Genomic DNA, 57,671 nt, shown 5'->3' with positions numbered 1-57,671 from the left:
GTCATCTCTCCCTCTCTGTAAGAGTAAGCAAGTTTTTCTTACCGCCAATTGCTGCACTTTATGCTTTTGGAGCAATGTTCTTGATGTACCATTTCCCAGTAGTTTTAACGACTCTCTCTCAAAATTCGTTTGTCCATAATGGGTACCTATTTGTGCTGTTTGTCCTATCCTTTAGGATGTGGGGGCCAATAGCATCTCCTGACTCGAAGAAGGATGGTTCAAAAGGGCAGAATAAACGTTATCTATTTTTGAGCGGGCTTGTATTAATGCCTGCCTGTTTGCTTTTCATATTAACTGCCTTTATTGGCGGAATGAATAATCCTCTTCTTACACAACTAACCGCAAACCTTTGTATCTCACCTTCCCAATTAAGTTCTCTCAATATATTGTCATCACCATTTAATACAAGACTTGATCAATTGTTTGCGGGAATCCTAATGTTGGGAATGCATAAATTTGGATTAACCTTGACCGTTCGTCTTGGTAAAAAAATGAATAGTGGGAATGTGGTGGGGATTGTTGACTGACCACCACTTCTCACTATTTTTTCTGTGTGCGGATACTTTCCAGTGCCGTTAAATATATTCCGCCATAATTTTGGGAATGGTATGTAAGAAGTGTGCTTAATTAATTAAATTAGCCAAAAGTTAGGTGGGATTTTTATTTACAAAAAACAAGAGCGAAAGCTCATTTGGCTGGCTTTTATTGTTGCATCCATAATGGGACTGTCAATCATTGGACGGCTTTTTTCAGGATAAGAAAGGGGGGAGTTAAATGGGTAATGAGGAAGCAGTATTTTTTAGTCGTGTCCTAACAGAATTGACCTTGTCTTTTCACATCATTTACGCAACCATTGGTGTTGGGATTCCACTAATGATTATGATTGCTCAATGGGTTGGGATAAAGAAACAGGATGAACACTATATTTTATTAGCTCGAAGGTGGACAAGGGGATTTGTGATTACCGTGGCAGTTGGAGTTGTGACCGGGACCGCGATAGGGTTACAACTCTCACTCCTATGGCCCAATTTTATGCAGTTAGCGGGAAATGTGATTGCCCTGCCGTTATTTATGGAGACATTTGCGTTTTTCTTTGAAGCGATTTTTTTAGGTATTTACATATATACTTGGGATCGGTTTAAGGACCAGAAAAAACATCTGCTCCTGCTGATTCCAGTTGCGTTGGGAGCCTCTTTTTCAGCCGTTTTTATTACCATTGTCAATGCATTTATGAATGCACCCCAGGGCTTTGATGTCGTTAATGGCCAATTAGTGAATGTCAGTCCAATTGTAGCCATGTTTAATCCGGCGATGCCGACAAAAGTAGCCCATGTGGTTGTCACCGCCTATATGACGTCAGCGTTTGTCCTGGCTGCGATTGGTGCCTTTCGTTTACTTAAGGGGTCAAACCATGCGTATCATAAAAAAGCTTTGTTTTTAACAATGAAACTTGGATTCGTCTTTTCCGTAGCAACCGCTCTTTTAGGAGATTTCTCCGGAAAGTATTTGGCCGAATATCAGCCAGAAAAATTAGCTGCTGCTGAGTGGCACTTTGAAACAGGGAAAGGTGTACCGCTTGTCTTATACGGTGTCCTTGATAATGGCGAAGTAAAATATGCACTGAAAATTCCCTTTGCACTCAGCATTCTGGCTCATGAAGTTCCTAATGCAGAAGTGATTGGACTTGATCAGTTTCCGAAGGATGAAGTGCCGCCCCTGTATATCCACTATTTATTCGATACGATGGTGACGATTGGGATGTGGATGACCGTTTTGTCCTTGGTATTTGTAATAGGTACCTGGCGCCACTGGCGTTTCGTTTTATCCAAATGGTTTCGTTGGCTGCTTGTGCTCGGCGGCCCTCTCTCCATTCTTGCGATTGAGGCGGGGTGGTGGTTGGACGAGGTCGGCCGTCAGCCATGGGTTCTGCGTGGAATTTTACGAACTAAAGATGCAGCGACGACAAGCGGTCAAGTGGATATCATGTTGGTTTTATTTGCGGGGCTTTATCTTGTCCTCGGGGTTGGCAGTGCAGTTGTACTCTGGCGAATGTTCCGGAAGAACACAGTGGAACAGGAATTGGCCGATAGAGCTTCCGAGAAAGCGGGTGATGTGCTATGACACTGGAAATCGTCGGAATAAGCGCATTGGGGGTGTTTCTCTTTGGATATATTATCATTGCGTCCATTGATTTTGGGGCAGGATTTTTTAACGCGTTTAGTACATTAACCGGGAAACAGCATATTTTGACGAAGATTATTCAACGCTATTTATCGCCAGTTTGGGAAGTCACCAATGTCTTTTTAGTATTTTTCTTCGTCGGGATGGTTGGTTTTTTTCCAAAAACGGCTTATTACTTCGGCACAACTTTACTTGTGCCGGCAAGCATTGCGATTATTTTGCTAGCGATTCGGGGAGCTTATTATGCCTTTACAACCTACGGGGGACTCAAGCATAAACGCTATACTATCTTGTATGGGTTGACGGGATTATTTATTCCAGCGTCGCTGTCGAGTGTCTTGACGATTTCAGAAGGCGGCTTTGTGTCAATGGAAAGTTCTGCGCCTGTGCTTGATTATTGGGCTTTGTTTACCAGTCCTTTATCGTGGAGTATTGTGGTCCTTAGTCTGACAGCAGTATTATATATCTCCGCTGTTTTCTTGACATGGTATGCCCATCATGCAAAGGATGAAGCGGCAACGAACCTTCTACGTAAATATGCGCTTAGTTGGGCAGGACCTGCCATTATCACGGCTGCGGGTATTATCATAGAAATGAGGACGCACAATCCGGAACATTATCAACGCTTACTCGACCTTTGGTGGTTGTTCGGATTGTCCGTCGTTTTCTTTGTTGGAACCGTTTATTTGATCTGGAAGCGGCGTTCTTACGGTCTTGCATTCTGGTTATTAGTCGGGCAATTTGCGCTTGCCTTTTTGGCCTATGGTGCTTCCCATTATCCCTATTTGTTGTATCCTTATCTCACCTTATATGATAGTTTTACGAATCAATCGATGGCGATTGCCCTGATTGTTGCCTTCATTGCAGGGTTGGGATTACTCCTGCCATCGCTGTATCTACTGCTAAAATTGTTTCTGTTTAACAAGGAATATGTCCAAGGGAATCGAAATGATGAACATGCTTAGGGGGAATGAACGTGGATGATTTCTTACTTTTTTATGCCCCGTTTCTTGTGATGATTGTGACGATTGTAGTAGCGTTCTGGATAGCTCCGAAAGATGATTCTGTGGATAAATAACAACTGACTGCAAAATCGGTATGGAGTGTTCATGAGGACAATACTAAGGATGAAAAAGTAAAAACTGTCCTCATGGAGTGTTCATGAGGACAAAACTCAGCATGGAAAAGTGAAGATTGGCTTCATGAAGCTTCGATGAACTCCGAAACCTGCATTTATTATCCAATCATACGCTTATAAGCTACGCTTCAAGAAAGCCTTCGTTCGTTCATTCTTAGGGTTTGTAAACAACTCGGCGGGCGAACCAGATTCCACAATCTCCCCATTGTCCATAAAAATAACCCGGTTTGCTACTTCCTTGGCGAAGCCCATCTCATGTGTCACAACAATCATCGTCATGTGTTCTTCGGCCAGATCCTTCATCACTTGTAATACCTCACCAGTTAATTCGGGGTCCAATGCAGAAGTAGGCTCATCAAAAAGCAGAATTTCTGGGTTTAACATGAGCGCTCTGGCAATGGCGACTCGTTGTTTTTGCCCGCCTGAGAGATTGGCTGGATAGGCTGATGCCCGGTCAGTAAGCCCGATTTTCTCGAGTAGTTCACTACTTCGTTGCTGAATTTTAGCGGGCGCTTCCTTCTTCAGCATTTTTGGAGCAAGTTCCAAATTTTCTTTCACCGTAAGATGCGGAAAGAGGTTAAAATGCTGAAAGACCATCCCCATTTTTGCATTGATCTCTTTAATCTCCAGGGGTTTTGCATAGACGCCGTCCTTTACTAAATGCTTACCGGAGACACAAATCGTGCCACCGTCTATTTTTTCAAGATGGACCAAACTGCGGAGCATCGTACTTTTCCCGGAACCGGAGGGACCAATGACGGCTACCACATCATTTTTATTTACATCAAAGCTAATCTGTTTTAGGACATCCAAATTCCCATACGATTTTTTGAGGTTAGCTATTTCCATGATAGGCATAGTTACCACTCCTTCTTATTCAAATTTGAACCGTTTTTCGAGCCATTTAAACACCATCGTTAAGAGGAGCGTCATGATCAAGTAAATAATACCGGCGACGAAGAAAGGAACGATGGTAAAGTCGCGATTTACAGCTGTCTGCGCAAAATGTAACAATTCCGGTACGGCAACCGCATAGAGCAGTGCGGTATCTTTGACCAATGTCACGGATTCGTTCGCGACAGCGGGAAGGGCGATCCGGAACATCTGCGGAAGGATGACCTTTGTTAACGTCTGCCATTTATTCAGGCCGAGCACTTGTGATGCCTCATATTGACCTTTATCAATCGCAAGAAGCCCGCCGCGAAAGATTTCGGCGAAATAGGCAGCATAGTTCAAGATAAAACCTAAACAGGCAGCGACAAAGCGGTCCAAAACTAAGTATTCTCCAACTACTGGTATCATCGGCAGCCCGAAACAGATAAATAACAGCTGAAGCAAGAGCGGTGTACCGCGCATCACGTAAATATATCCTTGTGCAAGCAGGGACACAGGCTTAAAACGGCTGCCGACAGCCAGCGTTAATATAAACCCAAGTGGAATCGAAACCACAATCGCAATGACAAACAAGAGGACTGTCATCTGGGCGCCTTCGAGCATTGGTTTAAGTATGGAAATCAGATAATCAAAAGACATATAAGTTCCTCCAAAAGCAAAACAGGGTTCCCAATGGAAATCCTGTTCGCCTTATATTCGGTATTAGTTTAATACTTTATTTTCGCCAAACCACTTTTCAGAGATACCTGCTGCTGTGCCATCCTCATTCATCTCATCGAGTGCTTTTTGCAGCTTTTCAAGTAATGCTTCATTCCCTTTTTTAACACCAATTCCGTATTCTTCGGGAGCAAGTGATTCTTGAAGTACTTTAAAAGACTCTTTTTCCTTTTTCATATAATAATCGATAACAACTTCATCAATTACTACTGCATCCAAACGACCGCTCTTTAAGTCAGTTAAGGCCTGGACATTATCTGCAAATTCGGTAACCGTCTTAATTTTAGTTTTAATAGGTGCGGCATCCAAAGCATCAGCTGCAGAAGATAGTGTTTGCACTCCAACAACCTTCCCGTTTAAATCATCTAATTTAGTAAGCTTTGAATCAGCCAATGTAACAACCACTTGTGCATTTTTTAAATATGGCTTCGTGAAAAGAACTTTCTTTTTACGTTCATCCGTAATAGTGTATCCGTTCCAAATAAGGTCAATCCGTCCACTGCTAAGTTCCGCTTCTTTTGTGCTCCAATCAATTGGTTGAAACTTGACCTTTTTCCCCATCTTTTTAGCAGCTGCGTTCGCGTAGTCAATGTCAAAACCAACAATTTTATTGTTCTCATCGCGAAAACCCATCGGGGCAAATTTATCATCAATTCCAATCACGAGCGTGTTGTCCTTTGCTCCTGATGATTTAGACGAACATCCTGTAAGGATCGAGAATAGTGCTGCTATTACTAGAATCATAGGTATTAACCGTTTCATAATAGAACTACCACCTTAGCTATTTATTTTAATTTCCTTTAGTACGTTAACGAATTATCACACTACCATATTATAACGCTATAATATTATTTAATACAATAGCATTATAAATAATATGAAAATTGAAATTCCTTTTAATTGAGGAAATACCTTGAATAGACTAAAAAACATTCAAATAATCATTTGACCATTTTTTTGAACCAACATATACTAATAATCAAATAGACATTTGAATAATGGGCGGTGAAAAAATGAAGCACGATGATGTATGTGAAGTAACCTGCGTGGATGAAGACAAAGTAAAACGTTTAAAAGGTTCTATTTCACAGCAAGATACTCTGTCTGTAGCACAAATATTCAAAGCCTTATCTGATGATACTAGAATTAAAATTGCCTTTGCCTTAAGTGAAGAAGATGAATTATGTGTATGTGACGTGGCAAACATTGTAGGAAGTTCAACGGCTACTGCTTCCCACCATTTACGACTTCTTCGAAATTTAGGATTAGCGAAATATCGAAAAGAGGGCAAATTAGTTTTCTATTCATTGGATGATGATCATGTAAAACAATTGATTAAGACTGCATTTGAACATCAACAGGAGGTGAAATCTCATGAGTAACGCTTTAGAACAAACCAATGAAAAAACCGTTTACCGTGTACAGGGATTCACCTGAGCGGGCTGTGCGACAAAGTTCGAAAAGAACGTACAACACCTGGATGGTGTTGCTAATGCAAGTGTAAATTTCGGTGCTTCTAAACTTACAGTTTATGGTGAAACAACTATAGAGGAAATAGAGAAAGCAGGGGCCTTTGAAAAGATAAAAGTCATACCTGAAAAACAAAAATTTGAAGAGAAAAAAGAGCCGTTTTTGAAAAAACATTCATCTGTTATCGCTTCATTTGTTTTCTTGATCATTGGCTGGATGTCAGGACAAATCTATGGTGAAGAGAGTACCTCATCGATTTTAGCGTTTGGGGCTTCTATTTTAGTAGGCGGTCATCGCCTGTTTACGACAGGATTGAAGAACTTATTCCAATTAGAGTTTGATATGAGAACCTTGATGACGATCGCCGTTATTGGAGCAGCAATTATCGGTGAGTGGGGAGAAGGAGCAACGGTTGTCATCCTGTTTGCCATTAGTGAGGTTCTAGAATCCTATTCAATGGATAAAGCAAGACAATCGATACGTTCCTTAATGGATATTGCTCCAAAAGAGGCCTTAATACGAAGAGGTAATCAAGAATTTACAGTAGAAGTGGACGATATTCGGATTGGGGATATCTTAATTGTAAAACCAGGACAGAAAATTGCCATGGATGGAAAAGTAGTTAAAGGATTATCCGCTGTGAATCAAGCTGCGATTACAGGTGAATCTGTTCCAGTTTCGAAAACCATAGATGATGAAGTGTTCGCAGGAACACTAAATGAAGAAGGACTACTTGAAGTAAAAGTTACTAAACATGTGGACGATACGACTATTGCAAAAATTATTCACCTTGTAGAGGAAGCTCAAGCAGAAAGGGCTCCATCTCAAGCATTCGTCGATCGCTTTGCTAAGTATTATACACCTGTAATCATGTTCATATCGCTGTTAGTGGCCGTACTTCCACCACTTTTATTTGATGGGGACTGGAGCAAATGGGTTTATCAGGGTCTTGCTGTATTAGTGGTTGGTTGTCCTTGTGCTCTTGTCATTTCCACTCCAGTGTCCATAGTTACTGCGATCGGTAATGCTGCACGAAACGGTGTTCTGATCAAAGGTGGGATTCATTTAGAAGAAATGGGAGCCATTAAAGCCATTGCCTTTGACAAAACGGGTACCTTAACAGAAGGAATACCTGTTGTAACGGATTATCTACCTCAACCAAATGCAAATTCAAATGAACTTCTTTCCATTATCGCAGCTTTAGAAAAGGGTTCTCAGCATCCTTTGGCTTCAGCAATCATGAAGAAAGCAGAGTCGGAAAACTTACCTTATCAAGATTTAGTGATTGAAGACTTTACTTCCATTACAGGTAAAGGCATCAAAGGTAGGGTCAGCGGTAAAATGTATTATGTGGGAAGCCCTAATTTATTCGATGAAATCCTATCAAATAGAATTCCATCGAATCTAAAAGCAACCATTTCTGACTTGCAAAATAAAGGTAAAACAGTGATGGTTGCAGGTACTTCAACTGAAATATTGGGACTACTCGCAGTTGCGGACGAAGTGAGAGGGAACAGTAAATCAGTGATACAGAAACTTCACTCATTAGGTATTCAAAAAACCATCATGTTAACGGGTGATAACAAAGGGACTGCCAATGCGATAGGAAAGCAGGTAGGGGTTTCTGATATACAAGCGGATCTTTTACCTCAAGATAAATTAACACTTATTAAAGAACTCAGAACCAAATTTGACCGTGTGGCAATGGTCGGAGACGGTGTAAATGATGCACCAGCTTTAGCTGCATCCACAGTCGGAATTGCGATGGGTGGGGCTGGAACGGATACAGCTATAGAAACAGCTGATATAGCTTTAATGGCAGATGATTTAGGGAAACTACCATTTACGTTAAAACTAAGCAGGAAAGCATTATTTATCATCAAGCAAAATATCACTTTCTCATTAGGAATTAAACTTTTAGCATTATTATTAGTGATTCCAGGTTGGTTAACCCTGTGGATTGCGATATTCGCAGACATGGGAGCAACTCTTATTGTGACTCTTAATGGTTTACGACTTCTCCGAGTAAAAGACAAATAAAAATGGGCTTCCTAAAGTGGGAAGCCTTTTAATGGAAGGGTACAACAAGCAATTGAGCATGCTTGTCATAATAAAATTTAAGTAGGAGAGATCGGAATGGGACATAATCATAGCCATGGTCATAACCATGGTCACAGTCACGGTCATGGACATAGCCATAGTCATGCACCAGCCAACTATGGCTTTGCATTTGGATTTGGGATTATTTTAAATACCATTTTTATTATTGTTGAAATTATATACGGTATCCTAGGGGATTCTTTAGCACTGCTTGCGGATGCAGGACATAACATAAGTGACGTTCTAGGTTTAATTATTGCTTGGATTGCCGTTTGGTTAGGAAAAAAAGCACCTACTAAAAAGCGGACTTATGGATATAAAAGAAGTTCCATCTTAGCTGCGCTATTTAATGCTGTTTTTTTATTAGTAGCAATTGGTGCTATTGCCTGGGAGGCTATCCAACGATTTTCTTCTCCAGAACCAGTTGCAGGAAAAACAGTTATCATCGTAGCAATCATTGGTATTGTGATTAACACTATTACAGCTTTACTTTTTATGTCAGGAAGAAAAAACGATTTAAATATCCGTGGGGCTTTCATGCACATGGCTGCGGATGCATTAGTTTCACTTGGTGTAGTGATCGCAGGGTTTATAATTCTTTGGTCAGGATGGCAATGGCTTGACCCTCTAGTAAGTCTTTTAATTTCCATTGTCATTCTATTTGGAACTTGGGGATTATTAAAAGAATCCATTAACTTATCACTTGATGCCGTACCAGAAGGCATTGATATTAGTAAAATTAAGGATTACTTAAGTGGTTTACCAACGATTTTGGAAATTCATGACCTGCATGTTTGGGGAATGAGTACGACAGAGGCTGCCCTAACCGTTCATATAATTCGATCTGAAATAGATGATAATGATGAGCTGCTTCAAAAATTAACAAAGGAATTGCATGACCAATTCGGCATTGAACATGCCACTATTCAAATTGAAAAAGGAACTTATAGTTGTTCCTTGCAACCTGAAGGTACAATATAACGACTAAGCCAAAACAGCTGTGAAAATCCATTCGGTTCTTTTATGTTAGGATTTAGTTTTTCACTAGCATTCTGTCCGACTATGTTTCTACTATTCTTTGTTACATTAACTTATTGGTCTTTATAACCCTGATACAAAACAAAAAAACAACGAATGAGAATCGTTGTTTTTTTGTTTTGTAAGTATTTTTAAATAAAGAAGTTTATTACTATTTAGGATTGTTGCATCATTCCCAAATTTACATATGGCATCCCTTATTTTCTAATAGGACGGAAACTTTACGCAAGGGGATAGATTATTATATGATATTTTGATTGTTTTCAATTGGATATTTTTTCATTATTGGTTAAAATAACTTGATGATGTTAGAGAGAATTTTCACCCTGGAGGAATCAAATGAAAAAAAGCAGCAATCCACTGGACAAGCGTTTCAAGATCGCTCACAGAGAAGCCCTAATTGGAATTATTCTTGTTTTGATTAATTTTATCTGGTGGTACGGTTTTGCCTATGGGCTTGGTTCGGCCAAAGTAGAACAATATTCGTACATATATGGTTTGCCAGCATGGTTTTTTTACAGCTGTATTCTTGGCTTTATTGTTATGGTTATACTCGTTATTTTTGCCGTAAGAGTTTTATTCAAGGATGTTCCCTTTGAAGTGGAAGAGGGGGAAAACAAGTGAACTGGGCCGTCATTACACCATTACTTATTTTCTTATTGATTATCTTCGCTGTTGGGATGTGGTCAAACAAATTTGTTATTAAATCCAATTCTTTCTTGGAGGAGTACTTTTTAGGGGAACGTCAAATGGGCGGATTCATCCTGGCAATGACGATGGTTGCGACGTATGGAAGTGCCAGCAGCTTTATCGGAGGACCCGGGGTTGCTTATACGCAAGGATTAGGCTGGGTCCTGCTTGCCATGGCCCAGTTAGCAACCGGTTATTTTACATTAATGGTATTGGGGAAGAAATTTGCGATTATATCCCGTCAGTACAAGGCAATCACCTTAATTGACTTTCTAAAAGAGCGCTATAAAAGTAAAGCGGTTGTGTTATTCTCAGCCGCAAGTATTATCATCTTTCTGTTTTCATCGATGACCGCCCAATGGATTGGCGGAGCACGTTTGGTAGAAAGTTTAACAGGTTTGCCATATACGACTGCTTTATTAATCTTTGCTTTTTCAGTCCTCGTCTTTGTTATTGTAGGAGGCTTTCGTGCGGTTGCGATCACAGACACCATCCAAGGTGTAGTCATGTTCGGGGGAACGTTAATCCTTCTCATTGCAACGATTAAAGCAGGCGGTGGAATCCCGAAGATCATATCCGATTTAGCAGCGGAAAATCCTAATTTAATCAGTCCCTATGGTGCAGAACGTAGTTTAACGCCATCCTTTGTCTCTTCCTTTTGGATTTTAGTAGGAATTGGCGTCGTCGGCTTGCCGCAAATTGCTGTCCGAGCGATGTCTTATAAAAATTCAAAGGCCATGCATAGTGCGATTATTATTGGAACTATTGTCGTCGGTTTTATCATGCTGGGTATGCATCTCATTGGCGTGTTCGCAAGACCGGTTCTGCCAGGTGTGAAAATCGGCGATACTGTTATGCCTTTGTTATCAATGAAAGTACTGCCGCCCTATGCTGCGGGCATCGTTCTCGCTGCACCGATGGCAGCCATCATGTCGACGGTGGACGCTTTATTAATTTTGGTTAGCTCTGCTATTGTAAAAGATGTCTATTTAAATTACATTAAGCCGGATGCAGGGAACGACCTTGTGAAAAAGGTTAGTTTCAGCGTGACGGCGATTATTGGAATTGTAGTCATTATGTTCTCGTTAAGTCCACCTGATTTAATCGTTTGGTTGAATCTGTTTTCTTTTGGGGGACTCGAGTCGGTCTTTATTTGGCCGGTTATTTTAGGATTATATTGGAGTAAGGGCAATAAATACGGAGCAATCACTTCGATGGTTTTAGGGATGGGTTCTTATATTTTATTAGATCAATTTTATCCGAATGCATTTGGGTTTCATACGGTGGTCCTCCCTATTCTGCTTTCTCTCCTGGGATTCGTGGTAACTAGTTTATTTACACAGCAAAACGAAGGTATGATCAATGTTAGAATGGAAAAATAAGCCAAGGTGCTTCGAAAGGCAGTTCATGTATCATTTTTGTTGCAATTATGTGCAATAATTTCTAGAATGAATTAACAGAGATTAATGTATGAATGAGGTGTACTCATTGGAAACCGTTATTCGATATTTTTCAGCACTTATTCTTCCAGGGCTGCTGGTTTTGCTTTTTACAAGGGTTACTTACAACCGGGTCATCGGGCTAATTTTAACCGTTGCCCTGATTGCTACTTCTGTATATAAAGGGTATACCAATACATTTATGCTCATCGTAGTGGATGCCTTTTCGTTAACAGCAGGGTTTTGGATGGCTGAAAAAATGAAGCAGAGGGTCATTAATAAGAGTTAATACATTCGAAGTTTTAGTGAGTCTGTCAGGAAAATGGCAGGCTTTTTGTGTTGGAATTTTAAAAAACGAATATTCGTTCGCATATTATTGGTTTGTTTTTAGGGGAATGTGGTAAAATGTTAATATGAATTTTAGTGGATACACTTGAAAGCAACCATCCCGGTCCATCAACAAGGTACATATGCTGAAAAGTGATTGATATTTCGGGAGGGGGAATATTTGTGAAAGACCAATTTGAATTAGTTTCAAAGTACTCGCCACAAGGGGATCAGCCCGAGGCAATCAGACAATTAGTCGAGGGTATTCGAAACAATAAACGCCAGCAGACGCTGCTTGGCGCTACAGGTACGGGTAAAACATTTACGATTTCCAACGTGATTAAAGAAGTAAATAAACCTACCCTTGTCATCGCCCACAACAAAACACTAGCTGGACAGCTCTACAGTGAGTTTAAAGAATTTTTCCCAAACAACGCAGTCGAGTATTTTGTCAGTTATTATGATTACTTTCAGCCAGAGGCTTACGTCCCACAGACCGATACCTTCATTGAAAAAGATGCTAGTATCAACGATGAAATTGATAAACTGCGGCACTCAGCGACATCTTCCCTATTCGAACGGAAAGATGTGATTGTGATTGCGTCTGTTTCCTGTATTTATGGATTAGGTTCTCCTGAAGAATATAGTGAAATGGTGTTATCGCTCAGAACGGGAATGGAAGTGGAACGCAATCAACTATTGCGCCGATTAGTCGATATCCAATACGATCGAAACGATATCGATTTCAAGCGCGGAACTTTCCGTGTCCGTGGCGATGTTGTTGAGATTTTCCCTGTTTCTCGTGATGAGCACTGCATGCGTGTCGAGTTTTTTGGTGATGAAATTGATCGGATTCGAGAGGTCGATGCATTAACCGGAGAAATCATTGGGGAACGAGAACATGTAGCGATTTTTCCAGCATCCCACTTCGTTACAAGGGAAGAAAAGCTGAAAATAGCGATTGAAAATATTGAAAAAGAACTGGAAGGTCGTCTGGAAGAACTGCGAGATGATAATAAATTGCTCGAAGCACAGCGACTTGAACAGCGGACCCGCTATGACCTGGAAATGATGCGTGAAATGGGTTTTTGCTCAGGGATTGAAAATTACTCGCGCCATTTAACCTTAAGGGATGCGGGCTCGACACCTTATACACTGCTTGATTATTTTCCAAAGGACTTTTTGATGGTGATTGATGAGTCGCATGTTACCTTACCGCAAGTGAGAGGGATGTTTAATGGGGATAAAGCGCGGAAACAAGTGCTTGTTGATCATGGCTTCCGTCTGCCATCGGCGCTTGATAACCGGCCGTTAATGTTTGATGAGTTCGAAAAGCATATCCAGAATATCATTTTTGTTTCGGCTACACCTGGACCATACGAGCTTGAGCATACGCCGGAAATGGTTTCGCAGATTATCCGCCCGACAGGACTTTTGGATCCAACACTTGAGGTCCGTCCAATTGAGGGGCAAATCGATGACTTGATTGGTGAAATTCACGAACGGGTTAGGAAAAATGAACGTGTCCTGGTTACCACTTTAACGAAAAAAATGTCCGAGGACCTAACCGATTATCTAAAGGAAATCGGTATCAAAGTTCAATATTTACATTCGGAGGTTAAGACACTCGAACGGATTGAAATTATCCGAGAACTGCGTCTCGGCAAATATGACGTTCTCATCGGAATTAACCTGCTCCGAGAAGGACTGGATATACCAGAGGTTTCGCTCATCGCAATTCTGGATGCCGACAAGGAAGGATTCCTTCGTTCCGAACGGTCGTTAATCCAAACGATTGGCCGTGCCGCCCGGAATGCCCATGGACACGTCATCATGTATGCAGACAAAATCACAAACTCGATGGAATTAGCAATAAGTGAAACGAAACGCCGTCGTGCCATTCAGGAAGAATATAATCGCAAGCATGGAATCACGCCAATGACGATTCAGAAAGATATTCGCGATGTCATCCGTGCCACCCATGCAGCAGAAGATCAGGAAGATTACAAACCAGCGGCATCATTTAGTAAAATGTCGAAGAAAGAAAAAGAAAAACTAATTGCCACGATGGAAAAAGAAATGAAGGTCGAAGCCAAGGCGCTAAATTTTGAACGCGCAGCTGAGCTTCGTGATTTAATATTGGAACTTAAGGCGGAAGGATGACGTTACAATGGCAATGGAAAAACTGATTGTGAAAGGCGCCAGAGCCCACAATTTGAAAAATATAGATGTCACCATTCCGAGAGATAAGCTTGTTGTACTGACGGGACTTTCCGGCTCAGGAAAGTCCTCGCTTGCCTTTGATACGATTTATGCAGAAGGACAAAGGCGCTATGTCGAATCCCTGTCTGCCTATGCGCGGCAATTCCTTGGACAGTTGGATAAACCGGATGTGGATGCGATTGAGGGTCTCTCTCCGGCCATCTCCATCGATCAAAAAACAACAAGCCGGAACCCTCGTTCAACGGTCGGTACGGTGACAGAAATCTATGATTATTTACGGTTATTATTTGCGAGGGTCGGACACCCAACCTGTCCGATTCATGGAATTGAAATTTCCTCGCAAACGATTGAGCAAATGGTCGACCGTATTTTAGAATACCCGGAACGGACCAAAATGCAAATCCTTGCCCCTGTTATTTCAGGCCGTAAAGGATCACATGTGAAGGTGTTCGAGGATATCAAGAAACAAGGATTTGTCCGTGTCCGTGTGGATGGGGAAATGATTGACCTTGGTGATGATATCGAACTTGAAAAAAACAAAAAGCATTCGATTGAGGTTATTATCGACCGGATCGTTGTCAAGGAAGGGGTATCGGCAAGGATTGCCGATTCACTCGAGACAGCGCTGAAACTGGGCGAAGGTAAGGTTATTGTTGACGTTATCGGACAAGAAGAACTGTTATTTAGTGAAAATCATGCCTGTCCGCACTGTGGTTTTTCAATTGGAGAACTAGAACCGCGGATGTTTTCCTTCAACAGTCCGTTTGGCGCCTGCTCAGAATGTGATGGGCTTGGCTCTAAGCTTGAAGTCGATCTCGATCTGGTTATTCCTAATCGTGATTTGACACTAAAAGAGCATGCGATTGCCCCGTGGGAGCCAACAAGTTCTCAATATTATCCGCAGTTGCTTGAGGCCGTATGCAATCATTTCGGTGTGGATATGAATACTCCTGTTAAGGAAATCCCTGAACACTTGTTGGAAAAAGTCCTCTATGGGGGTGGGCGTGAAAAGATTTATTTCCGCTATGAAAATGATTTTGGCCAGATTCGTGAGGGCAATATTGAATTTGAAGGTGTCATCCGAAATGTTGAGCGCCGATACAAAGAGACAAGCTCAGATTACATCCGTGAGCAAATGGAAAAATACATGGGCGAGCAGGCATGTCCAACTTGTAAAGGATATCGTTTAAAAAAGGAAACCTTGGCTGTCCTAATTAATGGACGTCATATTGCCCATGTTACCGACCTTTCGATTGAAGAAGCGAATCAATTTTTTGCAGAATTGAAGCTATCAGAAAAAGAAATGCAAATTGCCAAATTGATTTTCCGTGAAATTAGTGAACGTCTAGGTTTCTTAATTAATGTAGGTCTCGATTATTTAACACTGAGCCGGACAGCTGGTACGCTTTCAGGCGGGGAAGCCCAGCGGATTCGCTTGGCCACACAAATCGGTTCGCGTTTAACGGGTGTCCTATATATCTTGGATGAACCGTCAATCGGACTGCATCAGCGGGATAATGACCGCTTAATCGGGGCATTGCAAAACATGCGCGATATCGGCAACACCTTGATTGTCGTCGAGCATGATGAGGACACCATGCTTGCTGCCGATTATTTGATTGATATCGGCCCAGGTGCCGGGGTGCATGGCGGTGAAATCGTCTCGGCTGGTACACCTGCTGAGGTGATGGCTGACCCGAATTCACTGACAGGTCAATATCTATCAGGGAAGAAGTTTATTCCACTGCCACTTGAGCGCCGCAAACCGGATGGACGTTTTATTGAAATCAAGGGTGCTTCAGAAAATAACTTAAAAAATGTCAATGTCAAGCTTCCGCTTGGTATGTTTATTGCAGTAACAGGTGTATCGGGGTCGGGGAAAAGTACCCTTATCAACGAGATTCTCCATAAATCACTTTCACAAAAGCTGCACCGTGCAAAAACAAAACCTGGTGAACATAAAAGCATTAAAGGAATTGAGTATTTAGAAAAAGTCATCGATATCGATCAGTCGCCAATCGGCCGAACACCCCGTTCGAATCCTGCCACCTATACCGGGGTTTTCGATGACGTCCGTGATGTGTTTTCGAACACAAATGAAGCGAAAGTCCGTGGTTATAAAAAGGGCCGCTTCAGCTTTAATGTGAAGGGCGGACGCTGCGAAGCGTGCCGCGGTGATGGGATTATCAAAATTGAAATGCACTTTTTACCCGATGTGTATGTACCTTGCGAAGTCTGCCACGGCAAGCGATATAATCGTGAAACCTTAGAAGTAAAGTACAAAGGAAAAAACATTTCAGATATCCTCGATATGACCGTGGAAGCTGGAGTTGAATTTTTTGAAAACATTCCAAAAATCAGCCGCAAGCTGCAAACCATTTATGATGTTGGCCTCGGATACATTAAATTAGGGCAGCCGGCGACAACTTTATCTGGAGGAGAAGCGCAGCGCGTCAAGCTCGCTTCTGAACTGCACCGTCGCTCGCAAGGGAAATCCTTTTACATTTTAGATGAGCCGACAACAGGTCTTCATGTCGATGACATTTCACGTTTGCTCGTTGTGCTGCAGCGCTTGGTTGATAATGGCGATACTGTGTTGGTGATCGAGCATAATCTCGATGTCATTAAGGCAGCCGATTACCTTGTCGATCTTGGACCTGAGGGCGGCGACAAGGGCGGAACGATTGTGGCAACCGGAACACCTGAAAAGATAGCCGAAGTTCCTGAATCATATACGGGCAAGTACTTAAAACCAATTCTAGAACGTGACCGGTTACGAATGAAACAGGAAATTGAAGATAAGAGTACCATAAAAGCATAGGTAGTATAGAAGAGCCGAAATTCGGAGGGGATGCCTTCTTAATTCGGTTCTTTTTTTAAACTTATTTAGAAGCTGGAGCCGTAAATGTGGGTTTGGCGGAATCATCGCTGGAATCGGCGGAATAAGTTTGAGAGTTCGCGGAATAAATAGTGAGGTGGGCGGAATAAATTCAAAGTTTGGCAGAAATCCGGATCAAGTTGGCGGAATCCAAACCAATAAGCTTCCTATATTCAAGCGCCAACCAAGAAGGCACCCACTTTTTCTGAAAATATACGAAACTTTCTCCTCTCCCATTTCGTAAATATACGATAAAGGAGTGGGGCGCAAAAATGGAAACGAGAAAGGTTCTTTCAAGCTTGTGCTATTTTAGTATTTTTTTCGCTGGGTTTATTTTTCCGCTGATCGTGTTTATCGCGACGGGAGATGAAGTCACAAAAAGACATGCCAAAAAGTCACTACTATCGCATTTAATTCCACTTATTCCAACACCATTTATTGTTTTCGGTATCTACTATGATTTCGCCACTATTCAAGACAGAGTGCCTGCTTTTACCATTATAAGTATGGTTGTCCTTTTGATTATCTGGCTTGTTGTCGTCATATGGAACATTATCAAAGGCGTAAAGGTCTTAGTTTCTGAATAAGCATAAAGTGAGACAAATTTATGATTCTGGGGTGGAAAAGATGAAAGAAGAAAAAAAGCGGATCTTAAAAATGGTTGAAGAAGGCAAGTTGACCGTTGATGAAGCAGTAACATTGCTTGATGAACTCGAACAGGCCCAGCAGACGATGGAGCAGAAGCAAGAGCAAATAGTGAATGAACTCTCGACAGCTGTGAATTTTGAAGAAACGAAAAAGGAAGACCCCTTACAGGCGAAATACCAATCGACAAAGGAGAAGATTTTTGATTTTGTCGATTCAGCATTAAAAAAAATCAAAGATTTTGATTTTGATTTGAACTTTGGCCAATCCATTGAAATCTCTCATATTTTCCACCAAGGTGATGCCGACCTGACAAATATGGACATTGATGTAGCTAACGGGTCTATCAAGATTGCTGCATGGGACCAGCCGGATGTACGAATTGAGTGCCAGGCGAAAGTATTTAGGGTTGAAAACTCAGACCAAGCGAGGCAGAACTTTTTAAGAGATGTCGTTTTTTCTGTTGAGAATCAGAGATTACGTTTTATGACACAGCAAAAGTGGATGAAAGTTGAATCCGTTATTTATGTGCCAAAATCTGAGTATGAGCGCGTGCGCATTAGGATGTTTAATGGCACAATATTAGGGGAAGAAATGAATGTAGCTGACCTAAGGGTGAAAACCGCAAATGGGAAAATAAACCTTGAACGGATAAAAGGAAAAAAAGCAGAGGTTGAAACAGCGAACGGAAAAATCAAGATTATCAACAGTCAAATTGATGATCTTGAGGCAGAGACCATTCACGGGGGAATCAAACTTGATGGTGATTTCAAAAAAGTAGAAACGCAATCCTTTAATGGAAACATCAGCTATAATGTAAACGGAAATCGTGCAGAAGTAATACAAGTAAAAGCGACCACTGGCGGGATCGACCTATTCGTTCCTGAAGGGTTGCCAGTAAGTGGAGAGCTAAAGACCAATCTTGGCGGTTTTAATTTGCACCTAGTCGGTGTGCAGGTACTGGAGGAGAAAAGCGAGATGATTCAGAAATTGCTCCGCTTCCAATCTATTAATCATCCTGATAAAATGGTGAAAATCTATGCTGACACAAAAACTGGTTCCATCGCGATTCATAAATCACAAGATGTATAACTAGGAGAGCCGAAAATGAGATGGCTGATTGGATGTTTAATTAATGCGGTTTTATTTATGGCACTTGCGGGTTATTTTCACGAAAGCTTTCAATTAACTGGATTTAGCGCCGCACTTCAGGCAAGCATTTTATTGTCTATATTAAATGTTTTAGTGCGCCCGCTCCTGGTTTTATTTACTTTGCCAGTAACAGTTTTAACCTTAGGGTTGTTTCTATTTGTCATCAATGCCATTACGCTTGAACTGACGGATTATTTGATGGGTGACGCCTTTGAGATTTCTAGTTTTGGCATGGCATTCTTTTTCGCTGTACTTATGTCACTTGTTAACTTGATTATTCAAAAAACGATTCTGCAACCATCAAGGAAATCGAAGGATTAATGGGAAGGGTGTTCACCTAATTAATAGGTGTGCACTCTTTTTTTTGAAAAAAATATCCAAATCAATTTTTTAGACAGGAAAGTATGGTTATTCATTAAAAAATGCTAAAATGAATGGAAATGGAATTTTTATGTTTTCAAAATTTATTGCTGTCTAGCTCCAGGCGCCATCGGCTCGAGGTCATATGCCGATAGCTAGGCGCCTTACGCTTTTCTAGTTAAGGAGGATGTTTCCATGCCGAAAGTTCGTACCAAAGATATAGTAGAGAAATTTAATCTTGAATTGGTCAGTGGTGAAGAAGGAATTAACCGCCCGATTACTATGAGTGACATCTCCCGTCCAGGAATTGAAATTGCTGGATATTTTGAATTTTATCCCGCGGAACGTATTCAACTCTTAGGAAAAACAGAACTATCATTTTTTGAAATGCTTTCCGAAAACGAACGGATTTCAAGAATGGAACGTTTATGTACCGATATTACTCCGGCGATTATTGTCACCCGAGATATTGAGGTACCCAAAGAGCTGATTGAAGCATCAGAGCGTGAATCAGTTCCTGTTCTACGTGTGGGCATGAAAACGACCCGTTTCTCCAGCCGCCTAACCAATTACTTAGAGAGCAAGCTGGAGCCAACGACGGCTGTCCATGGTGTCTTAGTGGATGTTTATGGGATTGGTGTGTTAATTACCGGAAAAAGCGGTGTTGGTAAAAGTGAAACCGCATTAGAATTAGTCAAGCGCGGTCATCGTCTCATCGCGGACGATTGCGTGGAAATTCGTCAGGAAGACCAGGATACCTTAGTTGGGACGTCTCCGGATTTAATCGAGCATTTACTAGAAATCCGCGGTTTAGGGATTATCAATGTGATGACACTGTTCGGTGCAGGTGCGGTCCGCAGTAATAAACGCATCACGCTCGTTATGAATTTAGAAATTTGGGACTCCAAAAAACAGTATGACCGTCTTGGTTTGGATGAAGAGACAATGAAAATTATCGACACGGATGTACCTAAGTTAACCATCCCCGTTCGTCCGGGACGAAATCTCGCGGTTATTATTGAAGTAGCGGCCATGAATTTCCGTCTGAAACGAATGGGCGTGAATGCTGCGCAACAATTTACCGAGCGCTTGTCTGATGTCATTGAAGACGGTGACCATGAAGAGATTTAAAGGGGAAGAGGAGATAGACAGATGAACGAAACAATTCAACCGCTAAATCCGATTGCCTTTACACTTGGACCTATTTCGGTGCATTGGTATGGGGTTATTATTGGATCAGGTCTGGCACTTGCCTTGTACCTTGCCATAAGGGAAGGTAATCGAAGGGGACTTGATAAAGACACGTTTGCAGATTTAATGCTATGGGCCATTCCGATTGCGATTATTTCGGCCCGAATTTATTATGTGATTTTTGAATGGGATTATTATGTCAAACATCCGGCGGATATCCCGCAAATTTGGAATGGAGGCATCGCCATTCACGGTGCATTAATTGGCTCCGTCCTGACAGCCTATGTGTTTTCCAAAAAACGCGGCCTATCTTTCTGGAAGATTGCTGACATTGCCGCACCAAGTATTATTCTCGGACAGGCGATTGGCCGGTGGGGAAATTTTATGAACCAGGAAGCCCATGGCGGAGAAGTAACAAGAACCTTCCTAGAAAACTTACACTTGCCTACATTTATTATTGATCAAATGTATATTAACGGAACCTACTATCATCCAACGTTCCTTTATGAATCTCTCTGGGACTTTGCTGGCTTTTTCCTATTAATTTTCTTACGTCGAGTCAATTTCCGGCGCGGGGAACTGTTCCTAACCTATGTGATTTGGTATTCGATCGGCCGCTTTTTCATCGAAGGCTTACGGACCGATAGCTTAATGCTTGGAAGTCTTCGGATGGCACAAACGATATCGATTGCATTGGTGATTGGTGCACTAGCCATTCTCATTTACCGTCGAACAAAGCAGATTTCGGAGAGACGTTATTTAGATCAAGAGAATCTCTAACAGGAATCTTTTAAAGGAGAGTAGTGGGAAATGCTATTTAATTCATTGAAAAAGGGATTGCTGGTTGGCTTTAAAACAACATGGGCGTTGGGAAAAATTATCTTTCCTGTAACCCTGATTGTGGCAGTACTGCAGTATACACCCGTACTGCCATGGATCATTAAAGTGATTTCCCCGCTTATGAAGCTGATCGGCTTGTCAGGGGATGCGGCCATTCCGCTTGTACTCGGAAATTTTCTCAACCTTTATGCAGCGATTGGAGCGATTTTAACGCTTGATTTTTCGGTAAAAGAAGTGTTTATTTTAGCAGTAATGCTTTCGTTTTCACATAATTTATTTATTGAATCAAGCGTTGCCATGAAAGCCGGTGTAAAGCTGTGGATTGTTCTCGTCACAAGACCAGGACTTGCCCTGCTTTCTGGAGCCGTTATTAATCTTGTCTGGCATGGAGGCGGAGAGACTGCTAAATATGGATTTATTGAGCAGAGTGCTGAACCTGCAGTGGGAGTCGGCGGAATTCTCCTTGAAGCCATTCAAAAAGCAGGGCTGGGTATATTGCAGTTGGCCATGATCGTCATTCCGCTTATGATCGTGATTCAAATCTTAAAAGACTTACAATGGTTAAATAAGTTTTCAAAAACGATGGCTCCGGTTACCAAAACCTTGGGCATGCAGGAGAACACTTCAACCACGATGGCAGCCGGCCTGTTGTTCGGCTTAGCCTATGGTGCGGGTGTGATGATTCAGGCAGTTAAAGAAGATGGAGTCAGCAAAAAGGATATTACCTTGGCGTTTATTTTTCTAATGGCCTGCCATGCGGTTGTCGAGGATACGTTAATCTTTATTCCGCTTGGTATTCCTGTATTGCCGTTGTTTCTCATCCGGATCGGGGTTGCAATTGTGTTAACCTTAATTGTCGGTACGATTTGGAAACGCTCGGGGCTTGTGAAAAGAAAGGAAGCAACCTATGACTAACAAAATTTCCACGATTCTATTTGATTTAGACGGAACATTAATTGACACGAATGAATTAATTATTACGACCTACCTGCACACACTGGAAAAATACTACCCAAGCAAGTACCAGCGTGAGGATGTGCTGCCATTTCTCGGACCTACGCTGCACGAGGCGTTTGGCAGTATCGACCCTGATCAGGTCGAGGAAATGATTTTAGAATACCGCACCTTTAACATTGCTAATCATGATAGGCTAGTGAAGGAATTTATCGGTGTCTCGGAAACGGTTCGATCCTTAAAAGAAAAAGGATATAAGCTCGGAGTTGTAACGACGAAACGTCATGATGTGACATTGAAGGGTCTGCGTCTGATGAACCTTGAATCATTTTTTGAGGTAATTGTTGCTTACGAACATGTCAGCAAGACCAAGCCGGATCCAGAACCAATTTTTAAAGCATTAGAACAGCTCGATTCCTCGCCTGAGGAGACGATGATGGTCGGCGATAATTACCACGATATTTTAGCAGGCAAAAATGCTGGGACTGTAACGGCTGGCTGTGCGTGGTCGATTAAAGGTAGAGAGTATATTGCAAAGTACGAACCAGATTATATTCTAGAGAACATGGCCGACTTATTAACCATTCTCGGGGAGTGAAATGAGTGAGAAATACGACCCGCTATCCCGTTGAAGGGGCAAATTCCTTATGGCACGTCTACAAGACTGTGCCTTTTTGGAAGGTTGTCAGAAATTTTATTGTGATCCAACTGGCACGCTATACGCCATTCTTGGGGATGAAGAATTGGCTCTATCGTGTTTTTCTGGGCCTTAAAGTGGGTGAGCAGACCTCCTTTGCCTTAATGGTTATGCTGGATGTCATGTTCCCAGAAAAAATCAGCGTCGGCCGCAATACCGTCATCGGCTATAACACGACCATTCTTGCGCATGAGTATTTAATTAAAGAATACCGGCTGGGTCCGGTTGTTATTGGCAGTGAAGTGATGATCGGTGCAAATTCGACAATACTTCCAGGCGTGACGATTGGTGATGGGGCGATTGTCTCGGCGGGAACTTTAGTTCATAAGGATGTTCCTCCTGGATGTTTTGTTGGCGGAAATCCGATGCGATTTATTTACACGAAAGAAGAACTAGAAAAGCGTTGGGCAGAAGACCCGATTTATAGAAAGTAAATGAACCTGGTCAATTTTGACTAGGTTTTTTTTGATATTTTTAAAATACTTCAAAAAAACAGTATTTAAGGCACATTTTTGTTCTTGATGCAGAACCTTATAATAGTAGTGCATCTATACGAAAAGATTCAGTCCCTGTTAATAGAATAGGTATCGGCAATTTTTTAATAGTTTACATTTCTATTAAAAATTTGCCGTTTTTTGTCGGGATCTTTTGAAAAGGGGAGGATTACCTTTACATAATCTCGTGGTCTGTGTTCTTAGTAGAAAGAATAATCCAAAGGGATAGGTGATAAAGCGTATGAAGAAAAAGAAAGATATTAGTAGATTAAGCAAATTGGCTGCCACAGCTTTGATACTTAGTACTATTGTCTCACCCGCATTGCCTTATAATGTAAAGGCTGCTTCCGGAAACACAGCTACTCTACGAATCTTAGAAACTACTGACCTACATTCTAATGTTTTACCATATGATTATTTCAAAGATGCACCAGTTACGAATTATGGATTAGCTAAAACAGCGACATTAATCCAACAAGCTAGAACTGAAGTTGACAACTCCATGCTATTCGATGCGGGTGATACGATTCAAGGAAATCCACTAGCAAGTTATGTAGCAAAAGTAAATAAACTTGGCCCAAATGATACCCATCCTATTTACAAGGCAATGAACTATTTAAAATATGATGCGGGTATTGTGGGTAACCATGAATTTAATTATGGTTTAGATTACTTAAAAGATGTTCAGGAAGAAGTACAATTTCCGATTGTAAACGCCAATATCTATGAAGATGATCATGATTCCAACCATGATAATGATGTAAACTATTTTACTCCATACCAAATTATTGATAAAACGATTAAGGATAGCGCTGGTAATGTATCAACCATTAAGGTTGGGGTCATCGGCTTCGCTCCACCGCAAATCATGCAGTGGGATAAAGATAACCTAACAGGTCATGTCATTACAAAAGATATTGTTGCCCAAGCTAATAAATTTATCCCGCAAATGAAGGCGGATGGAGCAGATGTAATTGTTGCCATAGCACACTCTGGCTGTGATATCGCTGCGGAAGGCCAAGAAGCAGCAGAGAATGCCGTGTACGATTTAACAAAAGTACCTGGCATTGATGCCATGCTGTTCGGACACGCTCACGTAAACTTCCCTGGCGATGCATCATTTAACGGCAAGACTGGAATCGATAACACAAATGGAACAATTAATGGTGTTCAAGCTGTTGAAGCAGGCTTCTGGGGCAATAACCTTGGTGTGCTTGACTTAGCGCTTGTTCAGGATCCAAATGGCAAGTGGACTGTTGATAAGGCTAATTCTAAATCGGTTAACCGTGCCGTAACGGCTGATACTGCTTCAGACGCGACAATTGTTAGGGATACACAAGCTATTCATAACCAAACACTTGCGTATGTACGTGGAAAAATCGGTACGACGGAGATTCCAATGCACAGTTTTTTCACACGTGTAATGGATGATGCTTCCACACAAATTGTTAACAATGCGCAAATGGATTACGTGAAAAAAGCGATTGCGAATACAGAATATAAGGATTATCCAGTCTTATCTGCGGCAGCACCGTTTAAGGGCGGACGCGGCGGTGTAGCTGACTACACAAACATTGCAAAAGGCGATGTAACTATCAAAAGTGCAGCTGATTTGTACTTATTCGATAACACCTTAAAAGCGGTTGAAGTAACAGGAGATCAAGTAAAAAGATGGATTGAAGAATCAGCTAAACAATTCAATACAATTGATCCTAATAAAGCAGGAAATCAAGATTTACTTGATTACGATTTCCGTCCATACAATTATGATGTCATTGACGGTGTTAAGTATCAAATTGATGTAACCAAGCCAAAAGGAGAGCGCGTTGTTAATTTAACAATGATGGATGGGACACCTGTTCAGATGGACCAAAAATTCATCGTTGCGACGAATAACTACCGTGCAGGCGGAAGCGGCGGTCTAGCTGAATTGAAGAATGCTAAAGTGGTAGTTGATTCTCCATTCGAAAACCGTCAAATTTTAATGGACTATATTTCGACTAAAGGTAGAATTAACCCTGTTGCAGACAACAACTGGAAGATCGCACCGGTTGGCGGTATTGCCAAAGTAGTATTCCACTCTGCTCCGGATGCTGCGGCATACCTTGGGCAACAACCGGAGGTAAAAGACCTCGGAGCATCAACAACTAAAGCAGGATACGAGTTATTTGAATTAGACCAAAACGTTCATGTTCAATTATTAGGAATCAATGACTTCCACGGTCAATTGGACTATTCCACTAAGGTTTCTGGCCGTGATGTCGGCGGAATTGAATACTTAGCTGCTTACCTAAAACAAAGAGAAGCAACTAACCCCGCTAATACCTTAATGGTACAAGCTGGAGACTTAGTAGGGGCAAGCCGTCCAGTTTCTGCGCTATTACAAGATGAGCCAACCATCCGTTTTATGAACGAAATCGGGATGGACATTGGTACCATCGGTAACCATGAATTTGATGAAGGCGTAACAGAAATGAAGCGTTTAATCAATGGTGGTGCCCATCCAAAAACGGTTGAAAAGTATGGTGAATTTGAAGGAGCCGACTTCCAATATGTTGTTGCCAACGTGGAGGATGAAAAAACAGGCGAATTAATTTTACCTCCATATGCAATCAAAGAAGTGGATGGCGTAAAGATTGGCTTCATCGGTGTCGTTACAACAGAAACACCAAGTATCGTTACGGCAAGCGGTGTCGCAGGCGTTAAATTCACAGATGAAGTTGAAGCAGTCAATAAATATGCGGCTGAGTTAAAAGGCAAAGGTGTAGAATCTATCGTGGTTCTTGCCCATGATCCTGGAACTTCAGCAACAAATGGGGACAATCCGACAGGTAAAGTTGTCGATATGGCCAAAGCAATTGATGATGAAGTTGACGTTATCTATGGTGCCCACGACCATAAGTATTTGAATTCAACAGTTGATGGTAAATTGCTAGTTCAATCCTATTCTTACGGAACTGCTTTTTCTGATGTTGATTTGACCATTGACCCAGTCACACAAGACATTGTCGAGAAACAAGCTGAGGTTGCATCCACCTTCAGAGATGCCATTACTCCAGATGCACAAATCAAAGCAGAGCTTGAAGAATACCAAGCAGATATTGCCCCAATCACAGGCCAAGTAGTTGGGGAAGCAGCTGCTCCGATTTCTCGGACTGCAAATGCAGACGGAGAAACGGCACTTGGTAACCTGATTGCTGATGGAATGAAAGCAGCTACAAACACCGATTTTGCCTTTATAAACGTTGGCGGTATCCGTGATGAAATTAAAAAGGCGGGTCCAATCACTTGGGGAGATCTATTCGCCATCCAGCCATTCGGAAATGATATCGTGACAATGAACCTTAGTGGTGAGCAAGTAAGAACATTATTAAATCAACAGTTTGCAGCAGACAGAAACCGTATCATGCAAATTTCAGGCTTAAAGTATACTTGGACCAATAATTTACCGCTTGGACAAAAGGTACTCGATATTTTCCTTCCAAATGGTTCGAAAATTGATCCAAATAAAGTTTATTCTGTTACGGTTAATAACTTCATGGCTGACGGCGGCGATGGCTTTGTTGTTCTGAAACAAGGAACAGAGCGCGTTACTAGGATGACTGATATAGACGCGTTTATTGATTACGTAAAATCCTTTACCGGATCAATTTCAGCAAAAATTGAAGGTAGAATTTTGATTGATAATGTGGCACCTAACGCGCCGCAGGTTGGACAAATCATTGCCCCTGCTAAGAACGTTACAGGAAAAGCAGAGGCTGGTTCAACGGTTAAAGTTTTTGAAGGTGAAACAATGCTAGGCAGTGCGGTAGCTGATAAAAACGGAGTATTCACTATTTCATTTAAATCAGCACAAACACATGGGAAAATCCTAACCTTCACAGCAACGGATGCAGCTAGGAATACAAAAGACGCTACTTCCGTTACTCTTGTTAAAAGCAATTCAAAGTTTTGGTAAAAAAAATAGCGTAGTATCTGAAGTCCCTCTGAAACTTTTCAGAGGCGCTTCTTTATTATGGTCAAAAAATAAATAGGATGAAATATTGAAGTCTGGTTTTCGCAACCAGGCTTTTTTTGTAGTAAACTTACTTTTAACTTACTCTTTCGCGGAATAAATCAGGAAATTTGCGGAATTCATGGTCTTGTTGGCGGAAATCCACTAAAGTTTGGCGGAAATCCCTCAAACTTTGGCGGGAATCTCCTCCGAGTCAAATCAAATTCCAAAGCTATAGCAAAAATTTTCTGAGTTTTGGCGGAATTCAATCAGAGTTTGGCGGAAAACTATCTAGATTTGGTCCATTCCTTCAAAATTTCATTGACGAATAGTTTCACTAAGGGTAAACTAAAAATACTTTAATTCATTATCACATTAGCAGACTAAAGCATTTAGAAAATATGCAATATAAAAACAAAGTAATCTAACGATAAAGGATGAGCAGGATGAGTCGCTTGTTTATGTTTGAAAAGCCTTTAGGCATGAGAGACACGCTGCCGGAGTTATATGAAAAGAAACATCGTGTTCGGACCTTAATGGAGGATACGATCAAACTTTGGGGCTGCCAATTTATTGAAACACCTACACTGGAATACTATGAAACCGTTGGAACCGCATCAGCCATTCAGGATGCCCAGCTTTTTAGATTGCTTGACAAAGAGGGTCATACGCTCGTTTTGAGGCCTGACATGACAGCACCTATTGCCAGAGTAGCAGCATCGAAACTATTGCAGGATGACATGCCGCTTCGGTTAGCATACTCTGCGAACGTTTTCCGGGCGCAGCAACGTGAGGGCGGCCGGCCTGCTGAGTTTGAGCAAATCGGTGTCGAATGCTTGAATGACGAAACGGTTTCTTGTGATGGAGAGGTCATATCATTACTTATTTCTTCATTGAAAAAAGCAGGATTATCGGAGTTCCAAGTATCTATCGGCCATATTGGCTTTGCCCAGGAATTATTTTTACAAATCCTCGGCACAGATGAGCGGGCCGATTCGTTAAGAAGATTTCTCTATGAAAAAAATTATGTCGGCTACCGCGAGCATGTGAACTCCCTATCGCTATCATCTATTGATAAGCAAAGACTTCTGCAGTTCCTTGACCTTAGAGGCGGGGTGGAAATAATTGGAACAGCACTAGACCTAATAGAAAATGAAAAAGGCAAGCAAGCTATTTTACAACTAAAGGAATTATGGGATTGTATAAATGATTACGGTGTACAGGATCAAGTCAAATTTGATTTAACCATCGTCAGCCATATGAGCTACTATTCTGGTATTTTATTTGAAGTTTACGCAGGGAATGTTGGCTTTCCAATTGGGAATGGCGGTCGATATAGCTTAATAGAGAAATTTGGAAAAAAAGCAAGTGCGACCGGGTTTGGGGTTCACCTTGATCGGCTTTTAGAGGCACTCGGAAGCTATGATATCGAAAACACAGTGACCTGCATCTTTTTCAGCCAGGAGCGACGAAGAGAAGCCTTTCAATTAGCCGAAAAAATGCATCAACAAGGTAAGAAGACAGTGCTTCAGGATATCAATGGTGTCAAAAATCTGGATGCCTATACAAAGAAATTTGCGGATACTACCTACTTATTAGGAGGGCGTGCCGATGAATAATATACTAACGATTGCGATGCCGAAGGGGCGGATTTTTGAAGAAGCGGCCGATCTGCTTAGGAAAGCTGGTTATCAGCTCCCGCCGGAATTCGATGATTCACGAAAATTAATTATTGAGGTTGAAAATGAGGGACTAAGGTTTATCCTAGCGAAACCGACAGACGTTCCTACCTATGTCGAGCATGGCGTTGCTGATATTGGTATTGCTGGCAAGGATGTATTGCTTGAGGAAGAGCGCGATGTTTACGAACTCCTCGATTTACGTATCAGCGCCTGCTATTTGGCAGTAGCGGGTCTTCCCGATACGAAAATGAATGATGTAGCACCGAGAGTGGCCACTAAATATCCGAATGTGGCCGAGGCTTATTTTCGTGAGCAGGGGGAGCAGGTCGAGATTATTAAATTAAATGGTTCGATCGAACTGGCCCCAATCATTGGTTTATCAGATCGAATCGTCGATATTGTGTCGACTGGACGGACGATGAGGGAAAACGGTCTTGTCGAGTACGAGAGAATTGTCGATGTAACATCGCGGCTGATCGTCAATCCTGTCAGCTATCGGATCAAAGACAATCAGATCGACGATTTAGTGACACGACTTAGTGAAGTAGTTTCAGTGGGGGATTATTAACATGAAAATACTAAAAGTGAGTGAACTGATTTCGATTAAACGTTCGATTGAAGCGGGTACCTCAGAACAGCAGGATGTTGTCAAAAAAATTATTGCGGAGATTCGCACTCGCGGTGACGAAGCATTAAGAGAGTATACCGAAAAATTTGACCGTGTGAACTTATCTTCTTTTTCCGTAACAGATAAAGAAATCGAGGCAGCCTATCAGCAGATCGATCAGCGTTTTATCTCGATCGTCCAGGAAGCAGCGGAAAATATTCGAGCATTTCATGAAAAGCAGCTCCGGCCATCATGGATGACCACCGAAGAAAATGGAACCGTTCTTGGTCAAAAAATAACGCCGCTTGATTCGGTTGGCGTGTATGTGCCAGGTGGAACGGCTGCCTATCCATCATCCGTCCTAATGAATGTGATTCCGGCAAAAGTCGCTGGTGTGAAACGGATTGTGATGGTGTCACCTCCAGACGACCAAGGTCAATTGCCAGCAGCGGTACTTGTGGCTGCAAAGGAAGCAGGCGTCGAAGAAATCTATAAGGTTGGCGGGGCTCAGGCGATTGCGGCACTCGCCTATGGAACAGAATCGATTCGCTCCGTCGATAAAATTACCGGTCCGGGAAATATCTTTGTGGCGCTGGCAAAACGAGAGGTTTTCGGGGATGTGGACATCGACATGATCGCCGGTCCAAGTGAGATTGCCATTTTGGCAGATGAAACGGCAAGAGCGGACGAATTGGCGGCTGACCTGCTATCACAAGCGGAGCACGACCCGCGGGCCTGCAGTGTTCTCGTGACTCCATCGATAACTCTAGCCGAAGCAGTTGCTTTGGAAGTCGAAAAGCAGCTGGAACTTCTGCCGCGAAAAGACATCGCCGCCCGCTCGATTGCCGACTATGGTGCGATTTACGTAACATCAGATATGGACGAAGCGGTCGAAACCGTAAACCAGTTAGCACCGGAACACTTAGAAGTCATCACAGAAAATGCGATTGAGTTGCTTGGGAAAATTCGTCACGCAGGAGCAATCTTTATTGGTCGTTACAGCTCTGAACCCGTGGGAGACTATTTTGCAGGTCCCAACCATGTCCTGCCGACAAACGGAACCGCTCGCTTTTCCAGTCCACTGAATGTGGACGATTTTCAAAAGAAATCGAGCGTGATTATCTACAGTGAAAAGGCTTTAACCGAGAATGGCGCAAAAATTGCCGAGTTTGCCCGGATGGAAGGGCTCGAGGCCCATGCCAGAGCAGTGGAAATTCGTTTAAAAAATGACGGAAAGTTATAGCTTTCATAAAATAAGGAGGTCCCGTTCGTGGAAAGAATCGCAAGTGTTGAACGAAATACAAATGAAACGCAAATACAATTGAAATTAGAAGTAGATGGTGACGGACAGTCCAATCTTGAAACGGGTGTCCCATTCATGACGCATATGCTTGATTTATTCACAAAGCACGGGCAATTCAACCTTACCGTGGATGCCAAAGGTGATACCGAAGTGGATGACCACCATACAACAGAAGATATTGGCATTTGTTTAGGGCAGGCGCTTCGTGAAGCACTAGGGGACAAGCGCGGCATTAAGCGCTACGGGAATGCCTTTGTACCGATGGATGAAGCTTTGGCACAGGTAGTCGTCGATCTCAGTAATCGTCCGCATCTCGAAATGCGTGCCGAGTTTCCAGGACAAAAAGTTGGCACCTTTGACACCGAGCTTGTTCATGAATTTTTATGGAAGCTGGCATTAGAGGCTCGGATGAATCTTCATGTTATCGTACATTACGGACAAAATACACACCATATGATCGAAGCCGTCTTTAAAGCACTCGGACGTGCCCTAGACGAAGCAACGACCATCGACCCACGCATCAAAGGTGTGCCATCGACAAAAGGGATGTTATAAAAACCTGGGTGTCAGGCACCATGTGGATGACAAAATTGGTTGGTGTCAGGCACCATGAAAAGGCACCAGGAAAGGGATGTTTTCGATGATTGGCATTGTTGATTATGGGATGGGGAATTTGTTTAGCGTGAGTAAAGCACTTGAGCGACTAGGCGCTGATTATTTTATTTCCGCCAATAAGAAGGAATTGCTTCAAGCTGATGGATTGATTCTTCCTGGGGTTGGTTCCTTTCGTGATGCGATGGAACGCTTGCCAGTGGAGACGATCAAGGAATTTGTGGCAACGGGGAAACCGCTCCTCGGTATCTGCCTTGGGATGCAGCTGTTGTTTGAGCAAAGTGAGGAAAATGGTCCAACGAAAGGTTTAGGATTGTTGCCAGGAAGTGTTCGCCGTTTTCCAGGCAGAACACCAGAGGGAGCGACTTACAAGGTTCCTCACATGGGTTGGAACCGGCTTGAATTTGTTAATAACTCACCTCTTTTGAAAAATGTAGAAGAGGATTATGTGTATTTCGTCCATTCCTATTATGTGGATGCAAAAAACAGCGATGTTTTACTGGCAAAGGCGGATTACCACGAACAAGTTTCGGCGGTTGTTGGCAGAGACAATGTGATGGGGATGCAATTTCATCCTGAAAAAAGCAGCAAGCTTGGGATGGCCCTTCTAGATAATTTTTTACAAATGGTGGAGGAAAGGAAGGCAGTCCGATGAGTTTAACAATATATCCAGCAATTGATATGCGTGGCGGCAATTGCGTCCGTCTCCTCCAAGGGGACTATGATCAAGAAACGATTTACGGGAACTCACCGTTTGATATGGCCAAGAGTTTTGCCGCTGACGGCGCAGATTGGATCCACATGGTGGACCTTGACGGGGCAAAGGATGGCAAGCGGGTCAATGACCGGTTTGTGATTGAAGCGGCCAACAAACTTGATGTAAAAATTCAAATTGGCGGCGGGATTCGTTCGGAAGAGGACATCGTTCACTACCTTGAAAATGGGGTGGATCGTGTCATCATTGGAAGCATTGCTGTATCGAATCCGGAGTTTGCAATTGAAATGATTAAGAAATACGGTGGAAAAATTGCGGTTGGCATTGATGCGAAAAATGGCTATGTCGCCACACACGGATGGCTGGATACCTCAGAACTAAGGGCGGTCGATCTCGGCAAGCGCTTTGCAGAAGCAGGTGCTGAGACGTTTATTTTTACCGATATTGCCACTGATGGGACACTTGCAGGTCCTAATATTGCTGCAGTTTGTGAAATGGCAAAAGTGACTGAAAAAAATGTTATTGCCTCTGGAGGAGTAAGCAGTCTTGCAGATTTAAAGGCGATAGCAAAAAATGGGTTAAGCGGTGCAATTGTAGGTAAGGCGCTATACGAAAATCGTTTTACCCTGAAGGAAGCATTGGAACTGGCAGGAGTATAACACAGGAGTTTACATAGTATTCCCTGCAAAAAAAGGCAATGGAAGGTGAGAGTATATGACATTAACGAAACGAATCATTCCCTGCCTTGATGTAAAGGACGGTCGAGTGGTAAAAGGCATTCAATTCGTCCAGCTGCGGGACGCGGGGGACCCAGTTGAATTGGCGCGATTTTACGATGAGCAAGGTGCAGACGAGCTCGTTTTCCTAGATATCTCAGCATCAGTTGAAGGCAGAAAAACGATGGTGGAAGTAGTCAAGGCTGTCGCTTCCGAGCTGGCGATTCCGTTTACGGTTGGCGGGGGAATCAATGCCTTGGAAGATATGAAGAGAATTCTTCGTGCAGGGGCAGATAAAGTGTCACTGAACACAGCTGCCGTCTTGAATCCGGAGCTCATTAAGGAAGGCGCCAGTTACTTCGGTTCGCAATGTATCGTCGTTGCAATTGATGCAAAATTTGATGAAGAAATCGGGACTTGGCGTGTGTTTACGCACGGCGGCCGGACTCCTACAGACAAACTAGTGGTTGAGTGGGCAAAGGAAGCAGCCGAGCTTGGAGCAGGTGAAATTCTATTAACGAGTATGGACAGTGACGGCGAGAAAAATGGATTTGATCTAGAACTAACGAAAGCAGTTAGTGAAGCCGTTCCGATTCCGGTCATCGCTTCGGGCGGAGCAGGGAATTCGGAACACTTCGAAGAAGCATTTTTAGCAGGAAAGGCAGATGCTGCCCTTGCTGCATCTATCTTTCACTATAAAGAGACATCAGTTCATGAAGTAAAAAGCTATTTACGGGAAAAAGGAGTGACAGTTCGATGAATGTACGGTTTGATGAAAAAGGGTTAGTGCCGGCCATTATCCAGGATGCTGGAACGAAAGAAGTATTAACGCTCGCATATATGAACGAGGAATCACTCGCGAAAACAATTGAAACGGGAGAAACCTGGTTTTTCAGCCGTTCTCGTCAGGAATTATGGCATAAAGGAGCGACAAGCGGCAATACGCAAACGGTTGTCAGCATCAATTATGACTGTGATCAAGATGCATTATTAGTGCTTGTTTATCCCAAAGGGCCTGCCTGCCATACGGGTGCGGTGAGCTGTTTTTCTGAACGGGGCTTTAAGGCGACTTCGAGCATGGCGGATTATCAAATCTTACAATCGCTTGAAAAAGTAATCGTCGAACGTGAACGTGAGCGGCCAGAAGGGGCATACACAACCTATCTTTTTGAAAAAGGCGTCGATAAGATTTTGAAGAAAGTCGGCGAAGAAGCGGCTGAAGTGATTATCGCTGCTAAAAACCGTGACCCCGAGGAGCTAAGGTGGGAAGCGGCCGATTTGCTTTATCACTTGCAGGTATTGCTGGTGGAACAAGGCCTCCCATTCAAAGATATTTTGAGAACATTAGAGGAAAGACACAAGGACCGGTCGTAAAAAGACCGGTTTTTTGCGTTGATTTGTAGATAAAGTTAAATTTTTGTATATATCTTAGTCAAAAACCTCAATCCCTTCTCGAACAACTCCATGATGTGGTATACTACATTAGTTATGTTAAAAATGTGGAGGACTTCATGGGTAAAGACGCGAAAGCAAGAATGCATATGGGAAAATTACTTTCATTTGTTCCTACGGGGGAATATTATTTCACGAAGGGTTTAAAGGCATTCCATCGACGTGATTTTATAAAAGCAAAAAAATATCTTGGGCGAGCGATGCAGCTTGAGCCGGGTGAACCGATGATTATATGCCAGTTGGCGATCGTGTCAACAGAACTTGGCGAGTTTGAAAATTCCAACCGGCTCTTGCACCTCATCCTTGAAGAACTAGATCAAGAAATGGTGGAATGCCATTACTTTTTGGCAAATAATTATGCCCATTTGGGATTTTTTAAAGATGCGTATCACCACGCCAAGCTGTATTTACAGCTAGATCCGGATGGTGATTTTAGCGAAGATACAGAGGATTTGCTTGATGTACTAACATTTGAGTCAGAGGATCTTGAGGATGAACTCTATCCGCAGGATGACCTGATAGTCAAACAAGAACAAGCTCGTGACCTGCTGGAGTCAGGTTACTTTCCAAAAGCAATTGAGCTGTTAAATGATGTGGTCAAAGATTATCCAGAGTACTGGTCGGCTTACAATAACTTGGCACTCGCTTATTTCTATCTAGGCAAAACAGAAAAGGCGGAATCCATCTTAGACGATGTATTGGAGCGAAATCCGGGAAATCTCCATGCTCTTTGTAACAGACTTGTATTTGCTCATTATCAGGGCCAATCAAAGAATGTGGCTGGGTTGAGTGCAACATTGAAGAAAATTCAACCACTTCTTAGTGAACAGCAATTTAAGCTGGGTGCCTCGTTTGCTTTGGTTGGTGAATATGAACTTGCCTATTTATGGCTGAAAAAATTATATAAACATGGCTTTGATGGCGATGGCCCGTATTATTATTGGCTTTCTTATTCGGCCTATTTCACAGGCCATGAAAATTTTGCAAAAAGCATCTGGAAAAAGGTGCTGGACCTTAATCCTGACAAAGAAGGCTCTGAACCATGGAATAAAGAAAACGCATCAGCTAATGGTTTTGAGGACCTTTCCGGATCTATTTTTCAAAAGCTTGAAAGTGACTATGTAGAAGAGCGCTTATTTGCCCTTTTCCTAACGACCGTTTCAAGCAAAAAAGAGGAAATTATCACCTCAAAACGGCTTTTTAAAAACCAAAAATTTACGGCCTTGGAAAAGGATTATATCTCGTTAATCAGATCGGGAAAACCATCCAAAACTTCGGATGCACAAGAAATTGCCGAGCTTTTTTATGAGACCCATCAACCAATTGGCACCATTGAGGCTGGTTTATACCTCATGTGGTTTTCCGTGTATGTCGAGGTTTCCAAAGCTAAGCTTCGTTTGAAAAATAAACGTGCCTGGGCTGGCGCAGTTGAGTATATGTGGCACAAGCTGCGCAGTGAAAAGGTATCCCAGCAGGAAGTTGCTGAGCGCTATGGGATTTCCTCAGCAACGATTGGCAAATATGTAAAAATAGTGAACAGCTATTTGAATTAAGCATATTGGTGGACGATAAAACGATTGTTATATACGATTAAGTAAGGGAACAATATACTTAATCGTATTTTTTTATATTACTGTCTAGCTGCAGCGCCTAGGGGCTCGAGTTCATAAGCCAATCCGACGAGAAGGTAAAGAACAACCTTCCCGCCGGCTCGTCTTATGCTTGTCGCCCCTGACCAAGGCGCTTCCGCTTTTCTATTAAGGAGTGACAAAATATGTCTGAAGAAAAAATTTATGACGTCATTATTGCTGGTGCTGGCCCTGCGGGGATGACAGCGGCTGTTTATACATCTCGTGCAAACCTATCGACACTAATGATTGAGCGCGGGATGCCGGGCGGCCAAATGGCCAATACCGAGGACGTTGAAAATTATCCTGGCTTTGAAAGTATTTTAGGTCCGGATTTATCAACAAAGATGTTCGAGCATGCTAAAAAGTTTGGCGCTGAATACGCTTATGGCGATATTAAGGAAATCATTGATCACGGTGACTATAAAATCGTCGTTGCTGGGTCAAAACAATATAAAGCTTACGCGGTTATCATTACAACGGGTGCGGAGTATAAGAAAATTGGTGTTCCAGGTGAAAAAGAACTTGGCGGCCGCGGTGTATCCTATTGTGCTGTATGTGATGGGGCCTTCTTTAAAGGAAAAGAGCTTTATGTGATTGGCGGCGGGGACTCTGCCGTTGAAGAAGGGGTTTATTTAACACGTTTCGCTTCCAAAGTAACTATCGTTCATCGCCGTGCTGAGCTTCGTGCCCAAAAAATTCTTCAAGACCGAGCTTTTGCCAATGAGAAAGTGGATTTTATTTGGAATCACACGATTAAGTCGATTAATGACAAAGATGGCAAAGTGGGAAGTGTGACATTGGTTTCCACTGAAAATGGCGAAGAGCAAGTATTACCGGCTGACGGAGTCTTTATTTATATCGGCATGGTGCCATTATCCAAACCATTTACTAGCCTAGGAATTACCAATGAAAATGGTTATATCGAAACAAATGACCGCATGGAAACGAAGGTACCGGGAATTTATGCAGCTGGTGATATTCGGGAAAAAACGTTACGCCAGATTGTGACTGCAACGGGAGATGGCAGTATTGCCGCACAAAGTGCCCAGCATTTTGTTGAGGAGCTTAAAGAAGAATTAAAACAAAAAAGCAGAAGCTAAAAAATCTTCCGTTAATTTTTTACAAAAACGTAACTCTGTTTTAATTCTCTTGTAACAGTAGTGAAATATTGTTAGGGTATGATAAAAGCAGTAATTGACCCCCTTTAAAAATATATTCCTTTCATGCACAGGCCCGTAGCCTGTGCTATTTTTTTAGTCTGATCTGCTCGTAAGTATATTTATAAAAAGTATGTTAGCAATAGTGACAAACTATAATAATAATAATTACAGAAATATCAAATTTGTATTCATTGTGACTGTATCCTAAAAATAGTATAATAAAAGGAATGAATTTAAAGTAGAGGGTTCTTTGGTATTTCGAGTAAACTTTGAAAGGTCCTTTTTCAAAAGGGACAAGCGAATGCTTTTTCGAAGACTGCTAAAAACATGTATGCTTTATTAAGAGGGTGAATGTTGTGCAGCGTGTCACCAATTGTGTATTGATAAGAGACGAAAAAATATTGCTGCTGCAAAAACCACGCCGCGGCTGGTGGGTTGCTCCTGGTGGGAAAATGGAGCCGGGCGAATCGGTTCGAGACTCTTGCATCAGGGAATATCGTGAAGAAACGGGAATCTATTTGAAAAATCCACAGCTAAAAGGGATTTTTACAATGATTATGAAGGAAAACGACCAGCTTCTTTCCGAGTGGATGATGTTTACGTTTGTAGCAACTGATGCGGACGGCATCGATTTAGACGAATCTGAGGAAGGTAAGCTTGAATGGCAAATGATTGATCAATTGAAAAATTTGCCAATGGCTGCTGGCGATTATCATATTCTTGATTATATGATTCATGGAAAAGGAATTATTTACGGTACTTTTACTTATACAAAAGACTTTCAACTAATCAGTTATCGATTAGATCCAAGCTAACTAATAGGGGGAATTAATAATGAGTACCGGTGCTGCAAGTGACATTCAAATGGTGATTATTACAGGAATGTCTGGTGCAGGAAAAACTGTAGCCATTCAAAGTTTTGAAGATTTAGGTTTCTTTTGTGTCGATAATTTGCCTCCAACATTGCTTCCAAAATTTCTCGAACTTATGAAGGAATCCGGGAATAAGATGAATAAAGTTGCCCTTGTTATGGACCTGCGAGGAAGAGAATTCTTTGATCATCTATTTAAAGCATTGGATGAACTGGCAGAAACTTCATGGGTGGCCCCACAGATCTTATTTTTAGATGCGGATGATTCAACATTAGTGCGCAGATATAAAGAGACGAGGCGGTCGCATCCGTTAGCACCGACAGGTCTGCCGCTTGAAGGAATTACACTTGAGCGTGAACTTCTTGAAGAACTTAAAGGCAGGGCGCAATTAATTTACAATACTTCCCAGATGAAACCGCGGGAACTTCGTGAGAAAATATTAACGGAATTTACGGCGAATAAACAATCATTCTTTACTGTCAATGTCATGTCATTTGGCTTTAAGTATGGAATTCCTATAGATGCGGACCTTGTGTTTGATGTGCGTTTCTTACCAAATCCTCATTATATCGAGCATATGAGACCTAAAACGGGGCTTGATGAGGATGTTTCCAGTTATGTATTAAAGTGGAATGAAACTCATAAGTTTTTGGAAAAAGTAACCGACCTGCTTTCTTTTATGCTGCCTCATTATAAAAGAGAAGGAAAAGCTCAGTTAGTGATTGCGATTGGCTGTACAGGCGGACAGCACCGTTCAGTGACGCTTGCTGAACATCTGGGTAAATTTTTCCAACAAGACTATAAGACATGTATATCCCATCGTGACATTGAGAGGAGAAAGGAAAAAACAACATGAGCATTTACGGACAGCCTCGAATTGTCGTCATTGGCGGGGGAACAGGATTGCCAGTTTTATTGCGTGGATTAAAACAGTTTCCTGTGGATATTACCGCCATTGTGACAGTCGCGGATGACGGCGGCAGTTCAGGACGCTTGCGTGAAGACTTGCATATTCCACCTCCTGGAGATATTCGCAATGTGTTAGCATCCTTATCAGATGTCGAACCGCTCGTTGAAGAAATGTTTCAACATCGGTTTAAAACATCGAATGAGCTTTCCGGACACTCGCTTGGAAATTTAATCTTGGCGGCAATGACCTCAATCACGGGTAATTTTGTCCACGCGATTCAGGAAATGAGTAAGATCTTAAATGTTCATGGTAAAGTCTTGCCTGCAGCAAATCAGAGTGTCGTCCTTCATGCTGAAATGGAAGACGGAACGATTGTCTCAGGGGAATCGAAAATTCCATACTCGGGTAAGAGAATTAAAAAAGTGTTTATGACGCCGGAAAATATTCGTCCCTTACCAGAGACCATTCAAGCCATCCGTCAGGCTGATTTAATCATCATTGGGCCAGGGAGCCTATATACAAGTATTCTGCCAAACCTCCTAGTTCCAAGAATCGGGGAGGAGTTGTGCCGGTCACACGCTAAAAAGGTGTATATTTGTAATTTGATGACCCAGGCTGGGGAAACCCATGGCTTTACTGCGAGTGATCATGTAAAGGCCTTATATGATCATATGAGCTGTGCTTTTATTAATACGATTCTTGTAAATAATGAAGAGATACCACAGGATATTCAGCTACGATATAATGAAGAACTGGCTGACCCTGTTCTATATGATCTGCCACGCCTTTTTGAATTAGGACTAGAAGTCGTTCATGCGGACATCGCTTATCAGGAAAATGGTGCGCTAAGACATGATCCGAAAAAGGTTGCAAAAATTTTATATAATTTGCTTTTAATTGAAACCAAAAAGCGTTATGAAACGTAAATATAGTACTTACTAAAAACGCTTTGTTTTTTTTAGGGGGGGTGAAGGGATGTCTTTCGCTTCGGAAACGAAAAAAGAATTAACTAACTTGGAAGTGAAAACATGCTGCATTCAAGCGGAACTATCCGCTTTAATCCGGATGAATGGTTCCCTTTCATTCTCAAATCGTAAGTTAGTTGTTGATATTCAAACCGAAAATGCTGCGATTGCCAGAAGAATCTACACATTATTAAAAAAGAGTTACGATGTCCAGGTAGAATTGCTTGTTCGGAAAAAGATGCGTCTGAAAAAGAACAACGTCTATATTGTCCGATTATCTCATCAGGCTAAAGAAATTCTCGAGGATACAAAAATTATTGGTGAGGGTTTTACCATCATCCATGATATTTCACCAGAGCTTGTAAAAAAGAAATGTTGTAAGCGTTCTTATCTACGCGGTGCATTTCTAGCTGGCGGTTCCGTCAATAACCCGGAAACATCTTCGTATCATTTGGAAATTTTTTCGCTCTATAAAGAACATAATGACTCTTTATGCGAATTGATGAATACATTTGGACTAAATAGCAAAACTCTCGAGCGCAAAAAAGGGTATATCACCTATTTAAAAGAAGCGGAAAAGATTACCGAGTTTTTAAATGTTGCAGGTGCCCATAACGCCCTTCTCCGCTTCGAAGACGTAAGGATTGTTCGAGATATGCGGAATTCAGTCAATCGCCTTGTAAACTGTGAGACCGCCAACCTTAATAAAACGATCGGTGCTTCGATTCGGCAGGTAGAGAATATCCGCTATATTAATGCAACGGTCGGGCTGCAAATTTTACCAGAAAAGTTGAGAGAAATTGCAGAACTCCGTTTGAATTATACCGATGTGACCCTTAAGGAATTGGGGGAAATGGTTTCCGGTGGTGCGATCAGTAAATCAGGGATTAATCATCGCTTGAGAAAAATTGATGCGATTGCTGAGAAATTGCGCGCAGGGGATATGGTTACTCGAGGGTAGATAATCCTTTAGTACAATAACATAGGTAAAAGATAACATGTGAAAAACATAACATGTATCGAGTAAAGACTAACCTGAAGATAATAATTATGTACAAAGCTCCAAGAAAAATAGAGTAAAAAACCTTGAGGAGGAATTGTGTAATGTTAGTGAAACAAGTGGAAGTAAAATTAAAAACGGGTCTTCAAGCACGACCTGCGGCTCTTTTTGTTCAGGAGGCCAACCGATTTTCTGCGGATATTTTCCTAGAGAAGGATGGCAAGAAGGTAAATGCGAAGAGCATAATGGGCTTAATGAGCTTGGCTGTTGGTTCAGGTGTCATGATTGATATTGTAGCAGATGGCGATGATGAAGCATCTGCTATTGAAGCGTTAGCTGATTTTATCCAAAAAGAACATTGATCTGAAAGAGGACCGGAGCCAATTGGAATCGGTCTTTTTTGTTTTTAATAAAAAAACAACCGGCTGGATGCCGATTGCTTCTTTGTGAAAGAATGTAGGGTAATAACTATTTACTTTGATACCTGTCTAGTTCCAGCGCCCAACGGCTAGTGGACTTCGCTCTCCGCCCTACGATAAGTCAACATCGAATCGCTTACGCTCTTCGTGTTTCCTTTATCTCAGTTGGAGCGCTCCAGTCCATACGCCGCTAAACGGGCGCTTCCACTTTTCTTATTTGTTTTTATTTTTCTCATCTTCGATTAAATTACGAGTGATGATATGGTCGATCAGACCGTATTCTTTTGCACGTTCTGCTGTCATGAAGTTGTCGCGGTCTGTATCTTTGCTGATTACTTCAAGCGACTGTCCAGTCCGTTCTGCTAAAATTCCATTTAATTTTTCGCGAAGGAAAAGGATACGCTTTGCAGCAATTTCGATTTCAGTTGCTTGTCCTTGTGCACCGCCTAGTGGCTGGTGAATCATGACTTCAGCATTTGGAAGCGCATAACGCTTGCCTTTTTCACCTGCTGCTAGCAAGAATGCACCCATGGATGCAGCCATACCGATACAAATAGTTTGTACCTTTGGTTTGATGAATTGCATTGTATCAAAAATAGCCATACCTGCGGTGATGCTGCCGCCTGGGCTGTTGATATATAAAGAAATATCTTTTTCAGGGTTATCCGCTTCAAGGAATAATAATTGTGCTACAATGCTGTTCGCCACATGGTCATCGATCGCACTACCAAGCATAATAATCCGGTCTTTTAACAGACGGGAATAAATGTCATAAGCACGCTCGCCCCGGTTTGTTTGTTCAATAACTGTAGGGATCAAATTCATTTTTCTTCCTCCTTTGATTGTAAAGATAATAGTAATATGTATAGTTATCATACACTGATGGTCAATAAAGGTCAAACAATACCTCTTTAAAAATGTTCGACAACTTTCCCTAATCCAGCATAACCATTTCTGACTATTTTAAACCAATTCTTTGCTTGCAATGTGAGGGAACCTGGCATATAATATGTAAGTCGCAACAATTTAGCGCTCGTGGTGCAACGGATAGCACGCAAGCCTCCGAAGCTTGAAATGTGAGTTCGATTCTCGCCGAGCGCATCATGAAAGCCTCCTGTTTTTTTAAACAGGGGGTTTTTTATTTTGAAAAAAGGTTCTGAATTTCCAATAAAAGGTTAAATGCACAAAACCACCGGAAATCGACACAAAACCAAAACTTCATCCCAAAACCACTTAGCATTATGCCTCAAAAAGGGTTACTTTCATCCTCGAATATCATTTTTCATTCCCGAAATTCCATCTATCGTGTAAAATAGAAAACAGGGGGGATACGAATGAACTTGAAGGCCGGTTTATGGCAGCAGCAAACATTAAAATTGGCGATGACACAGGAGCTATCACAGGCCATTGCATTGTTGCAGTACTCTGCCCATGAGTTAACTGCTTTTTTAGAAGATAAGGCACTTGAAAATCCCCTATTGCAGGTTGAAAATGGCAATATCAAGCCAATGAATCCGCTCATTGACCGTAATCGTCGCAAACACCAAAAAGCGGAAAAGGACTGGATTGATCAAATAGCTGACAAACCATTTTCGCTTGAAGATTATTTACTGTCTCAATTAAAAATAACGAACTTATCGGTGGAACAATTAAGTGTGATACGCCATCTTATCCTAAATTTAGATGAAAACGGTTACTTTATGGGGGACTTTAGCGAAATCGCCAAAAACCTAAGGGTAATGGAAGATTCAGTTGAAGAATGCTTGGCCATTATCCAAACACTGGAGCCAGCAGGCATCGGGGCAAGAAACCTTCAAGAGTGCCTATTGATGCAAATATATTATCTTAATCCAGATAACGAACTAGCGCAAAACATAATCGGCAATCATTTCATTCCATTCGCCGAAAAGAAGTGGAAGAAAATTGCTAAAGAACTGAAGGTAACCCTTAAGGATATACAAGATGTTTACGATCAAATTCAAACATTGAATCCTAAGCCTGGGGCCATTTTAGGAAAAGAAGCAACCACGTATATTATCCCAGATGCAATCGTTGAGCAATCAAGCGAGGGACTAACCGTACGGATGTCTGATGAATCGCTGCCAAGGATTAGCCTCAATGAGCAGTATTATCATAAATTCAAAGACCAAGACCAACAGGTAAGCCGCTTTCTACAGGATAAACTCCAGGATTACCAATGGATCCAAAAAAGCATTGAACAGCGTAAAGAGACGTTGACAAGGGTTGTAGCAAAAATCATTGAAAAACAGGCTTCATTTTTCCAAAAAGGATCACAATACTTAGTGCCGATGACGATGAAGGAAGTTGCTGGAGAACTTGATATCCATGAATCCACCGTCAGCCGAGCAGTCCGGGAAAAGTATGTGCAAACACCGATTGGGACGTTCGCGTTGAAAACATTTTTTACAAGTACCATACAAACCGTTTCGGATGATGAAAATACATCTTCCACACAGGTAAAGAAGAAAATTGCGACTTTAATAGAAAAAGAGAATAAACAAAAACCGCTATCTGATCAAGAAATTGTCGAACATTTAAAAATTGAGGAAGGTATGGTGGTTTCAAGAAGGACGATCGCTAAGTACCGGGATCAATTGGGAATTCCCTCCTCTTCGAAAAGAAAAAGGTTTGAATGAAAGGAACAAAAACGATGGAGCAAACAACAATCACATTATATACAAGGAAAAGCTGCCCGCTATGTGACAAGGCTAAGTCTACACTTCTAGAGCTAAACAAAGACTGGGAGTTTGCCTTAGAAGAAATTGATATTGAATCCAGTGATGAATTAACCGAACAATATGGTTTGATGATTCCAGTTGTTTATATTGACGGAGTAGAAGCAGGATTCGGTGTAATTAACAAATTTGACATAAGTAACCGTTTGCATGAAAAAAAAGCCAATTTTAATAGTTGAAATAGATTTTCACTCCTGTTACAATAATAAACGTAGCAGGGGTGATTTTTTTTGAATGTAGTGGGACATAATTTGTCTATGGTGGACATTTTGAGACCAACTACATATAATAAAGGAGCATGAGATTCATGCAGTCATTAATCGATATCCAAAAAAGATTATTACCCGACCTCCTGCAGGTCCTACAGAAGAGATATTCTATCCTAAGGTACATTGGTTTTATGCAGCCGGTAGGAAGACGGAGTTTAGCAGTCAGTCTCGGGTATACCGAAAGAGTCCTTCGCGGTGAAGTTGATTTCCTAAGGGAGCAAAATTTAATTTACACGAATAATGTGGGAATGAGTTTAACACCTGAAGGAAAAAATTTGCTTGAAGACTTGGAAGGCTTTATGCGTGAGTTAAAGGGTATTGATGTGATGGAGTTGGAATTGAAGCACAAGCTGGGCATTAAAAAGGTCATCATTGTACCTGGCAATAGTGATGAATCGCCGATGGTAAAAGGTGAGCTTGGCAAGGCAAGTGCTATTTGCATGAAAAAGCTTCTCAGCGGAAAAAATATCATTGCTGTAACTGGCGGTTCAACGATGGCTGCTGTCGCAGAAAGACTATCACCAGAGCTTACCCAAAAGGAATTACTGTTTGTACCAGCAAGAGGCGGAGTAGGCGAGGATGTTCAAAATCAGGCAAATACGATTTGTTCGATTATGTCCAGAAACACCCAATCCAAACATCGAGTGTTCTATGTTCCTGATCAGGTCAGTACAGATATCTACGAATCGCTTATCAGAGAACCTGACATCCATGAAGTATTAAAACTAATTAAATCAGCTAGCATGGTTCTTCATGGAATTGGAGATGCTATCACAATGGCTGAGCGGCGAAAAACCAACCCTGAGATTCTAAGTATGCTTGAAAGCAGCAAAGCTGTGGGTGAAGCTTTTGGCTATTATTTTAATGAACAAGGCGAAATTGTTCACAAGGTATTAACGATTGGCCTGCAGTTAGAAGATCTGGTTGGCATTCCAAATGTCATCGCGGTTGCAGGCGGGAATTCCAAGGCTAAGGCCATCAAGGCATACTTAAAACAAGCACCAGCATCGACGATTTTAATCACAGATGAAGGTGCAGCGAGAAAGTTATTAAAAGGGTAAATCCTTTTTAAAAATAAAAAACATCCTTACCCAATTAAAGGAGGAAATTTATCATGTCAGTAAAAGTTGGTATTAATGGATTTGGACGTATCGGTCGTAACGTATTTCGTGCGGCTTTAGGAAATAGCAATGTGGAAATCGTTGCGATTAATGACTTAACTGATGCAAATATGCTTGCACATCTTCTAAAATATGACACTGTTCACGGGACTCTACAAGAAGATGTTACTGTTGATGGCGAATACCTAGTAGTTGGCGGACACAAAGTGAAAGTTCTTGCAGAACGCGATCCTGCACAATTAGGCTGGGGCGATCTTGGCGTGGACGTAGTTGTTGAATCAACTGGCCGTTTCACAAAACGTGAAGATGCTGCAAAACATCTTGAAGCAGGTGCTAAAAAAGTAATTATCTCTGCACCAGCATCTAACGAAGATATCACAATCGTAATGGGTGTTAATGAAGACAAATATGATGCAAATAACCACCATGTTATTTCAAACGCTTCTTGTACTACAAACTGTCTTGCTCCGTTTGCAAAAGTGTTAAATGATACTTTTGGAATCAAACGCGGTATGATGACAACTATTCACTCATACACAAATGACCAACAAATTCTTGACTTGCCGCACAAAGACTACCGTCGTGCACGTGCAGCAGCTGAAAACATGATTCCAACTTCAACTGGTGCTGCAAAAGCAGTTGCTCTTGTTTTACCAGAACTTAAGGGTAAATTAAACGGTATGGCTATTCGCGTTCCAACACCGAACGTTTCTGTCGTTGACTTAGTAGCAGAATTAGACAGAGAAGTAACAGCTGATGAAGTTAACTCTGCATTAAAAGCAGCTGCTGAAGGCCCATTAAAAGGTATTCTAGCATACAGCGAACTTCCATTAGTTTCAACTGATTACAACGGAGCTAAAGTTTCTTCGACAATCGATGCATTATCAACAATGGTTCTTGAAGGCAACATGGTAAAAGTATTATCTTGGTACGATAACGAAGTTGGTTACTCTAACCGCGTTGTTGACCTTGTTGACTACCTTGCACAAAAAGGACTTTAATATATCGGAACGGACGATGATTGGTTTTCAATCATAAGAAGTTGATCATTACAAAGGTTTTCCAAAGGGGAGCGGGGAGTATATGCCCCCCTCCCCTTTTTTTACTGATTTTAGATAATTCATTTTCTTCATACCAAACTTTCGGAGGTCCTTTATGAATAAGAAAACTCTCAAAGATGTCGATGTAAAAGGTAAACGCGTATTTTGCCGAGTGGATTTTAACGTTCCTATGCAGGATGGTGAAATTACGGACGACACGCGGATTCGTGCGGCATTGCCAACGATTCAATACTTAGTGGAACAAGGTGCGAAAGTGATTTTAGCCAGCCACTTCGGCCGTCCAAAAGGAAAAGTAGTCGAAGAAATGCGCTTAACTCCAGCCGGTGTCAGACTATCTGAACTGCTTGGTAAAGACGTAAAGAAGGCAGATGAAGCCTATGGTGATTCTGTAAACGCGTTGATTGAAACATTGACGGAAGGCGATGTCCTACTGCTTGAAAATGTCCGTTTCTATCCTGGCGAGGAAAAGAATGATCCTGAGTTGGCGAAATCATTTGCCGAGTTAGCTGATGTTTATGTAAACGATGCATTTGGTGCAGCTCACCGCGCCCATGCTTCAACTGAAGGTATTGCTCATATTTTGCCAGCTGTTTCAGGTCTTTTGATGGAAAAAGAACTCGATGTACTTGGTAAAGCACTTTCTAATCCGGAACGCCCATTTACAGCGATTATCGGTGGAGCCAAAGTAAAGGACAAGATTGGTGTTATTGAAAATCTTTTAGAATTAGTCGATAACTTAATTATTGGCGGTGGTCTTGCTTATACATTTGTCAAAGCACAGGGCCATGAAGTGGGTAAATCACTGCTTGAAGCAGACAAAATTGATCTGGCAAAATCGTTTATTGAAAAAGCTAAGGCAAAAGGTGTTAATTTCTATATGCCTGTAGATGCTATCGTTGCAGATGATTTCTCAGCAGACGCTAATTCCAAAGTAGTTTCAATTGAGGAAATTCCTGCTGATTGGGAAGCACTTGACATTGGACCGAAAACAGCGGAGATTTATCGTGACGTCATTCAAAAATCAAAACTAGTCATTTGGAATGGACCAATGGGTGTATTTGAAATTGATAAATTTGCTAACGGCACAAAAGCCGTTGCCGAAGCACTTGCTGAAGCAGAAGGTACATATTCAGTTATTGGCGGCGGAGACTCAGCAGCAGCTGTTGAAAAATTCAATTTAGCAGACAAAATGAGCCACATCTCCACGGGAGGCGGCGCTTCCCTTGAATTTATGGAAGGTAAAGCACTGCCAGGAGTCGTAGCTTTAAACGATAAATAATTTTTTTAGAAAGAAAGTATAAGTTTTTGAACGAAGAATACTATCTAGCTCCAGCACCCAGCGTCTAGTGGACTTCGCTCTTCTCCCTACGATAAGTCAAGCACGAATGCGCTATCGCTCTCCGTGTTTCCTTTATCTCAGTCGAAGCGCTCCAGTCCATACGCCGCTAAACGGGCGCTTGCGCTTTAATTATGAAAGGATGTGCCAGTATGCGTAAACCAATCATTGCAGGTAACTGGAAAATGAACAAAACACTTGCTGAAGCAAAAAGCTTTGCAGAGGAAGTAAAAGGACTTGTACCTGCTCCAGAAAAAATGGAATCCGTTATTTGTGCGCCTGCTTTATTTTTACAAAGTCTTGTCGAAGTCACACAAGGCAGCAATGTGAAAATTGGAGCTCAAAACATGCACTTTGAAGAAAGCGGAGCATTTACAGGCGAAATCAGCCCGAAAGCACTTGCTGACCTTGAAGTTCAATATGTTATTATCGGACACTCAGAACGCCGGGAAATGTTCAATGAAACAGATGAATCTGTAAACAAGAAAGCTCTTGCAGCCTTTAAATATAATTTAACTCCGATCGTATGCTGTGGTGAAACACTAGAACAGCGTGAAAAAGGTGAAACGAACCAATTAGTTGGAGACCAAGTTGCGAAAGCATTAACTGGTTTAACAGATGATCAAGTGAAGCAAACGGTTATTGCCTACGAACCGATTTGGGCGATTGGAACTGGTAAATCTTCCACTTCAGCCGATGCAAATGAAGTTTGTGCCCATATCCGTCAAGTAGTTGCACAACAATTCTCACAAGACGTTGCCGATGCGGTAAGAATTCAATATGGCGGCAGTGTCAAACCAGAAAATATTAAAGAATACATGGCACAACCAGATATTGATGGTGCATTAGTAGGCGGAGCCAGCCTTGAAGCACAATCCTTCTTACAATTACTGGAGGCAGGCAGCTATGAGTAAAACTCCAGTTGCTCTCATCATCCTTGATGGTTTTGGATGCAGAGGCGAAACAAAAGGGAATGCGGTCGCACAATCGAAAAAACCTAATTTTGATCGGTTTTGGAGCGAGTATCCACATTCTCATTTAACAGCTTCAGGTGAGGCAGTCGGTCTTCCAGAAGGTCAAATGGGTAACTCAGAGGTTGGTCACTTGAACATTGGTGCCGGTCGAATTGTTTACCAAAGCTTAACACGAGTGAATATTGCCATTCGTGAAGGTGAATTTGAAAAAAATGAAACTTTTACAGGTGCAATGGAGCACGTGAAGAAAAATGGAACAGCCCTTCATTTATTCGGTTTATTGTCAGACGGCGGTGTTCACAGCCATATTCAACATATGTTTGCTCTGCTGAAACTGGCAAAAGAAGAAGGCGTCGAAAAGGTATACGTGCATGCATTCCTTGACGGCCGCGATGTCGGTCAGAAAACAGCAGCTAAATTTATTCAACAGACACAGGATAAAATGAAGGAATACGGTGTGGGTGAATTTGCTACGATTTCAGGGAGATACTACTCTATGGACCGTGATAAGCGCTGGGAGCGTGTCGAGAAATCTTACCGTTCCATGGTCTATGGTGATGGCCCTACCTATACGAATCCATTAGAAGTGGTTGAGGATTCTTATTCTCATGGAATTTTTGACGAATTCGTCATCCCATCTGTCATCACAAAAGAAGATGGCCAGCCAGTTGCAACGATTCAGGACAATGATGCTGTTATTTTCTATAACTTCCGTCCGGACCGGGCAATTCAGATTTCTAATACATTTACAAATGAAGACTTCCGCTCCTTTGACCGTGGGCCGAAGCATCCGAAAGATTTATTCTTCGTGTGCTTAACCCACTTCAGTGAATCAGTGGATGGCTATGTCGCCTTTAAACCGACGAACTTAGACAACACCATTGGTGAAGTCTTATCGCAAAATAATATGAAGCAATTAAGAATTGCCGAAACCGAGAAATACCCGCATGTAACGTTCTTTATGAGCGGCGGACGTGAAGAAAAGTTCCCTGGTGAAGAGCGGATCTTAATCAACTCTCCGAAGGTGGCAACCTATGATCTTCAACCTGAAATGAGTGCTTACGAAGTGACTGACGCACTCCTAAAAGAAATTCAGGCGGACAAGTTTGATGCTATTTTACTTAATTTCGCGAATCCAGACATGGTGGGGCATTCAGGCATGCTTGAGCCAACGATTAAAGCGATTGAAACCGTCGATGAATGTTTAGGAAAAATCGTTGATTTAATTCTTGAAAAAGGCGGATCTGTGATTATCACCGCTGACCATGGGAATGCTGATGAAGTGATCACACCTGAAGGCGAGCCAATGACAGCACATACGACAAATCCAGTGCCGGTAATTGTGACAAAACAAGGAATTCAATTGCGAGATGGCGGTATCCTTGGGGATTTGGCGCCAACTATGTTAGACTTATTAGGTCTTGAAAAGCCAGCCGAAATGACTGGGACATCATTAATAAAGTAAACGAAAAAACAATTTTATTTTTAAGGAGAGATTTTTAAATGCCATTTATTGCAGATGTATACGCTCGTGAAGTATTAGATTCCCGTGGTAACCCTACTGTTGAGGTTGAAGTATTTACTGAATCAGGTGCGTTTGGACGCGCGATGGTTCCAAGTGGAGCTTCTACTGGTGAATATGAAGCCGTCGAACTACGTGACGGAGACAAAGAACGTTACCTTGGTAAAGGTGTACTAAAAGCAGTGGACAACGTAAACGAAATTATCGCTCCACATCTTGTTGGCGAGGAATTCAGCGTTCTTGACCAAGTTTCTGTTGACCAAGCTTTAATCGAACTTGATGGAACAGAAAATAAAGGTAAACTAGGTGCCAACGCAATCCTAGGTGTATCCATGGCGGTTGCTCATGCAGCAGCTAATTACTTAGATATTCCTTTATATCAATACCTTGGCGGATTCAATTCTAAGCAGCTTCCAGTGCCAATGATGAACATCGTTAACGGCGGAGAGCATGCTGATAACAACGTAGATATTCAAGAATTCATGATTATGCCTGTTGGTGCTCCAAACTTTAAAGAAGCGCTTCGTATGGGTGCAGAAATTTTCCATACGTTAAAGTCTGTTCTTAAAGGCAAAGGCCTTAACACTGCTGTTGGTGACGAAGGCGGTTTTGCTCCAAACCTAGGATCAAATGAAGAAGCTCTTCAAACCATTGTTGAAGCAATCGAAAAAGCTGGCTATAAGCCAGGTGAAGAAGTTATGCTTGCTATGGATGCAGCATCTTCTGAGTTTTACAACAAGGAAGATGGAAAATACCATCTTGCAGGCGAAGGTGTTGTGAAGACTTCTGCAGAAATGGTTGATTGGTACGAAGAACTTTCATCTAAATACCCAATCGTTTCAATCGAAGACGGTTTAGATGAAAATGACTGGGAAGGTCACAAGCTATTAACTGAACGCCTTGGTAAAAAAGTTCAATTAGTTGGTGATGATTTATTTGTTACCAATACACGTAAACTTGCAGAGGGTATTGAAAAAGGAATCGGTAACTCCATCCTGATCAAAGTTAACCAAATTGGTACCCTTACTGAAACATTTGATGCGATTGAAATGGCAAAACGCGCTGGGTACACAGCTGTTATCTCCCACCGTTCTGGTGAAACAGAAGACAACACCATTGCTGACATCGCTGTTGCTACAAATGCAGGTCAAATCAAGACTGGTGCGCCATCTCGTACTGACCGTGTCGCAAAATACAACCAATTGCTTCGCATTGAAGATCAATTAGGTGAAACAGCACAATACTTAGGGAAAAAAACATTCTATAACCTAAGCAAATAATTTTTCACGATATCAAAGGCGCACATTTTCGGATGTGTGCCTTTTTAATCATTCCATAAGACACAATAACGACTATTGTTTTAAGCGAGGAAATATGATAGATTTAATATACTGTGAATTGTACGTCTAACAGGAGGTGGCCTTTATGCATACATTAGTTGTAATCTTATTAGTAATTGTAAGTATCGGACTTATTGGTGTTGTTATACTTCAATCAGGTAAAAGCGCTGGATTATCAGGTGCCATTTCAGGTGGTGCTGAATCACTATTCGGCAAGCAAAAAGCAAGAGGACTTGACTTGATTCTACATCGTATTACGATTGTATTAGCAGTATTATTTATCCTGCTTTCTATCGCAGTAACTTACTTTAAAATCTAATTATTTACACTCAAACCTGGCCTCAAGCGCCAGGTTTTTTGTTTGTTTCATAAAAACATAAGCGTTTTTCTGGAATGTTCACCATTGCTTTGTTAAAACTAAACTAAATGAATTGATATTAAGGGAGTTTTTATCATGAAGGTTGCTACACCTAAGCCATTTACTTTCAAAGGAGGAAAAAGAGCTATACTCCTCTTACATGGCTTTACCGGTAATTCAGCGGATGTCCGCATGCTAGGACGTTTTTTAGAAAAAAAAGGCTACACTTGTCATGCACCACACTACAAAGGTCATGGAGTTCCACCCGAAGAGCTTGTTCACACAGGACCAACGGATTGGTGGCAGGATGTGATAAATGGATATGAGTTTTTAAAAAATCAAGGTCACTCAGAAATAGCCGTGGCGGGATTATCACTTGGTGGCGTATTTTCCTTGAAATTGGGTTACACTGTACCTATAAAAGCCATTGTACCGATGTGCGCACCGATGCATATAAAAAGTGAAGAGGTCATGTACGAAGGAATTCTCGATTATGCCCGTGAATTTAAAAAACGTGAAGGAAAAACAGAAGAGCAAATCGAAATGGAAATGAATGAGTTTAAGAAAACACCAATGAAAACGTTAAAGGCCTTACAGGCATTAATCGCTGATGTGCGTGAAAATGTGGATATGATTTATGCGCCCACGTTTGTCGTTCAGGCACGTCATGACAAAATGATAAACACAGAAAGTGCCAACATTATTTACAATGAAATCGAATCAGTTGTGAAGGAACTGAAATGGTATGAAGAATCCGGTCATGTGATCACGCTCGACAAAGAACGGGAACAATTGCATGAGGATGTCTATGCCTTTTTAGAAAAGCTCGACTGGCGCGATTAACAAAGCACCCACAAAGGAGGATTAGTTTGGAAGATAATATACAAAAGCATATTGATAAGGTTTTACAATATATGAAGGATGAAGCATACAAACCATTAACCGTGCAGGAACTTGAAACTGCCTTTGGCATCCAGGATTCTAGTGATTTTAAGGAGTTTGTGAAAGCACTCGTGCAAATGGAGGAAAAGGGCTTAGTTGTCAGAACACGCAGCAACCGTTACGGACTTCCGGAGAAAATGAACTTAATCCGCGGAAAGCTCATCGGTCATGCGAAAGGATTTGCCTTTGTCGCACCAGATGAGCCAGGAATGGATGATATTTTTATCCCGCCAAATGAAACGAACACGGCCATGCATGGTGATATCGTTTTAGCGCGTGTTTCCACTGAAAGCGCAGGACAGCGCCGGGAAGGAAGTATTATCCGCATCATTGAACGCGGTGTGCAGCAAATTGTCGGAACGTATGTAGAAAGCAAAAGCTTTGGCTTTGTGATTCCGGATGATAAAAAATTTGCGAGTGATATTTTTATTCCAAAGGCAGCGTCCAAAGGGGCAGTCGAGGGACATAAAGTTGTTGTTAAGCTGGTTACGTATCCAGAAGGGCGAAAAAGTGCAGAGGGCGAAGTCATTACCATTCTCGGACACAAAAACGACCCGGGCGTGGACATCCTATCAGTCATACATAAGCACGGCTTACCAATGGCCTTCCCAGACGAGGTGTTAAAACAAGCCAACGAGGTGCCTGACACCATTGATGAAAGTGAATTGGCTAATCGCCGCGATCTTCGAAATGAAACGATTGTCACGATTGACGGGGCCGATGCTAAAGACCTTGATGATGCGGTAACTGTGACAAAGCTTGAGAACGGCAACTATAAGCTTGGCGTCCATATCGCAGACGTCAGCTATTATGTAAAAGAGGGCACGCCAATTGACCTGGAAGCGGAAGAACGGGCTACGAGTGTGTATTTAGTCGACCGAGTCATCCCGATGATTCCCCATCGTTTATCGAATGGAATCTGTTCCTTAAATCCGAAGGTAGACCGGTTGGTACTATCCTGCGAAATGGAAATTACCTCAGAGGGCGCCGTTGTTTCGCATGAAATTTTTCAAAGTGTGATTAAAACAACGGAGCGAATGACCTATCATGCTGTAAATATGATTCTTGCTGAACATGATGAAGAAACGCGAGCTAGATACGAACCGCTTGTACCAATGTTCGAAATGATGGAAGAGTTGGCTGCTATCTTACGAAACAAACGGATGAAGCGGGGAGCGATCGACTTTGATTTTAAGGAATCAAAGGTTCTGGTCGATGAGGAAGGAAAACCAACCGATGTCGTGCTTCGTGAGCGTTCGGTGGCTGAACGATTAATTGAAGAGTTTATGCTTGCCGCCAATGAAACCGTGGCAGAGCATTTTCACTGGATGGAAGTTCCGTTTATTTATCGTATTCACGAGGATCCGAAGGAAGATAAACTGCGTAGATTTTTCGAGTTTATCACCAATTTCGGCTACATTGTAAAAGGGACAGCAAATGATGTCCACCCTAAGGCGCTTCAAGAGATTATTGAAGAGGTTCAAGGAAAGCCTGAGGAAATGGTTGTTTCGAAGGTTATGCTTCGTTCGATGCAGCAGGCCAAATATGATCCAGAAAGTCTTGGACATTTTGGTTTATCAACAGAGTTCTATACCCATTTCACTTCGCCGATTCGCCGATATCCGGATACAATTGTTCATCGTTTAATCCGGACCTACTTAATCGAAGGAAAGCTTGATTCAACCACTCAGGAAAAATGGAATGCTCGCTTACCTGAAATTGCGGATCATTCTTCAAAAATGGAGCGACGCTCTGTGGATGCCGAGCGAGAAACGGACGATTTGAAGAAAGCAGAGTACATGGAGGACAAGATTGGCGAGGAGTATGACGGCATTATCAGCTCTGTCACCAATTTTGGAATGTTTGTGGAGCTGCCAAATACGATTGAAGGCCTCGTCCATGTCAGCTATATGACGGATGATTACTATCGTTACGATGAGCGCCACCTCGCGATGATTGGCGAACGAACCGGAAATGTGTTCCGGATCGGCGATGAAATTACCATTCGAGTAGTTAAAGTCAATAAAGAAGAACGGGCGATTGATTTTGAAATTGTGGGCATGAAGGGTACACCGCGTCTACAACGATCGGAAACGCCAAAGGTTTTCAGTACGGGCAGCGATACCAAGAAGCCGCGGAGAAATAAACAGCAAGGCGGCGGCGGTCGTAGTCAAGGCGGCAATTCCAATGCCAAGTCTGAAGGCGGCAGCAGTCAAGGTAATAATGCGAAGAAGAAACGTAAATTTTATGATAATGTGCCAAAAAACAAAAGTACGAAGCGTAAAAATAAATGATAGCATTGAGGGAGCCTTCCATGTGGGGCTCTCTTTCAATTGTAGTAGCTTCTATATTCTGCTAAAATAAATTTTAAGACGAGGTGAGAAAAATGCCAAAAGGTGAAGGAAAAGTGGTTGCCCAAAACAAAAAGGCTTACCATGACTATTTTATTGAAGAAACCTACGAAGCTGGAATTGTCTTGCAGGGAACAGAAATTAAATCGATTCGGGCCGGAAAAGTAAATCTAAAGGATTCCTATGCACGGATCCAAAATGGAGAAGCCATTCTATTCGGGATGCACGTCAGCCCCTATGAGCAAGGAAATCGTTTTAACCATGACCCATTAAGAACACGGACACTGCTATTACATAAACGTGAAATTAGTAAGTTAATTGGTGAAACAAAGGAAGCAGGTTATTCGCTTGTTCCATTAAAACTCTATTTGAAAAATGGTTTTTGCAAAGTGTTAATTGGGCTCGCAAAAGGTAAGAAGAATTATGATAAGCGTGAATCCTTAAAGCAAAAAGAAGCCAAGCGTGAAATCGAACGGGCCTTCCGTGATCGTCAGAAGATGTAATCTGAATCGTCGGTTGCTTAATTGGAAAATATTTTACAGATACTTACAATTGAAAAATCCCTACAGTGTGTTATAATAAGTTTGTCGCCAAGAGAGCGACAGTAACATTTGCTCAAAGAACATTGTTGAGCATCCTAACGTCTACAGCTTTAATCTTTAACTAGATTGCAGCTCCTTTTATCATGGGGACGCTACGGATTCGACAGGGGTAGTTTGAGCTTAGGTCGCGAGTCGAGGGGATCGGCCTCGTTAAAACGTCAAAGCCATAACTGGCAAAACTAACAACAACCTCGCTTTCGCAGCTTAATACTGCATAGCGGTTCCTCCCTCCATTGCCCATGTGGTAGGGTAAGGGACTCACTCTAAGTGGGCTACGCCGGATTCCACCGCCTGAGGATGAAGGAAGAGAACAACCAGGCTAGCTGACCGGACGCCGGTCGATAGGCAGAAGAATCAGCGAAACACCAATATATCGACTACACTCGTAGAAGCTTAAGTGGCGATATCTTTGGACGTGGGTTCGATTAGTAATTAGTCGCCTTATGTGGTAACACATAAGTGAAAATTCGGCTTTATCGGTGAAACCTAAGTCACTTCGATGTGATAGGGCAATGCCGAGCGGTATGTGGAGTAATCCAACAGCCGTGTATCGACTTATAGGCTGCCATGTATATGGTAGTACTAGGATGCGAAATCCATACCTTGAAGAGGTAAATTTATATTTCGCATAAGACGCCGGAGGACCTGTATGATGACAGGTTCAAGATATAGTCAGTGCCATGTCGAAAGCATGGAAGAGCACGTCCCACCGTCTCCACTACATAGTGGAAAGAAAGGCCAGCATATTTGCTGGTCTTTTTTATATTCTAAAAAAGTTGTCTTCAAATGCAATCTTCTTTGTTAATAATAAAGAATTATATTTTCCATTTCGGGGAGTAACCTTTTCATAATTTTCGAGTATCCATAGAGCACGCTTTCTTTTTTTATCCACCCGAAGATAGGGTGATATTTTTTTTAAAAGAGTAACAACTGAATCTTTTTTCTTTATAGTTAGAGTATAAGAATCCTTATGTCGTTCAGGGTTATAGTTTTTTTTACTATTAATAGTTCCATCGGTTAAAGAACGAATATACACTAAAAGTTCCTTATCTGTTGAAGCTACTGTAATACAAGGCCGTCGATTTTCATTTTCATGCATTCTAGTTAATGTAATAGACCCTTCTCCATCAATAATCCCAGCAATATAGGCGGCTTCCCATGATTCCATCTACACTCCTCCTAAGGTTCGTTCTAAATCACAATAACGAAACGTATGTTCTGTTATTATTTTACTATCTAAATAAGCACTTTTCAAATTTTAAAAAAACAAGCTATCCTAGAAAATAGGATAGCTTGCAATTAGTTCACTCATTAATAAAAAAGTTTTTAATGATTCATATTTGCATTCATGTTCATATTGTTAGTTTGCGGCATTCCTTGTGCAGGGGCGAAGGCATTAAGCAGTTGATTCATATCCTGCTCGGCAAGCTGAGGCACTTGATAGTAATGATGTTTATTTTGATAAATCGAGATTTCATAGGCCATTTCAATGCAATTCGGAACAGAGTCAGCTAGCACACGACGGACAACTGGATTCGTAACTTCTAAAGCTGCCATAGTCTTCATCGATGCA

At 41.8% G+C, this 57,671-nt stretch carries 54 protein-coding genes, 1 tRNA gene, 1 other RNA gene and 1 pseudogene (2 of these 57 running past the window's edge); 51 read left to right on the top strand and 6 right to left on the bottom strand.

What is annotated here, in order from left to right; genetic code table 11:
* From AB7942_RS09510 to cydS, 4 genes are all read left to right on the top strand, one after another.
* Positions 1-527, top strand: partial view of a cytochrome c oxidase assembly protein gene (locus AB7942_RS09510; protein WP_369446635.1) — the 3' portion only. The gene continues 304 nt to the left of window position 1, outside the view; 527 of the gene's 831 nt are visible here — the last part of the coding sequence; the start codon falls outside the window, past its left edge; the stop codon is at positions 525-527.
* Positions 528-774: 247 nt separating this feature from the next.
* Positions 775-2,121, top strand: coding sequence for a cytochrome ubiquinol oxidase subunit I (locus AB7942_RS09505; protein WP_369446634.1), 1,347 nt, complete (start codon positions 775-777; stop codon positions 2,119-2,121).
* A complete protein-coding gene (locus AB7942_RS09500) occupies positions 2,118-3,146 on the top strand; it encodes a cytochrome d ubiquinol oxidase subunit II (protein ID WP_369446633.1) in 1,029 nt (342 codons plus the stop codon). Before AB7942_RS09505 ends, AB7942_RS09500 begins: the two co-directional genes overlap by 4 nt.
* An 11-nt stretch (positions 3,147-3,157) precedes the next feature.
* Positions 3,158-3,259 (top strand): cytochrome bd oxidase small subunit CydS family protein, encoded by a 102-nt coding sequence (gene cydS, locus AB7942_RS30540; protein ID WP_373408512.1) that lies wholly within the window; start codon positions 3,158-3,160, stop codon positions 3,257-3,259.
* 174 nt (positions 3,260-3,433) lie between these two features.
* Here cydS and AB7942_RS09495 read toward each other — a convergent pair whose 3' ends face one another.
* The 3 genes from AB7942_RS09495 to AB7942_RS09485 all read right to left on the bottom strand — a co-directional run bounded on the left by AB7942_RS09495 (position 3,434) and on the right by AB7942_RS09485 (position 5,692).
* Positions 3,434-4,177, bottom strand: a complete 744-nt coding sequence (locus tag AB7942_RS09495) for an amino acid ABC transporter ATP-binding protein (RefSeq protein ID WP_335720111.1) — start codon at positions 4,175-4,177, stop codon at positions 3,434-3,436.
* Between the two features lie 15 nt (positions 4,178-4,192).
* Complete coding sequence (locus AB7942_RS09490) at positions 4,193-4,852, bottom strand: amino acid ABC transporter permease (protein ID WP_168245686.1); 660 nt, start codon at positions 4,850-4,852, stop codon at positions 4,193-4,195.
* A 63-nt stretch (positions 4,853-4,915) separates the two neighbouring features.
* Positions 4,916-5,692 (bottom strand): amino acid ABC transporter substrate-binding protein, encoded by a 777-nt coding sequence (locus AB7942_RS09485; RefSeq protein WP_369446632.1) that lies wholly within the window; start codon positions 5,690-5,692, stop codon positions 4,916-4,918.
* Between the two features lie 251 nt (positions 5,693-5,943).
* Between AB7942_RS09485 and AB7942_RS09480 the strand changes: the two genes are divergently transcribed.
* The 33 genes and pseudogenes from AB7942_RS09480 to AB7942_RS09320 all read left to right on the top strand — a co-directional run bounded on the left by AB7942_RS09480 (position 5,944) and on the right by AB7942_RS09320 (position 41,409).
* Entirely contained in the window at positions 5,944-6,312 is a 369-nt protein-coding gene (locus AB7942_RS09480; protein WP_369446631.1) for an ArsR/SmtB family transcription factor, read from the top strand.
* Positions 6,305-8,440: a heavy metal translocating P-type ATPase gene (locus tag AB7942_RS09475; RefSeq protein ID WP_369446630.1), complete on the top strand. Its 2,136-nt coding sequence runs from the start codon at positions 6,305-6,307 to the stop codon at positions 8,438-8,440. Before AB7942_RS09480 ends, AB7942_RS09475 begins: the two co-directional genes overlap by 8 nt.
* A 96-nt stretch (positions 8,441-8,536) precedes the next feature.
* The gene (locus AB7942_RS09470; protein WP_088089583.1) at positions 8,537-9,481 is read left to right on the top strand and encodes a cation diffusion facilitator family transporter; all 945 of its coding nucleotides are present in this window, start codon (positions 8,537-8,539) and stop codon (positions 9,479-9,481) included.
* A 21-nt stretch (positions 9,482-9,502) separates the two neighbouring features.
* Positions 9,503-9,589: pseudogene (locus tag AB7942_RS09465) on the top strand (sulfite exporter TauE/SafE family protein); the annotation flags it as partial.
* A gap of 288 nt (positions 9,590-9,877) precedes the next feature.
* Positions 9,878-10,162 carry a YhdT family protein gene (locus AB7942_RS09460; RefSeq protein WP_335402021.1) on the top strand — a complete coding sequence of 95 codons (285 nt, stop codon included), beginning with the start codon at positions 9,878-9,880 and terminating at the stop codon, positions 10,160-10,162.
* Positions 10,159-11,610, top strand: a complete 1,452-nt coding sequence (gene panF / locus AB7942_RS09455) for a sodium/pantothenate symporter (protein ID WP_369446629.1) — start codon at positions 10,159-10,161, stop codon at positions 11,608-11,610. The genes AB7942_RS09460 and panF overlap by 4 nt, the downstream gene beginning before the upstream one ends.
* A gap of 88 nt (positions 11,611-11,698) precedes the next feature.
* The gene (locus AB7942_RS09450; RefSeq protein WP_088089580.1) at positions 11,699-11,956 is read left to right on the top strand and encodes a CsbA family protein; all 258 of its coding nucleotides are present in this window, start codon (positions 11,699-11,701) and stop codon (positions 11,954-11,956) included.
* A gap of 221 nt (positions 11,957-12,177) precedes the next feature.
* Positions 12,178-14,157, top strand: coding sequence for an excinuclease ABC subunit UvrB (gene uvrB, locus AB7942_RS09445; protein WP_369446628.1), 1,980 nt, complete (start codon positions 12,178-12,180; stop codon positions 14,155-14,157).
* Positions 14,158-14,164: 7 nt separating this feature from the next.
* Complete coding sequence (uvrA, locus tag AB7942_RS09440) at positions 14,165-17,038, top strand: excinuclease ABC subunit UvrA (RefSeq protein ID WP_369446627.1); 2,874 nt, start codon at positions 14,165-14,167, stop codon at positions 17,036-17,038.
* A gap of 329 nt (positions 17,039-17,367) precedes the next feature.
* Positions 17,368-17,682: a magnetosome magnetite crystal formation protein family gene (locus AB7942_RS09435; protein ID WP_088089577.1), complete on the top strand. Its 315-nt coding sequence runs from the start codon at positions 17,368-17,370 to the stop codon at positions 17,680-17,682.
* Positions 17,683-17,722: 40 nt separating this feature from the next.
* Entirely contained in the window at positions 17,723-18,832 is a 1,110-nt protein-coding gene (locus tag AB7942_RS09430; protein ID WP_369446626.1) for a DUF4097 family beta strand repeat-containing protein, read from the top strand.
* Between the two features lie 15 nt (positions 18,833-18,847).
* Complete coding sequence (locus AB7942_RS09425; protein ID WP_369446625.1) at positions 18,848-19,213, top strand: phage holin family protein; 366 nt, start codon at positions 18,848-18,850, stop codon at positions 19,211-19,213.
* Positions 19,214-19,447: 234 nt separating this feature from the next.
* Positions 19,448-20,383, top strand: coding sequence for an HPr(Ser) kinase/phosphatase (gene hprK / locus AB7942_RS09420; protein WP_369446624.1), 936 nt, complete (start codon positions 19,448-19,450; stop codon positions 20,381-20,383).
* 21 nt (positions 20,384-20,404) lie between these two features.
* The gene (gene lgt / locus AB7942_RS09415) at positions 20,405-21,223 is read left to right on the top strand and encodes a prolipoprotein diacylglyceryl transferase (RefSeq protein WP_369446623.1); all 819 of its coding nucleotides are present in this window, start codon (positions 20,405-20,407) and stop codon (positions 21,221-21,223) included.
* 30 nt (positions 21,224-21,253) lie between these two features.
* The gene (locus AB7942_RS09410) at positions 21,254-22,198 is read left to right on the top strand and encodes a nucleoside recognition domain-containing protein (protein ID WP_369446622.1); all 945 of its coding nucleotides are present in this window, start codon (positions 21,254-21,256) and stop codon (positions 22,196-22,198) included.
* The gene (gene ppaX, locus AB7942_RS09405; RefSeq protein ID WP_369446621.1) at positions 22,191-22,835 is read left to right on the top strand and encodes a pyrophosphatase PpaX; all 645 of its coding nucleotides are present in this window, start codon (positions 22,191-22,193) and stop codon (positions 22,833-22,835) included. The genes AB7942_RS09410 and ppaX overlap by 8 nt, the downstream gene beginning before the upstream one ends.
* A gap of 5 nt (positions 22,836-22,840) precedes the next feature.
* The gene (locus AB7942_RS09400) at positions 22,841-23,368 is read left to right on the top strand and encodes an acyltransferase (protein WP_369446620.1); all 528 of its coding nucleotides are present in this window, start codon (positions 22,841-22,843) and stop codon (positions 23,366-23,368) included.
* Between the two features lie 301 nt (positions 23,369-23,669).
* The gene (locus AB7942_RS09395) at positions 23,670-27,386 is read left to right on the top strand and encodes a bifunctional 2',3'-cyclic-nucleotide 2'-phosphodiesterase/3'-nucleotidase (protein ID WP_369446619.1); all 3,717 of its coding nucleotides are present in this window, start codon (positions 23,670-23,672) and stop codon (positions 27,384-27,386) included.
* 482 nt (positions 27,387-27,868) lie between these two features.
* On the top strand, positions 27,869-29,041 hold the full coding sequence (locus tag AB7942_RS09390; protein WP_335437541.1) for an ATP phosphoribosyltransferase regulatory subunit: 1,173 nt from the start codon (positions 27,869-27,871) through the stop codon (positions 29,039-29,041).
* Complete coding sequence (gene hisG / locus AB7942_RS09385) at positions 29,034-29,672, top strand: ATP phosphoribosyltransferase (protein WP_369446618.1); 639 nt, start codon at positions 29,034-29,036, stop codon at positions 29,670-29,672. Before AB7942_RS09390 ends, hisG begins: the two co-directional genes overlap by 8 nt.
* A gap of 1 nt (position 29,673) precedes the next feature.
* Positions 29,674-30,954, top strand: coding sequence for a histidinol dehydrogenase (hisD, locus tag AB7942_RS09380; RefSeq protein ID WP_369446617.1), 1,281 nt, complete (start codon positions 29,674-29,676; stop codon positions 30,952-30,954).
* A 27-nt stretch (positions 30,955-30,981) separates the two neighbouring features.
* Positions 30,982-31,569 carry an imidazoleglycerol-phosphate dehydratase HisB gene (gene hisB / locus AB7942_RS09375; protein ID WP_088089566.1) on the top strand — a complete coding sequence of 196 codons (588 nt, stop codon included), beginning with the start codon at positions 30,982-30,984 and terminating at the stop codon, positions 31,567-31,569.
* Positions 31,570-31,654: 85 nt separating this feature from the next.
* Positions 31,655-32,281, top strand: coding sequence for an imidazole glycerol phosphate synthase subunit HisH (gene hisH / locus AB7942_RS09370; RefSeq protein ID WP_168245659.1), 627 nt, complete (start codon positions 31,655-31,657; stop codon positions 32,279-32,281).
* A complete protein-coding gene (hisA, locus tag AB7942_RS09365) occupies positions 32,278-33,000 on the top strand; it encodes a 1-(5-phosphoribosyl)-5-[(5-phosphoribosylamino)methylideneamino]imidazole-4-carboxamide isomerase (RefSeq protein WP_369446616.1) in 723 nt (240 codons plus the stop codon). The genes hisH and hisA overlap by 4 nt, the downstream gene beginning before the upstream one ends.
* A 55-nt stretch (positions 33,001-33,055) precedes the next feature.
* Positions 33,056-33,817: an imidazole glycerol phosphate synthase subunit HisF gene (gene hisF, locus AB7942_RS09360; RefSeq protein ID WP_369446615.1), complete on the top strand. Its 762-nt coding sequence runs from the start codon at positions 33,056-33,058 to the stop codon at positions 33,815-33,817.
* The gene (gene hisIE, locus AB7942_RS09355; protein WP_335437552.1) at positions 33,814-34,431 is read left to right on the top strand and encodes a bifunctional phosphoribosyl-AMP cyclohydrolase/phosphoribosyl-ATP diphosphatase HisIE; all 618 of its coding nucleotides are present in this window, start codon (positions 33,814-33,816) and stop codon (positions 34,429-34,431) included. Before hisF ends, hisIE begins: the two co-directional genes overlap by 4 nt.
* A 137-nt stretch (positions 34,432-34,568) precedes the next feature.
* Positions 34,569-36,062, top strand: a complete 1,494-nt coding sequence (locus AB7942_RS09350; protein ID WP_369446614.1) for a tetratricopeptide repeat protein — start codon at positions 34,569-34,571, stop codon at positions 36,060-36,062.
* A 221-nt stretch (positions 36,063-36,283) separates the two neighbouring features.
* Entirely contained in the window at positions 36,284-37,240 is a 957-nt protein-coding gene (gene trxB / locus AB7942_RS09345; protein WP_088089560.1) for a thioredoxin-disulfide reductase, read from the top strand.
* A 416-nt stretch (positions 37,241-37,656) separates the two neighbouring features.
* Positions 37,657-38,115, top strand: coding sequence for an NUDIX hydrolase (locus AB7942_RS09340; protein ID WP_088089559.1), 459 nt, complete (start codon positions 37,657-37,659; stop codon positions 38,113-38,115).
* Positions 38,116-38,134: 19 nt separating this feature from the next.
* The gene (gene rapZ / locus AB7942_RS09335) at positions 38,135-39,028 is read left to right on the top strand and encodes an RNase adapter RapZ (protein ID WP_369446613.1); all 894 of its coding nucleotides are present in this window, start codon (positions 38,135-38,137) and stop codon (positions 39,026-39,028) included.
* Complete coding sequence (locus AB7942_RS09330; RefSeq protein ID WP_179195945.1) at positions 39,025-40,008, top strand: gluconeogenesis factor YvcK family protein; 984 nt, start codon at positions 39,025-39,027, stop codon at positions 40,006-40,008. Before rapZ ends, AB7942_RS09330 begins: the two co-directional genes overlap by 4 nt.
* A 49-nt stretch (positions 40,009-40,057) precedes the next feature.
* On the top strand, positions 40,058-41,008 hold the full coding sequence (whiA, locus tag AB7942_RS09325; protein WP_088089557.1) for a DNA-binding protein WhiA: 951 nt from the start codon (positions 40,058-40,060) through the stop codon (positions 41,006-41,008).
* A gap of 143 nt (positions 41,009-41,151) precedes the next feature.
* Positions 41,152-41,409: an HPr family phosphocarrier protein gene (locus AB7942_RS09320; RefSeq protein WP_066258757.1), complete on the top strand. Its 258-nt coding sequence runs from the start codon at positions 41,152-41,154 to the stop codon at positions 41,407-41,409.
* A gap of 270 nt (positions 41,410-41,679) precedes the next feature.
* Here AB7942_RS09320 and clpP read toward each other — a convergent pair whose 3' ends face one another.
* Entirely contained in the window at positions 41,680-42,291 is a 612-nt protein-coding gene (clpP, locus tag AB7942_RS09315; protein ID WP_088089556.1) for an ATP-dependent Clp endopeptidase proteolytic subunit ClpP, read from the bottom strand.
* Positions 42,292-42,495: 204 nt separating this feature from the next.
* Here clpP and AB7942_RS09310 point away from each other — a divergent pair.
* From AB7942_RS09310 to ssrA, 14 genes are all read left to right on the top strand, one after another.
* Positions 42,496-42,567: transfer RNA gene (locus AB7942_RS09310), tRNA-Arg, on the top strand.
* A gap of 233 nt (positions 42,568-42,800) precedes the next feature.
* Complete coding sequence (gene rpoN, locus AB7942_RS09305; RefSeq protein WP_369446612.1) at positions 42,801-44,123, top strand: RNA polymerase factor sigma-54; 1,323 nt, start codon at positions 42,801-42,803, stop codon at positions 44,121-44,123.
* The gene (locus tag AB7942_RS09300; protein WP_335401986.1) at positions 44,120-44,401 is read left to right on the top strand and encodes a glutaredoxin family protein; all 282 of its coding nucleotides are present in this window, start codon (positions 44,120-44,122) and stop codon (positions 44,399-44,401) included. The genes rpoN and AB7942_RS09300 overlap by 4 nt, the downstream gene beginning before the upstream one ends.
* Positions 44,402-44,529: 128 nt before the next feature.
* On the top strand, positions 44,530-45,552 hold the full coding sequence (locus AB7942_RS09295) for a sugar-binding transcriptional regulator (RefSeq protein WP_369446611.1): 1,023 nt from the start codon (positions 44,530-44,532) through the stop codon (positions 45,550-45,552).
* A gap of 53 nt (positions 45,553-45,605) precedes the next feature.
* On the top strand, positions 45,606-46,613 hold the full coding sequence (gap, locus tag AB7942_RS09290; protein ID WP_088089553.1) for a type I glyceraldehyde-3-phosphate dehydrogenase: 1,008 nt from the start codon (positions 45,606-45,608) through the stop codon (positions 46,611-46,613).
* A gap of 154 nt (positions 46,614-46,767) precedes the next feature.
* Positions 46,768-47,952 (top strand): phosphoglycerate kinase, encoded by a 1,185-nt coding sequence (locus tag AB7942_RS09285; protein WP_369446610.1) that lies wholly within the window; start codon positions 46,768-46,770, stop codon positions 47,950-47,952.
* Positions 47,953-48,161: 209 nt separating this feature from the next.
* Complete coding sequence (tpiA, locus tag AB7942_RS09280) at positions 48,162-48,923, top strand: triose-phosphate isomerase (protein ID WP_369446609.1); 762 nt, start codon at positions 48,162-48,164, stop codon at positions 48,921-48,923.
* Complete coding sequence (gene gpmI, locus AB7942_RS09275; protein ID WP_369446608.1) at positions 48,916-50,448, top strand: 2,3-bisphosphoglycerate-independent phosphoglycerate mutase; 1,533 nt, start codon at positions 48,916-48,918, stop codon at positions 50,446-50,448. The genes tpiA and gpmI overlap by 8 nt, the downstream gene beginning before the upstream one ends.
* 38 nt (positions 50,449-50,486) lie before the next feature.
* Positions 50,487-51,785: a phosphopyruvate hydratase gene (gene eno, locus AB7942_RS09270; protein WP_088089549.1), complete on the top strand. Its 1,299-nt coding sequence runs from the start codon at positions 50,487-50,489 to the stop codon at positions 51,783-51,785.
* Positions 51,786-51,930: 145 nt separating this feature from the next.
* Entirely contained in the window at positions 51,931-52,164 is a 234-nt protein-coding gene (gene secG / locus AB7942_RS09265; protein WP_088089548.1) for a preprotein translocase subunit SecG, read from the top strand.
* A gap of 135 nt (positions 52,165-52,299) precedes the next feature.
* On the top strand, positions 52,300-53,046 hold the full coding sequence (locus tag AB7942_RS09260) for an alpha/beta hydrolase (protein WP_369446607.1): 747 nt from the start codon (positions 52,300-52,302) through the stop codon (positions 53,044-53,046).
* Between the two features lie 26 nt (positions 53,047-53,072).
* The gene (gene rnr, locus AB7942_RS09255) at positions 53,073-55,439 is read left to right on the top strand and encodes a ribonuclease R (RefSeq protein ID WP_369446606.1); all 2,367 of its coding nucleotides are present in this window, start codon (positions 53,073-53,075) and stop codon (positions 55,437-55,439) included.
* 92 nt (positions 55,440-55,531) lie between these two features.
* Positions 55,532-55,999, top strand: coding sequence for an SsrA-binding protein SmpB (gene smpB / locus AB7942_RS09250; RefSeq protein WP_088089545.1), 468 nt, complete (start codon positions 55,532-55,534; stop codon positions 55,997-55,999).
* Between the two features lie 192 nt (positions 56,000-56,191).
* Positions 56,192-56,526: a transfer-messenger RNA gene (ssrA, locus tag AB7942_RS09245) on the top strand.
* 332 nt (positions 56,527-56,858) lie between these two features.
* Here the strand turns inward: ssrA and AB7942_RS09240 are convergent.
* Positions 56,859-57,266 carry an LAGLIDADG family homing endonuclease gene (locus AB7942_RS09240; protein WP_369446605.1) on the bottom strand — a complete coding sequence of 136 codons (408 nt, stop codon included), beginning with the start codon at positions 57,264-57,266 and terminating at the stop codon, positions 56,859-56,861.
* A 158-nt stretch (positions 57,267-57,424) separates the two neighbouring features.
* Positions 57,425-57,671 carry the final stretch of a spore coat protein gene (locus AB7942_RS09235; protein ID WP_369446710.1) on the bottom strand. It continues 404 nt past the right edge of the window, so 247 of the gene's 651 nt are visible here — the last part of the coding sequence; the start codon falls outside the window, past its right edge — the gene reads right to left on this strand; the stop codon is at positions 57,425-57,427.

This window comes from Neobacillus sp. BF23-41 (genome assembly GCF_041106275.1).
The sequence above is the reverse complement of the archived record's forward strand: the minus strand, read 5'-3'. Positions and strand labels throughout refer to the sequence as shown.

Excerpts from the sequence above, each read along its gene's own strand:
- hisG (WP_369446618.1), top strand. The coding sequence starts at position 29,034 with ATGAATAATATACTAACGATTGCGATGCCGAAGGGGCGGATTTTTGAA.
- AB7942_RS09430 (WP_369446626.1), top strand. The coding sequence starts at position 17,723 with ATGAAAGAAGAAAAAAAGCGGATCTTAAAAATGGTTGAAGAAGGCAAG.
- AB7942_RS09300 (WP_335401986.1), top strand. The coding sequence starts at position 44,120 with ATGAAAGGAACAAAAACGATGGAGCAAACAACAATCACATTATATACA.
- rpoN (WP_369446612.1), top strand. The coding sequence starts at position 42,801 with ATGAACTTGAAGGCCGGTTTATGGCAGCAGCAAACATTAAAATTGGCG.
- AB7942_RS09480 (WP_369446631.1), top strand. The coding sequence starts at position 5,944 with ATGAAGCACGATGATGTATGTGAAGTAACCTGCGTGGATGAAGACAAA.
- clpP (WP_088089556.1), bottom strand. The coding sequence starts at position 42,291 with ATGAATTTGATCCCTACAGTTATTGAACAAACAAACCGGGGCGAGCGT.
- ppaX (WP_369446621.1), top strand. The coding sequence starts at position 22,191 with ATGACTAACAAAATTTCCACGATTCTATTTGATTTAGACGGAACATTA.
- AB7942_RS09330 (WP_179195945.1), top strand. The coding sequence starts at position 39,025 with ATGAGCATTTACGGACAGCCTCGAATTGTCGTCATTGGCGGGGGAACA.
- AB7942_RS09500 (WP_369446633.1), top strand. The coding sequence starts at position 2,118 with ATGACACTGGAAATCGTCGGAATAAGCGCATTGGGGGTGTTTCTCTTT.
- uvrA (WP_369446627.1), top strand. The coding sequence starts at position 14,165 with ATGGCAATGGAAAAACTGATTGTGAAAGGCGCCAGAGCCCACAATTTG.
- lgt (WP_369446623.1), top strand. The coding sequence starts at position 20,405 with ATGAACGAAACAATTCAACCGCTAAATCCGATTGCCTTTACACTTGGA.
- AB7942_RS09240 (WP_369446605.1), bottom strand. The coding sequence starts at position 57,266 with ATGGAATCATGGGAAGCCGCCTATATTGCTGGGATTATTGATGGAGAA.
- AB7942_RS09425 (WP_369446625.1), top strand. The coding sequence starts at position 18,848 with ATGAGATGGCTGATTGGATGTTTAATTAATGCGGTTTTATTTATGGCA.
- AB7942_RS09470 (WP_088089583.1), top strand. The coding sequence starts at position 8,537 with ATGGGACATAATCATAGCCATGGTCATAACCATGGTCACAGTCACGGT.
- eno (WP_088089549.1), top strand. The coding sequence starts at position 50,487 with ATGCCATTTATTGCAGATGTATACGCTCGTGAAGTATTAGATTCCCGT.
- hprK (WP_369446624.1), top strand. The coding sequence starts at position 19,448 with ATGCCGAAAGTTCGTACCAAAGATATAGTAGAGAAATTTAATCTTGAA.
- AB7942_RS09390 (WP_335437541.1), top strand. The coding sequence starts at position 27,869 with ATGAGTCGCTTGTTTATGTTTGAAAAGCCTTTAGGCATGAGAGACACG.
- rapZ (WP_369446613.1), top strand. The coding sequence starts at position 38,135 with ATGAGTACCGGTGCTGCAAGTGACATTCAAATGGTGATTATTACAGGA.
- AB7942_RS09495 (WP_335720111.1), bottom strand. The coding sequence starts at position 4,177 with ATGCCTATCATGGAAATAGCTAACCTCAAAAAATCGTATGGGAATTTG.
- AB7942_RS09490 (WP_168245686.1), bottom strand. The coding sequence starts at position 4,852 with ATGTCTTTTGATTATCTGATTTCCATACTTAAACCAATGCTCGAAGGC.
- AB7942_RS09395 (WP_369446619.1), top strand. The coding sequence starts at position 23,670 with ATGAAGAAAAAGAAAGATATTAGTAGATTAAGCAAATTGGCTGCCACA.
- smpB (WP_088089545.1), top strand. The coding sequence starts at position 55,532 with ATGCCAAAAGGTGAAGGAAAAGTGGTTGCCCAAAACAAAAAGGCTTAC.
- AB7942_RS09285 (WP_369446610.1), top strand. The coding sequence starts at position 46,768 with ATGAATAAGAAAACTCTCAAAGATGTCGATGTAAAAGGTAAACGCGTA.
- AB7942_RS09295 (WP_369446611.1), top strand. The coding sequence starts at position 44,530 with ATGCAGTCATTAATCGATATCCAAAAAAGATTATTACCCGACCTCCTG.
- hisF (WP_369446615.1), top strand. The coding sequence starts at position 33,056 with ATGACATTAACGAAACGAATCATTCCCTGCCTTGATGTAAAGGACGGT.
- gap (WP_088089553.1), top strand. The coding sequence starts at position 45,606 with ATGTCAGTAAAAGTTGGTATTAATGGATTTGGACGTATCGGTCGTAAC.
- AB7942_RS09435 (WP_088089577.1), top strand. The coding sequence starts at position 17,368 with ATGGAAACGAGAAAGGTTCTTTCAAGCTTGTGCTATTTTAGTATTTTT.
- AB7942_RS09260 (WP_369446607.1), top strand. The coding sequence starts at position 52,300 with ATGAAGGTTGCTACACCTAAGCCATTTACTTTCAAAGGAGGAAAAAGA.
- hisIE (WP_335437552.1), top strand. The coding sequence starts at position 33,814 with ATGAATGTACGGTTTGATGAAAAAGGGTTAGTGCCGGCCATTATCCAG.
- gpmI (WP_369446608.1), top strand. The coding sequence starts at position 48,916 with ATGAGTAAAACTCCAGTTGCTCTCATCATCCTTGATGGTTTTGGATGC.
- whiA (WP_088089557.1), top strand. The coding sequence starts at position 40,058 with ATGTCTTTCGCTTCGGAAACGAAAAAAGAATTAACTAACTTGGAAGTG.
- secG (WP_088089548.1), top strand. The coding sequence starts at position 51,931 with ATGCATACATTAGTTGTAATCTTATTAGTAATTGTAAGTATCGGACTT.
- AB7942_RS09410 (WP_369446622.1), top strand. The coding sequence starts at position 21,254 with ATGCTATTTAATTCATTGAAAAAGGGATTGCTGGTTGGCTTTAAAACA.
- hisA (WP_369446616.1), top strand. The coding sequence starts at position 32,278 with ATGAGTTTAACAATATATCCAGCAATTGATATGCGTGGCGGCAATTGC.
- trxB (WP_088089560.1), top strand. The coding sequence starts at position 36,284 with ATGTCTGAAGAAAAAATTTATGACGTCATTATTGCTGGTGCTGGCCCT.
- AB7942_RS09505 (WP_369446634.1), top strand. The coding sequence starts at position 775 with ATGGGTAATGAGGAAGCAGTATTTTTTAGTCGTGTCCTAACAGAATTG.
- hisD (WP_369446617.1), top strand. The coding sequence starts at position 29,674 with ATGAAAATACTAAAAGTGAGTGAACTGATTTCGATTAAACGTTCGATT.
- AB7942_RS09320 (WP_066258757.1), top strand. The coding sequence starts at position 41,152 with ATGTTAGTGAAACAAGTGGAAGTAAAATTAAAAACGGGTCTTCAAGCA.
- hisH (WP_168245659.1), top strand. The coding sequence starts at position 31,655 with ATGATTGGCATTGTTGATTATGGGATGGGGAATTTGTTTAGCGTGAGT.
- AB7942_RS09450 (WP_088089580.1), top strand. The coding sequence starts at position 11,699 with ATGAATGAGGTGTACTCATTGGAAACCGTTATTCGATATTTTTCAGCA.
- AB7942_RS09460 (WP_335402021.1), top strand. The coding sequence starts at position 9,878 with ATGAAAAAAAGCAGCAATCCACTGGACAAGCGTTTCAAGATCGCTCAC.
- AB7942_RS09350 (WP_369446614.1), top strand. The coding sequence starts at position 34,569 with ATGGGTAAAGACGCGAAAGCAAGAATGCATATGGGAAAATTACTTTCA.
- tpiA (WP_369446609.1), top strand. The coding sequence starts at position 48,162 with ATGCGTAAACCAATCATTGCAGGTAACTGGAAAATGAACAAAACACTT.
- AB7942_RS09485 (WP_369446632.1), bottom strand. The coding sequence starts at position 5,692 with ATGAAACGGTTAATACCTATGATTCTAGTAATAGCAGCACTATTCTCG.